The 57,488-nt window shown below is 65.7% G+C and carries 48 protein-coding genes (1 of these 48 running past the window's edge); 12 read left to right on the top strand and 36 right to left on the bottom strand.

Going from position 1 to position 57,488, the window contains the following annotated elements:
• The 4 genes in view from AC6LKD_RS07225 to AC6LKD_RS07210 are tightly spaced (at most 21 nt apart) and all read right to left on the bottom strand, a layout consistent with a single transcriptional unit that may run on beyond the window.
• Positions 1-967, bottom strand: partial view of an alpha/beta fold hydrolase gene (locus tag AC6LKD_RS07225; RefSeq protein WP_498115664.1) — the 5' portion only. Its footprint begins 23 nt before the window's first position; only the first 967 of its 990 coding nucleotides appear in the window; the start codon lies at positions 965-967; the stop codon falls past the left edge of the window.
• 9 nt (positions 968-976) lie between these two features.
• On the bottom strand, positions 977-1,822 hold the full coding sequence (locus tag AC6LKD_RS07220) for a TauD/TfdA dioxygenase family protein (RefSeq protein WP_492274828.1): 846 nt from the start codon (positions 1,820-1,822) through the stop codon (positions 977-979).
• Between the two features lie 17 nt (positions 1,823-1,839).
• Complete coding sequence (locus AC6LKD_RS07215; RefSeq protein WP_013392171.1) at positions 1,840-2,988, bottom strand: M24 family metallopeptidase; 1,149 nt, start codon at positions 2,986-2,988, stop codon at positions 1,840-1,842.
• A gap of 21 nt (positions 2,989-3,009) precedes the next feature.
• A complete protein-coding gene (locus AC6LKD_RS07210) occupies positions 3,010-3,990 on the bottom strand; it encodes a tripartite tricarboxylate transporter substrate binding protein (RefSeq protein WP_498115662.1) in 981 nt (326 codons plus the stop codon).
• A 149-nt stretch (positions 3,991-4,139) separates the two neighbouring features.
• Here AC6LKD_RS07210 and AC6LKD_RS07205 point away from each other — a divergent pair, with 149 nt between their 5' ends.
• Positions 4,140-4,934: an IclR family transcriptional regulator domain-containing protein gene (locus AC6LKD_RS07205; RefSeq protein WP_492274830.1), complete on the top strand. Its 795-nt coding sequence runs from the start codon at positions 4,140-4,142 to the stop codon at positions 4,932-4,934.
• Positions 4,935-4,958: 24 nt separating this feature from the next.
• On the opposite strand, the gene ligA is transcribed toward AC6LKD_RS07205, so the two are convergent.
• From ligA to smc, 3 genes are read right to left on the bottom strand one after another with little or no spacing between them, the layout of a single operon-like run.
• A complete protein-coding gene (ligA, locus tag AC6LKD_RS07200; RefSeq protein ID WP_498115660.1) occupies positions 4,959-7,067 on the bottom strand; it encodes an NAD-dependent DNA ligase LigA in 2,109 nt (702 codons plus the stop codon).
• Complete coding sequence (locus AC6LKD_RS07195; RefSeq protein ID WP_013392167.1) at positions 7,068-8,147, bottom strand: cell division protein ZipA C-terminal FtsZ-binding domain-containing protein; 1,080 nt, start codon at positions 8,145-8,147, stop codon at positions 7,068-7,070.
• A gap of 46 nt (positions 8,148-8,193) precedes the next feature.
• Positions 8,194-11,727, bottom strand: coding sequence for a chromosome segregation protein SMC (smc, locus tag AC6LKD_RS07190; protein ID WP_498115658.1), 3,534 nt, complete (start codon positions 11,725-11,727; stop codon positions 8,194-8,196).
• A gap of 298 nt (positions 11,728-12,025) precedes the next feature.
• On the opposite strand from smc, the gene lplT reads away from it, so the two are divergent.
• On the top strand, positions 12,026-13,339 hold the full coding sequence (gene lplT, locus AC6LKD_RS07185) for a lysophospholipid transporter LplT (protein WP_013392165.1): 1,314 nt from the start codon (positions 12,026-12,028) through the stop codon (positions 13,337-13,339).
• Between the two features lie 79 nt (positions 13,340-13,418).
• On the opposite strand, the gene AC6LKD_RS07180 is transcribed toward lplT, so the two are convergent.
• Both AC6LKD_RS07180 and tsaB read right to left on the bottom strand, forming a co-directional pair.
• Complete coding sequence (locus AC6LKD_RS07180; RefSeq protein WP_498115657.1) at positions 13,419-14,420, bottom strand: uracil-DNA glycosylase; 1,002 nt, start codon at positions 14,418-14,420, stop codon at positions 13,419-13,421.
• Positions 14,417-15,670, bottom strand: coding sequence for a tRNA (adenosine(37)-N6)-threonylcarbamoyltransferase complex dimerization subunit type 1 TsaB (gene tsaB / locus AC6LKD_RS07175; protein WP_498115656.1), 1,254 nt, complete (start codon positions 15,668-15,670; stop codon positions 14,417-14,419). The genes AC6LKD_RS07180 and tsaB overlap by 4 nt, the downstream gene beginning before the upstream one ends.
• Positions 15,671-15,812: 142 nt before the next feature.
• On the opposite strand from tsaB, the gene risA reads away from it, so the two are divergent.
• The 4 genes from risA (at position 15,813) to AC6LKD_RS07155 (ending at position 19,174) form a co-directional block, all read left to right on the top strand.
• Positions 15,813-16,547, top strand: coding sequence for a response regulator transcription factor RisA (risA, locus tag AC6LKD_RS07170; RefSeq protein ID WP_013392162.1), 735 nt, complete (start codon positions 15,813-15,815; stop codon positions 16,545-16,547).
• Positions 16,548-16,581: 34 nt separating this feature from the next.
• Entirely contained in the window at positions 16,582-17,976 is a 1,395-nt protein-coding gene (risS, locus tag AC6LKD_RS07165) for a sensor histidine kinase RisS (RefSeq protein ID WP_013392161.1), read from the top strand.
• Positions 17,977-18,032: 56 nt separating this feature from the next.
• Positions 18,033-18,581, top strand: coding sequence for a peroxiredoxin (locus AC6LKD_RS07160; RefSeq protein WP_006389231.1), 549 nt, complete (start codon positions 18,033-18,035; stop codon positions 18,579-18,581).
• Between the two features lie 74 nt (positions 18,582-18,655).
• Positions 18,656-19,174, top strand: a complete 519-nt coding sequence (locus AC6LKD_RS07155) for a carboxymuconolactone decarboxylase family protein (protein ID WP_013392160.1) — start codon at positions 18,656-18,658, stop codon at positions 19,172-19,174.
• Positions 19,175-19,249: 75 nt separating this feature from the next.
• On the opposite strand, the gene AC6LKD_RS07150 is transcribed toward AC6LKD_RS07155, so the two are convergent.
• The 3 genes from AC6LKD_RS07150 to ispD all read right to left on the bottom strand — a co-directional run bounded on the left by AC6LKD_RS07150 (position 19,250) and on the right by ispD (position 22,656).
• On the bottom strand, positions 19,250-21,340 hold the full coding sequence (locus AC6LKD_RS07150; protein ID WP_013392159.1) for a DUF4344 domain-containing metallopeptidase: 2,091 nt from the start codon (positions 21,338-21,340) through the stop codon (positions 19,250-19,252).
• Between the two features lie 144 nt (positions 21,341-21,484).
• Positions 21,485-21,976 (bottom strand): 2-C-methyl-D-erythritol 2,4-cyclodiphosphate synthase, encoded by a 492-nt coding sequence (ispF, locus tag AC6LKD_RS07145; RefSeq protein ID WP_013392158.1) that lies wholly within the window; start codon positions 21,974-21,976, stop codon positions 21,485-21,487.
• Positions 21,973-22,656, bottom strand: a complete 684-nt coding sequence (gene ispD, locus AC6LKD_RS07140) for a 2-C-methyl-D-erythritol 4-phosphate cytidylyltransferase (RefSeq protein ID WP_013392157.1) — start codon at positions 22,654-22,656, stop codon at positions 21,973-21,975. Before ispD ends, ispF begins: the two co-directional genes overlap by 4 nt.
• 29 nt (positions 22,657-22,685) lie before the next feature.
• Between ispD and mfd the strand changes: the two genes are divergently transcribed.
• Both mfd and serB read left to right on the top strand, forming a co-directional pair.
• The gene (gene mfd, locus AC6LKD_RS07135) at positions 22,686-26,168 is read left to right on the top strand and encodes a transcription-repair coupling factor (RefSeq protein WP_498115655.1); all 3,483 of its coding nucleotides are present in this window, start codon (positions 22,686-22,688) and stop codon (positions 26,166-26,168) included.
• 22 nt (positions 26,169-26,190) lie between these two features.
• On the top strand, positions 26,191-27,048 hold the full coding sequence (gene serB, locus AC6LKD_RS07130; RefSeq protein WP_498115654.1) for a phosphoserine phosphatase SerB: 858 nt from the start codon (positions 26,191-26,193) through the stop codon (positions 27,046-27,048).
• Positions 27,049-27,130: 82 nt separating this feature from the next.
• Here the strand turns inward: serB and AC6LKD_RS07125 are convergent, their stop codons facing one another.
• The 17 genes from AC6LKD_RS07125 to AC6LKD_RS07045 all read right to left on the bottom strand — a co-directional run bounded on the left by AC6LKD_RS07125 (position 27,131) and on the right by AC6LKD_RS07045 (position 46,174).
• On the bottom strand, positions 27,131-29,407 hold the full coding sequence (locus tag AC6LKD_RS07125) for a TonB-dependent receptor (RefSeq protein ID WP_013392154.1): 2,277 nt from the start codon (positions 29,405-29,407) through the stop codon (positions 27,131-27,133).
• A gap of 332 nt (positions 29,408-29,739) precedes the next feature.
• Positions 29,740-30,069: a DUF2818 family protein gene (locus AC6LKD_RS07120; protein WP_013392153.1), complete on the bottom strand. Its 330-nt coding sequence runs from the start codon at positions 30,067-30,069 to the stop codon at positions 29,740-29,742.
• A gap of 15 nt (positions 30,070-30,084) precedes the next feature.
• The gene (gene nuoN / locus AC6LKD_RS07115) at positions 30,085-31,569 is read right to left on the bottom strand and encodes an NADH-quinone oxidoreductase subunit NuoN (protein WP_498115653.1); all 1,485 of its coding nucleotides are present in this window, start codon (positions 31,567-31,569) and stop codon (positions 30,085-30,087) included.
• A gap of 9 nt (positions 31,570-31,578) precedes the next feature.
• On the bottom strand, positions 31,579-33,081 hold the full coding sequence (locus AC6LKD_RS07110; RefSeq protein ID WP_013392151.1) for an NADH-quinone oxidoreductase subunit M: 1,503 nt from the start codon (positions 33,079-33,081) through the stop codon (positions 31,579-31,581).
• Positions 33,078-35,111, bottom strand: coding sequence for an NADH-quinone oxidoreductase subunit L (gene nuoL / locus AC6LKD_RS07105; protein ID WP_013392150.1), 2,034 nt, complete (start codon positions 35,109-35,111; stop codon positions 33,078-33,080). Before nuoL ends, AC6LKD_RS07110 begins: the two co-directional genes overlap by 4 nt.
• A gap of 18 nt (positions 35,112-35,129) precedes the next feature.
• On the bottom strand, positions 35,130-35,438 hold the full coding sequence (gene nuoK / locus AC6LKD_RS07100; RefSeq protein WP_006217969.1) for an NADH-quinone oxidoreductase subunit NuoK: 309 nt from the start codon (positions 35,436-35,438) through the stop codon (positions 35,130-35,132).
• Entirely contained in the window at positions 35,435-36,085 is a 651-nt protein-coding gene (locus AC6LKD_RS07095; RefSeq protein WP_013392149.1) for an NADH-quinone oxidoreductase subunit J, read from the bottom strand. Before AC6LKD_RS07095 ends, nuoK begins: the two co-directional genes overlap by 4 nt.
• Before the next feature lie 17 nt (positions 36,086-36,102).
• Positions 36,103-36,591, bottom strand: a complete 489-nt coding sequence (nuoI, locus tag AC6LKD_RS07090) for an NADH-quinone oxidoreductase subunit NuoI (protein ID WP_008161196.1) — start codon at positions 36,589-36,591, stop codon at positions 36,103-36,105.
• Positions 36,592-36,612: 21 nt separating this feature from the next.
• Complete coding sequence (gene nuoH / locus AC6LKD_RS07085; RefSeq protein WP_424243566.1) at positions 36,613-37,686, bottom strand: NADH-quinone oxidoreductase subunit NuoH; 1,074 nt, start codon at positions 37,684-37,686, stop codon at positions 36,613-36,615.
• A complete protein-coding gene (gene nuoG, locus AC6LKD_RS07080) occupies positions 37,686-40,013 on the bottom strand; it encodes an NADH-quinone oxidoreductase subunit NuoG (protein ID WP_498115652.1) in 2,328 nt (775 codons plus the stop codon). Before nuoG ends, nuoH begins: the two co-directional genes overlap by 1 nt.
• Before the next feature lie 15 nt (positions 40,014-40,028).
• Positions 40,029-41,396 carry an NADH-quinone oxidoreductase subunit NuoF gene (nuoF, locus tag AC6LKD_RS07075; protein WP_013392146.1) on the bottom strand — a complete coding sequence of 456 codons (1,368 nt, stop codon included), beginning with the start codon at positions 41,394-41,396 and terminating at the stop codon, positions 40,029-40,031.
• Positions 41,393-41,887 carry an NADH-quinone oxidoreductase subunit NuoE gene (nuoE, locus tag AC6LKD_RS07070; RefSeq protein WP_013392145.1) on the bottom strand — a complete coding sequence of 165 codons (495 nt, stop codon included), beginning with the start codon at positions 41,885-41,887 and terminating at the stop codon, positions 41,393-41,395. Before nuoE ends, nuoF begins: the two co-directional genes overlap by 4 nt.
• Before the next feature lie 47 nt (positions 41,888-41,934).
• Positions 41,935-43,191, bottom strand: a complete 1,257-nt coding sequence (locus AC6LKD_RS07065) for an NADH-quinone oxidoreductase subunit D (protein ID WP_013392144.1) — start codon at positions 43,189-43,191, stop codon at positions 41,935-41,937.
• A 3-nt stretch (positions 43,192-43,194) separates the two neighbouring features.
• Positions 43,195-43,821 (bottom strand): NADH-quinone oxidoreductase subunit C, encoded by a 627-nt coding sequence (locus AC6LKD_RS07060; protein WP_013392143.1) that lies wholly within the window; start codon positions 43,819-43,821, stop codon positions 43,195-43,197.
• 76 nt (positions 43,822-43,897) lie between these two features.
• The gene (locus tag AC6LKD_RS07055) at positions 43,898-44,374 is read right to left on the bottom strand and encodes a NuoB/complex I 20 kDa subunit family protein (protein ID WP_006217960.1); all 477 of its coding nucleotides are present in this window, start codon (positions 44,372-44,374) and stop codon (positions 43,898-43,900) included.
• A 39-nt stretch (positions 44,375-44,413) separates the two neighbouring features.
• The gene (locus AC6LKD_RS07050) at positions 44,414-44,773 is read right to left on the bottom strand and encodes an NADH-quinone oxidoreductase subunit A (protein WP_006217959.1); all 360 of its coding nucleotides are present in this window, start codon (positions 44,771-44,773) and stop codon (positions 44,414-44,416) included.
• A gap of 291 nt (positions 44,774-45,064) precedes the next feature.
• The gene (locus AC6LKD_RS07045) at positions 45,065-46,174 is read right to left on the bottom strand and encodes a porin (RefSeq protein WP_498115651.1); all 1,110 of its coding nucleotides are present in this window, start codon (positions 46,172-46,174) and stop codon (positions 45,065-45,067) included.
• Between the two features lie 479 nt (positions 46,175-46,653).
• Between AC6LKD_RS07045 and AC6LKD_RS07040 the strand changes: the two genes are divergently transcribed.
• Genes AC6LKD_RS07040 through AC6LKD_RS07030 form a run of 3 tightly spaced genes read left to right on the top strand, consistent with a single transcriptional unit; the run spans position 46,654 to position 48,142 of the window.
• Entirely contained in the window at positions 46,654-47,268 is a 615-nt protein-coding gene (locus AC6LKD_RS07040; protein ID WP_498115650.1) for a TetR/AcrR family transcriptional regulator, read from the top strand.
• Positions 47,265-47,708 (top strand): PaaI family thioesterase, encoded by a 444-nt coding sequence (locus AC6LKD_RS07035; RefSeq protein ID WP_013392139.1) that lies wholly within the window; start codon positions 47,265-47,267, stop codon positions 47,706-47,708. Before AC6LKD_RS07040 ends, AC6LKD_RS07035 begins: the two co-directional genes overlap by 4 nt.
• The gene (locus AC6LKD_RS07030; RefSeq protein ID WP_013392138.1) at positions 47,705-48,142 is read left to right on the top strand and encodes an NAD(P)-binding domain-containing protein; all 438 of its coding nucleotides are present in this window, start codon (positions 47,705-47,707) and stop codon (positions 48,140-48,142) included. Before AC6LKD_RS07035 ends, AC6LKD_RS07030 begins: the two co-directional genes overlap by 4 nt.
• Here the strand turns inward: AC6LKD_RS07030 and AC6LKD_RS07025 are convergent.
• From AC6LKD_RS07025 to axyZ, 7 genes are all read right to left on the bottom strand, one after another.
• Positions 48,113-48,880, bottom strand: coding sequence for a phosphatase PAP2 family protein (locus AC6LKD_RS07025; RefSeq protein ID WP_013392137.1), 768 nt, complete (start codon positions 48,878-48,880; stop codon positions 48,113-48,115). The genes AC6LKD_RS07030 and AC6LKD_RS07025 overlap by 30 nt on opposite strands.
• Before the next feature lie 37 nt (positions 48,881-48,917).
• Positions 48,918-49,703 (bottom strand): metallophosphoesterase family protein, encoded by a 786-nt coding sequence (locus AC6LKD_RS07020; RefSeq protein WP_498115649.1) that lies wholly within the window; start codon positions 49,701-49,703, stop codon positions 48,918-48,920.
• Positions 49,700-50,674, bottom strand: a complete 975-nt coding sequence (locus AC6LKD_RS07015) for a diacylglycerol/lipid kinase family protein (protein WP_498115648.1) — start codon at positions 50,672-50,674, stop codon at positions 49,700-49,702. The genes AC6LKD_RS07020 and AC6LKD_RS07015 overlap by 4 nt, the downstream gene beginning before the upstream one ends.
• 80 nt (positions 50,675-50,754) lie before the next feature.
• Positions 50,755-52,554 (bottom strand): gamma-glutamyltransferase family protein, encoded by a 1,800-nt coding sequence (locus AC6LKD_RS07010; protein ID WP_498115647.1) that lies wholly within the window; start codon positions 52,552-52,554, stop codon positions 50,755-50,757.
• Positions 52,555-52,739: 185 nt separating this feature from the next.
• Entirely contained in the window at positions 52,740-54,242 is a 1,503-nt protein-coding gene (locus AC6LKD_RS07005) for an ABC transporter substrate-binding protein (protein WP_013392133.1), read from the bottom strand.
• A gap of 212 nt (positions 54,243-54,454) precedes the next feature.
• Entirely contained in the window at positions 54,455-55,351 is an 897-nt protein-coding gene (locus AC6LKD_RS07000) for a LysR family transcriptional regulator (RefSeq protein ID WP_013392132.1), read from the bottom strand.
• A gap of 86 nt (positions 55,352-55,437) precedes the next feature.
• Positions 55,438-56,076, bottom strand: coding sequence for a multidrug efflux transcriptional repressor AxyZ (gene axyZ, locus AC6LKD_RS06995; RefSeq protein WP_013392131.1), 639 nt, complete (start codon positions 56,074-56,076; stop codon positions 55,438-55,440).
• A 225-nt stretch (positions 56,077-56,301) separates the two neighbouring features.
• Between axyZ and AC6LKD_RS06990 the strand changes: the two genes are divergently transcribed.
• On the top strand, positions 56,302-57,488 hold a 1,187-nt coding region (locus AC6LKD_RS06990; RefSeq protein ID WP_498115646.1), incomplete at its 3' end, for a MexX/AxyX family multidrug efflux RND transporter periplasmic adaptor subunit.

Raw genomic sequence — 57,488 nt, 5'->3', positions numbered from 1 at the left:
GGGCATTCCAGAGAGGCCCCTCCAGCAGCGGTGACAGGTGACCGTAGCGCCCCGCCACACTCACCTGAACGACATTGCCGGGATACGGGAGCTGCGCCTGGGCGGCCGGATCATCCGGCGCGAACAGCTCGTCCGACGCGCAACGCAGCCAGCGCATGGGTGTGGCCGACTCCAGCAGCGCGCCGCGTGCGTCGTAGCGGCAGGCCGACGTCCTGAGCGCCGCCATGGACCAAGGCGAGAAGCTCGCCGCCCAGGCCCCAGCCTCGGCCCGCAAGCGCGGCTCCACGTCGGACTCGCCAGCGTCGGCCAGCCACCGGGCATAGCCGTAGCGGCGCAAGGTCGCACAGCGCAGTTCGACCCATTCGTTCCACGCATCCGCATCGTCCGAGTCAATCGCAGCAGCGAGTCGCCGCAGGCGCTGCGCGTCCGCCATGCTGCCGCCGCCGCGCGGCGCCGAGGCCAGCGCCACGACCCGTCCGACGGATAGCGGCGCGGCCACCGCCCACTGGAAAGCTTGGTAACCGCCAAAGGAATAGCCCACCACGGCATCCAGCCGTTCGACGCCGATCGCGCGCAGCCATTCCCCCTGCAGGCGCACGCCATCGGAGATCGATACGGCTGGAAACGCGCTGGCCGCGGCGCCGGTCGGCGCGCTGCTGCCAAAGCACGATCCCAGTGCATTGGGCGCCAGCACGCAGGTGTCGCGCGTGTCCAGCGCCGCCCCCGGCCCCAACCAGGGGCTGGCCCAGCCGGCATCGGGATAGACCTCCCCCTCGTCCGTCCTCAAGGCCTGCTGGCTGCCCGATATGCCATGCAGCAGCAACACCACGGCACGCGCGCGCTCTGGCGGCGGGCCGTAGCGGGCCCAGGCCAGCCGGGCTGGCGCCAAGGCCTCGCCACTGTCCAGCGGCAGGGAGTCGACCTGCGCCACGCCAGCGGCATGATCGATGAGCTGGTTTGCGGCCACCGGCGGCTCCTAGACGGGACGCTCGCCCATGACCGTCGTGCGGTAGATCGTGCGCCGCATGCTGGCTGGCAGTTCGCGGGTGGTGGCCTTGTGCATCACGCAGCGGTTGTCCCACATGACCACGTCGCCCGGCTCCCATTGCAGCGCGTACTGGTACTTCTCCTGCGTGCAATGCGCGAACAGGCGTTCCAGCAGTTCCTGGCTGTCCGCCTCGCCCCAGCCGGATACTTCGGCGGTCATGCCAGGGTGCACATACAGCGCCTTGCGACCCGTCTCCGGATGCGTGCGCACGATGGGGTGTTCCACGTCAGGCGTGCCTGCCAGTTGGCTGGCGTCCATCTTCACCTGGGTGCCCTCCTCGGCCCTGGTGTTCTTGGGCCGGTAGCGGTGCACTGCCTGCAGGCCCGCCAGCTGGGATTGGACGGCGCCGTCCAGTTCCTCGTAGGCCCGGTACATATTGATGAACAAGGTGTTGCCGCCTTCCGGCGGTATCAGTTGGGCATTGAGGATGGTGGCCTTGGCCGGACATTCGCGGAAGGCGAAATCCGAATGCCAGTACGAACCGCCGTCGGCGATGCCTGCCGGCACGCCGTTCTTGACCTCGTTGGACAGCACGAATATCTCGGGATACTCAGCGTGGTTGTACTGGGCCAGCACGTGGATATCCAGCTCGCCCAGGCGGCGGCTGAAGCGCAGCTGGCCTTCGGGCGACAGGCGCTGGTTCTTGAAAACCAGCAACTGATGGCGCAGGAACAGCGCGTTCACATCCTCGAACGCCGCGTCGTCCAGCGTTTCCAGATCCACGTCATGCACGGCCGCGCCGATCAGCGGGCTCAGGGGTATCGCTTTCATCATGGGGCTCCTGCCTAGGTTCAGGGAAGACGGTGCACGCGGGCCTCGGTGCGCACCAGCGGCTCCGCGCCGTGCTCGCCGATCAGCACCGGGTACTCCAGCCGCATGCCGCCCAGGCCCGGGCGGTACAGATGCGTGCCCAGCGCCACCACCATGCCGGGCGTGACGAGGTCGCGGCTGCGCAGATTGATGAAGGGCCGGGTACGCGCGCAGGTGCCCAGGCCATGGCCGAACAGGGGCAGGCCGAACTCGCTCAAGCCATGCTTTTCGAACACGGCGATGCCACGGCTGGCACACTCCGCTATCGGCCTACCGGGCGTCAGGGACGCCAACATGGTCTGTACGGTTTCTTCCCAACAATCGATCAGCTTGCTCTGCGCCGGGTCCGGCTTGCCCAGGAACACGGGCAAGGCGGTATCCGCCATATAGAGATCCAGCAGCGGATGCAGGTCCAGGATCACGAATTCATTCGGCCGGATCGCGCGGTCCGTCGCCTGCTGGGTGACGCCCCGTAGAAAGCCCGTGCGCTCGCCCGCGCCGACTTCGGTGCCGCCCGTCACGGCCCAGGACCAGGTGCTGCCCCGCCGCCGGATTGCACGCTCGATCTCGCCGGCTATCTCGTTCTCGGTCGCCCCGGCCCGCACCGCATTCATGCCCTGCTCGAAACCGTAGTCGGACACCTCCGCCGCATGGCGCAGGCGCTCGATCTCGGCCGCGTCCTTGATCAGCATGACGTCGTCGATCACGTCCACGCCGTTCTCGAACTTGATGTCGGGCAAATGGCTGGTCAGGTCGAAGTATTCGGCGGCCGTCAGCATGCCCGGCGCCACCTGCGCCGCCCCCGGGTGCGACAGGTCCAGCGCGACCTTGCCCCGCGTCAACCCGTGGTGCTCCAGACGCTGGCGTATCAGTTGCGGAAAGTCCGAGAACTCGAACTCGTACATCTCCATCTGATGGCCTTCGGCTCGCACGCGCGAGGCGTCCATGGCCCAGTAAATGAACTCGCAATGCCCGTCGGCGGTGACCAGCACGGCGCCGCGCCAGGGCATGAACGCGCCGCTCAGGTAATGCAGCGCGCCCTGGCGGGTGCCCAGGTAGGCGTCAAAGCCGAGTTCGCGCGCGTGCTGGGCGACGCGCTTGCGGCGGGCCTGAAAATCGATGGACTGCATGTGTCACTCCTCTTTGGGGATTCAGGAAACCGATGCGCCGGAAGCCTTGACCACGGGCGCCCACTTCTCGGTTTCGTCGGCGGTGAAGCGGGCGAAGTCGTCGGGCTTGCTGGCTACAGGGTCGGCGGCCTGCGAGACCAATTGCTCGCGCACGCGGGGATCAGCCAGCGCCCGGGCGATTTCCTGCTGCAGGCGTTCGACGATGGGACGCGGCGTGCCGGCGGGCGCGAACACGCCTATCCAGGACGTCATGGCGTAGCCAGGCAGGGTTTCGGCCACGGTCGGCACGTCGGGCGCGGCCGGGGAACGCTGCGGACCGGTCACGGCGATGGCGCGCAGCTTGCCGGCCTTGATCAGGGGCTGGGCGATGACCAGGCTGTCGAAGGCCAGGTCGGCCTGCCCGCCGATCACGTCGGTGAGCGCCGGCAGGCTGCCCTTGTAAGGGATGTGCTGCATCTGCACGCCCGCCATCTCGTTGAACAGCTCGCCGGACATGTGCATGGAAGTGCCGCTGCCGCCCGAGGCGCGGTTGAGCTTGCCGGGGTTGGCTTTGGCGTAGGCGATCAGGTCCGCCACCGAGTAGATGGGCAGCTTGGGATTGACCACCACGACCAGCGGATACGACACGACCTGCGTTACCGCCGCGAAGTCCTTCAGCGGCTGGAACGGCATGGACTTGTACAGGGTCTGGTTGATGGCGTTGGTGCCTATCGTGCCCATCAGGATGGTGTAGCCGTCCGGGGCCGACTTGGCCACGGCGTCCGCGCCGATGTTGCCGCCCGCTCCGGGCTTGGCCTCGACGATGACCGACACGCCCATGCTCTGGGTCATGCATTCAGCCAGCAGCCGGGTGACGATTTCAGTGGGACCGCCAGCCGCGGCGGGCACCACGAAGCGGATGGGCTTGCTGGGATAGGCCTCGGCCGCGCTGGCGGCGGAAGTGGCCGCCATCCCCGCCGCCAGGGCGCATGCGCCCAAGGCGCTCAATAGTCTCCTGCACATGGCATGTCTCCGTTGTTGCGGGACGTACCGGGCGGGTGCCCTGGCCGACCCATCTAATTAACGAACAATTGTTCGCTAATTCGCATTTTATGGAGATTGCGGCGGATGTCAAACTACAATCGAACTTCCAACGACAAGACCGCCGATACATGGACACGACATTGCCGGAACCGAAAGAAAGGAAAGAGGAATTTCTGGACAGCCTGGCCAATGGCCTGCAATTGCTGCAGATCTACGCCACGGGCGTGGCCAGCGTGACCGTGCAGGAAGCTGCCGAACAACTGGACGTGACGCGCGCGGCATCGCGGCGCATCCTGCTGACGCTGGAAAAGCTGGGCTATGTGCGCCAGGACGGCAGGGATTTCTCGCCCACGCCCAAGGTCATGGACCTGGGATACGCCTATTTCGCTTCGCTCAGCCTGCCCAAGCTGACCCGCGCGACCATGCGCGAAGTCGCGCAGACCGTGGGCGAAACCTGCTCGCTGGGCGTGCTGGACCGGCAGCACGTCGTGTTCCTGGCGCGCGAGGAAGGCCCCAAGCTGCTCAAGCTGGACTTGTCGGTAGGCAGCCGCCTGCCCGCCTACGCCCATTCGCTGGGCCGCACGCTGCTATCCACGCTGGATGACGAAGCGCTCGACGAGTATCTGGAAAACGCGGACCTCAAGCGCCTGACGCCCTACACGACGGTGTCGCGCAGCGCCCTGCGCAAGCTGATCCGGCAGGTGCGCCAGGACGGCTACTGCATTTCGGTCAGCGAATTGGTGGACGGTTTCGCGGGCGTGGCCGTGCCGCTGTACAACCACGAGGGCAAGGCCGTGGCGGGCTTGAGCGTCAGCATGGTGCTTGGATCGCGCTCGCCAGACGAGTTGAAGCGCCAGCATCTGCCCGCCCTGCAACACGCAGCCGCCACCATCCGCGACATGATGCCGCGCAGCACGATCTAATCTGGATCTGGCGGCCGGACGGCCTCAGCCGCCCTGCTCGCCCAGCAAGGCTTTCAGTGCGTCTTCGTCCAGCACCGCCACGCCCAATTCCTGCGCCTTGGCGAGCTTGCTGCCGGAATCTTCGCCGGCCACCAGATAGGCCGTCTTCTTGGACACCGAACCGCTGACCTTGCCGCCGGCGGCCTGGATGCGCATCGAGGCTTCTTCGCGCGTCCAGTTGGGCAGGGTGCCGGTCAGCACGAAGGTCTTGCCGGCCAGGGTGGTCGCTTGCGGCGCCGCCTCGGCCACGGGATTCACGCCCTGCGCCTTGAGCTGTTCGATCACGTCGCGGTTGTGCTGCTCGGCGAAGAAGCGGCGAATCGAGGCCGCCACCACCGGGCCCACATCGGGCACGGAGGACAAGGCGTCCTCATCGGCGTCCATGATGGCGTCGATGCTGCCGAAATGGCGTGCCACGTCGCGGGCCGTGGTCTCGCCCACGTGGCGGATGCCCAGCGCGTACAGCAGTCGGTTCAAGGCCGGCGCGCGCGCCTTGTCGATGGCGGCCACCAGATTGTCGGCGGACTTCTGGCCCATGCGGTCCAACCCCACCAACTCCAGCGGGCGCAGGCTGTACAGGTCAGCCAGGGTCTTGACCCGGCCGCTGTCGACCAGCTGGTCCACCAGCTTCTCGCCCAGGCCTTCGATATCCAGCGCCTTGCGGCTGGCGGCGTGCCAGAGCGTCTGCTTGCGCTGCGCGCCGCAGAACAGGCCGCCGGTGCAGCGCGCGATGGTCTCGTCTTCCAGGCGTTCGATGGCGGAGCCGCAAATCGGACAGGCCGTGGGCATGACGAATTCGCGCGCGTCGTCCGGCCGCTTTTCCAGCACCGGGCCCAGCACTTCGGGAATCACGTCGCCCGCGCGGCGCACGATGACCGTATCGCCGATGCGCACGTCCTTGCGGCGGATCTCGTCTTCGTTGTGCAGCGTGGCGTTGGTGACGGTGACCCCGCCCACGAACACCGGCTTCAGGCGCGCGACCGGCGTGATGGCGCCGGTGCGGCCCACCTGCACCTCGATATCGAGCAAGGTGGTGGTGGCCTCTTCGGCGGCGAACTTGTGCGCCAGCGCAAAGCGCGGCGCACGCGCCACGAAGCCCAGCACCTTTTGCGCCGGCAGCGAGTCCACCTTGTAGACCACGCCGTCGATGTCGTAGGGCAGCTCGGGCCGCAGCTTGCCGACCTTGGCGTAGAAGGCCATCAGGCCCTCGGCGCCGCTGGCGCGGTGGTTGTGCTTGACATTGACCGGCAGGCCCAGCGAGGCCAGCCAGTCCAGCATGGCGCCATGGGATTTCTCGGGCAATTGCGAGGCCTCGGCCGCACCCGCCGACGCTTCGGCGAACAGGCCGCCCTGCGCGCCCGCCAAGCCCTGGACCTCGCCCCAGCCATAGGCGAAGAAGCGCAGCGGCCGCTTGGCGGTGATGCGCGGATCCAGCTGGCGCAGGCTGCCCGCGGCGGCATTGCGCGGATTGACGAAGACTTTTTCGTCGCGCTTGGCCTGGGCCTGGTTCAGTTTTTCGAAATCGGCGCGGTTCATCAGGACTTCGCCGCGGACTTCCAGCACCTTGGGGAACGTCCCCTTGAGCTGCAGCGGAATCGCCTTGATGGTGCGGATATTCGAGGTAACGTCCTCGCCGGTCTGGCCGTCGCCGCGGGTGGCGGCCTGCACCAGGCGGCCGTCCTCGTAGCGCAGGCTGATCGCCAGCCCGTCCAGCTTGAGTTCGCAGAAGTAATCGGCTTGCTGCGCCGGACCCAGCAGGCCCGCGCCGCGCAGCGTATCGGTGACGCGGCGGTCGAAAGCCGCCACGTCCTCTTCGTCGAAGGCGTTGCCCAGCGACAGCATCGGTACCACGTGGCGCACGCTGCCAAAGGCGGAGACGGGCGCCGCGCCCACGCGCTGCGTGGGCGACTCCGGCGTCACCAGTTCCGGATGCTCGGCCTCCAGGGCCTGCAATTCGCGCATCAGTCCGTCGTACTCGGCATCCGAGATCGACGGTTCGTCGTAGACGTAATAGCGAACGTTGTGCTGTTCGATTTCGGCGCGCAAGCGCGCCGCGGCCTGCGCCGCGCTTTCACCGCCAGACGTGCTGTTCATTTACGCAAACACCCTTAGGGCGCGCTCGCTGCCGGCGGGCAGGCCCGCTTGTTCAAGCTGGCCGAACAGCACCTGGAGGCGCTCGTCGATGACCGTTTCCGAACCATCGGCCAGCGGCTTGCCCTGATCGTCGACCAGGTCCGCGCGCAGGCGGGCAGCCAGGTCGCGGCCCACATCGACCATGCGGCCGAAAGCGCGCTCGTCCGCCGGGCTGCAGGGCACGTCCAGCAGCAGGTACAGGCGTTCGATTCCGCCCATGCCGGCATCGAACGCCGCGCCGTCGCCGCGCGCCAGCGTGAAGCGGGCCACGCCATTTTCCGCCGGCCAGGCCAGGCGGCTGCCGTCCGAGACGAAACCGAGGTCGCGCGCCACCGACAGCACTTCGGCCGCGGGTTGGGCGGTGCCTAGCAACAAGGTCAGGCCGACCTGGGTATCCAGGGCGGCGCAGGTGTCGTCCAGGCGGGCGCCCTGCTCCAGCACGGCCTGCTGGTCCGGACCTTCAATGGTGGCGTCGAAGCGCTCGGCCATGTCCTGGGCGCGGGCCCAGGCTTGGGACCATTCGATGGCGGTCAGCGGACCGCTGCGGTTGGCCAGCAGCACGGCCAGTTGCATGGACGCATAGGATTCGCCGGCATGGACACGCGCACGGTGGCGGCGCTGGTCGGTTTCCGCGAACACGCGCATGGGCTTGCGGCCGACGTGGCGCAGGCTTTGCATGTAGGGCAGCAAGTCGGCGCCGCGCACGGTGTCGGCGAAGTTGATCTCGATGACCACTTCGCAGGCGGGATCGGGTTCTTCGGTATCGTCGGCATCGCTGCCGGGATCGACCGGCGCCGGCTGGCCGGGCTGGGCACGAGGGGTCTCGCCGCCCATGCCGGGTTCGCGGCGCGCCGCCGCGGCGCCCGCAGCCGACGCAGCGCCGGTTGCCGCGCCCGCCCCCAACAGCGGATCCTGTTCGGTGGAGGGGAAATGGGTCTGCATCTTGCGCCGGACACGCCGGTCCTGCCACCAGTTGAATCCCAGCACCAGCAGTATCAGCAATACGCCCAGGGCTATCAGCCCGATCTGCAAATCACTCATGTATAAATCCCGCGCCGAAACCCCGACGCCCTTCTGAATATTGGGTTTATGCCGCTTCGGAGGCCATCATCTGGACGGCCGAGTCTATGTCTACCGCAACGATACGCGAAACCCCTTGCTCTTGCATGGTTACACCGATCAGTTGCTTGGCCATCTGCATCGCGATCTTGTTGTGCGAGATGAACAGGAACTGGGTCTGCTCGCTCATGTTGGCGACCAGATTCGCGTAGCGTTCCGTGTTGGCGTCGTCCAGCGGCGCGTCCACCTCGTCCAGCAGGCAGAACGGCGCGGGGTTGAGCTTGAACAGCGCGAACACCAGGGCGGTCGCGGTCAGGGCCTTTTCGCCGCCGGACAGCAGGTGGATGGTGCTGTTGCGCTTGCCCGGAGGCTGGGCCATGACCTGCACGCCGGCGTCGAGGATTTCCTCGCCCGTCATGCTCAGCTTGGCCTCGCCGCCGCCGAACAGCTTGGGGAACAGCTCGCCGAAGTGGCCGTTGACGACGTTGAAGGTCTCTTGCAACAGCTCGCGCGTCTCGCGGTCGATCTTGCGGATGGCGTCCTCGAGGGTCTCGATGGCGCTCATCAGGTCCTGGTTTTGCGAATCCAGGAAGCCCTTGCGCTCGCGCGAGGTGTTCAATTCGTCCAGCGCGGCCAGGTTGACCGAGCCCAGGGATTCGATCTGGCGCGAAATGCGGCCGACTTCAGACTGCAGCCAGCTGGCGCGGCGCCATTCGTCGGACTGGTTGGCCAGATCCTGGGCCAGCGCCTCGCGATCGACCTCGCGCGCGTTCAGCTGTTCGGTGAACTGCTCCTCGGCCAGGCGGGCGGCCTGTTCCTGCAACTGCAATTCCATGATGCGGGCGCGCCGCGGTTCCAGCGTCTGCTCCTGCTGCAGGCGGTCTTCGTCCGCGCCGCGCAGCAGGGCCGCCAGGTTTTCGAGTTCCTGGCGCGCGCGCGACAGCGCTTCCTCGCGCTCGGCGCGCGCTTCCAGGGCGTCCTGCAGGCCGGCTTGGGAGGCCGAGGCGTCCAGTTCGGCCAGGTCCACCAGCAACTGTTCCAGCTCGACGCTGCCGCGTTGGCTCTGGTCGGCGGCCAATTGCTGGTTGCGCTGCAGGTCGGTGATGCGGACCTGGACGCCGCGTTCGGCGAATTCGGCTTCCTGGGCGGCGCGTTCGAGTTCGCGCAGGCCGGCGCGGGCCGCTTCGGCCTGGGCCGCCAGGGTTTCGCCGTCGATCTCGGCATCGGCGAAACGGGATTGGTGTTCGGCCAGCTCTTCGTCCAGGGCCTCGAAGCGGGCCTCGGCCTCTTCGCGGGCGGCGCGCAGATCTTCTTCCTGGACCTTGATTTCTTCCAGGTCCTGGCGCAGCCGCGAGGCGCGCTCGCCGGATTGCTCGGCCTGCTGCTGCAGGCGCGAGTGCTCAAGCTGGATGTCATGCACCCGGCGGGTGACTTCCGCCACGCGCTGGCGCGCCGGCGCAATGGCCTGGGACACCTGCTGCCAGGCGACTTCGGCGCGGGCGACCGCGGCGCGCGCCTGGTCGGCAATCAGCTGCTGCGCCTTGATCTCGCGCTGCAGGTTCTCGATTTCCTGCTGGCGCGCCAACAGGCCGGCCTGCTCGGAATCCGGCGCGTAGAAGCGCACGCTATGGGCGTCGACCAGGTGGCCGGCCTTGACCACGCAGGCGCCGCCCGCGGGCAGGCTGGCGCGCATGGCCAGGGCCTGGGTCACGTCGGTAGCGGTATAGATGTCGCCCAGCCACTCGTTCAGCAGGGTGCGCAGGTCGGGATCGGTGATGCGCAGCAGACTGGCCAACGGCGTCAGGCCGGCAGGCGCGGCGGGCGCCGGCGCCGCGACCGGCAACTGGTAGAAGGCCAGACGGGCCGGCGGCGCATCCTCGGCGAAGGCGCGGGCCCAATCCAGGTTGCGCACTTCCATGGAGGCCATGCGCTCGCGCAGGGCGGCTTCCAGGGCGGTTTCCCAACCGGGTTCGATGTGCAGCTTCTGCCACAGGCGCGACAGCCCGGCCAGCTCATGCTTGGCCAGCCAGGGTTCCAGCGCCCCCTGCTTCTGCACGTCTTCCTGCAGCTTCACCAGGGCCGACAGGCGGGCCTCCAGGCGCGCCAGGTTCTGCACGTCGGTCTGGGCGGCGGCCTGGGCGCGGCTGCGCTCGGCATCCGCTTCCGGCACGCGGCCTTCCAGGGTGGCCAGCGCTTCCTGGGCTTCCTCGAGCTGGTCCTCGCCGGCGACACGGTCGCCGGCCAGTTGCTCCAGGCGCACCGGATCAGGGCTGTGCAGTTCACGCAATTCCTGCTGCAGGCGCTCGCGGCGCTGGTCCAGCGCCTGCATCTGGCGGTCGGCGTCGCGCTGCGACTGCGCCACCAGGGCCAGATTCTGTTCGACGCGGGCCAGCGCGGCGCGCATCTCGTCGCGCCCCGAGGCGGCTTCGCGCACGCGCTGCTCCACGGCCGGCAGCGCGGCCTGGGCGTCCTCGGCCTTGGCGCGCGCCTCTTCGGTGCGGGCGGCGCCCGCGGCCAGGTCTTCCTCGGCCTGGGCGATCTGTTCGGTGCAATGTTCGCGCTGGGCGGTCCACTCGCCGATCTGCTGCTGCAGCTGGTCGCGGCGCGCCTGCAGGCGGTTGCGGGAATCGACCACGTGGCGGATTTCGGCTTCCAGGCGGCTGACCTGGGCGTTGGCTTCGTACAGTCCGCCCTGGGCGGTGTGCACCGCGTCGCTGGCGGCGTAATGGGCCTGGCGGCGGGACTCCAGCGCAGCTTCGCCCGCCCGCAGGCCGGCGATGGCGGCTTCCAGCTCGTTCTGGGCCTGCGCCATCTCCTGGGCCTTCTTGGCGCGTTCTTCGCGCGCCCCGGTTTCCTTCAGGAACCACAGCGCGTGCTGCTTCTTTTCGCCGTCGGCCTGGAGCTCGCGGTAGCGCGTGGCCACTTCGGCCTGCGCCTCCAGCTTTTCCAGCTGGCTGTTGAGTTCGCGCAGGATGTCTTCGACGCGGGTCAGGTTCTCGCGCGTGTCGGACAGGCGGTTTTCGGTCTCGCGGCGCCGTTCCTTGTAGCGCGACACCCCGGCCGCCTCTTCCAGGAACACCCGCAGTTCTTCGGGGCGCGCCTCGATCAGGCGGTTGATCATGCCCTGGCCGATGATGGCGTAGCCGCGGGCGCCCAGGCCGGTGCCCAGGAAGATGTCGTGGATGTCGCGGCGGCGGACCTGCTGGTTGTTGACGAAGTAGCTGCTGGTGCCATCGCGGGTCAGCACGCGGCGCACGGCGATTTCCGCGTAGGTGCTCCACTGGCCGGCGGCGCGCCCTTCGCTGTTGTCGAACACCATTTCCACCGAGGCCCGCGCCGCCGGCTTGCGGTTGCCGGAGCCGTTGAAAATGACGTCCTGCATGGACTCGCCGCGCAGTTCCGAGGCCTTGGCCTCGCCCAGCACCCAGCGCACGGCATCAATGATGTTCGATTTTCCGCAGCCATTGGGACCCACCACGCCCACCAGTTGGCTGGGCACGGGAATCACGGTGGGATCGACGAAGGACTTGAAGCCGGCGAGTTTTAGCTGAGTAAGACGCACAATACGATGACGACGGGGTGGGTTGAACGAAAGGCGTTAACGGACCTGCCGCACAGATTGCAAACCGGCCCCTGGAGGGCCGGCTTACACATGGGTCGTATGATACCGCAGGCAGTCTGTCCCCAAACGTCAGCAAGGGTCAAGACGAGTTGTCCCTGAGGCTTGCCGGCGGTCAACCCGCGGGCAAACGCTCAATGGCCGCCACCTGAGGTCCGGCTATACTCCCTGACACTTTTTTGCGCGACACATAAATTTTCACGCGGACTGGCCGGGGCCAGGCCTGAGAACGGGGACATTCTTGAAACGTGGTTTCTATCTGGTCATGGCCGCGCAGGCCTTCTCGTCATTGGCGGACAACGCGCTGTTCATTGCAGCCATCGCCTTGATACAGGAGCTGCATGGGCCGGACTGGATGGCGCCCATGATGAAGTGGTCGTTCGCGCTGGCCTATGTGGTCCTGGCCGCCTTCGTCGGGGCGCTGGCGGATTCCTTCCCCAAGGGCCGCGTGATGTTCTCCACCAACGCGCTGAAGGTGGTCGGCTGCATGCTGATGTTCTCGTATGCCAGCATCGGCGTCGCCCCCCAGTACCAGACCTACCTGATCTGCGCGGCCTACGCCATTGTCGGCATCGGCGCCGCGGCCTATTCCCCCGCCAAGTACGGAATCGTCACCGAAATGCTGCCCCCGACCATGCTGGTCAAGGGCAATAGCTGGATCGAGGGCCTGACGGTCTTCTCCATCATCCTGGGCACGGTGCTGGGCGGCGTGCTGATTTCGTCCTCTGTCTCCAGCGCCCTGCTCAGCCATTCCTTCATCGGCAAGCTGGTCCACACCCCGGCCGAGGCCGCGATCCTGGTCATCGCCTTCGTCTACCTGCTGGCGGCGCTGTGCAACCTGCTGATTCCGCATACCCACGTGCGCTACCCGCCGCAGCAGAAGAACCCGGTGCGGCTCATCCGCACGTTCTGGGGTTATGTCTGTGTGCTCTGGAAAGACAAGCTGGGGCAGATCTCGCTGGCCGTCACCACCCTGTTCTGGGGCGCCGGCGCCACGCTGCAGCTGATCGTCATCGAATGGGGCCGCAGCCACCTGGGATACCAACTGGACAAGGCCTCGATGCTGATGGGCGTGGCTGCGCTGGGCACGGTGGTCGGCTCCATCCTGGCGGGCCGCATTCCGCTGCGGCGCGCGCTGGCCGTGCTGCCGGTCGGCGCCGCGATGGGCCTGGTGGTGCTGCTGATGCCGCTGGTCTACTCGCCCTGGAGCGTCTACCTGCTGCTGCTGATCACGGGCGGCCTGGCCGGCTTCTTCGTGGTGCCGATGAATGCGCTGCTGCAGCATCGCGGCCACGTGCTGCTGTCGGCCGGCCATTCCATCGCCGTGCAGAACTTCAACGAACAGCTCAACATCCTGCTGATGGTCGCCATGTACACGCTGCTGCTGTGGCTGCAGTTGCCCATCAACATCATCATCGTGATCTTCGGCACCGTGGTCGCCGTGCTGATGGTAGTCTTCATGCGCTGGAGCAAGCGCAACCTGCAGGCCAACCCCGAACTGCACGACCAGATCGGCCAGGAAGGCCACGGCCGCGCGCTGGATTCCTCGCACTAGGTCGGCGCAGCGGTTCCGCAGCAACGAAAAACCGGGCCGAGGCCCGGTTTTTCGTTGTCCGCCTTTCAGTGCGCCGGGCTCAGCCCAGCCGCGCCACCGCCAGACGCAGGTCCTGCCAGGCGCGCGCCTTCTCGCTGGGACTGCGCAGCAGGTAGGCCGGGTGGTAGCTGACGACCACCGGAATTTCCACCCCCTCGTCCGTCTTCAACTGATGGATGCGGCCGCGCAGGCTGCCTATCGTGGCGTCCGTGCCCAGCAGCGTCTGGGCAGCGAAACGGCCCAGCACCAGGATCCGCTCAGGCTTGAGCAGCGCGATCTGGCGCATCAGGTAGGGGCTGCAAGCCGCGATTTCCTCCGGCTTGGGATTGCGGTTGCCGGGCGGGCGGCACTTGATGACGTTGGTAATGAACACGTCGCGCTCGCGGCTCATGGACACCGACGACAGCATGGCGTCCAGCAACTGGCCCGAGCGGCCCACGAAGGGCTGCCCTTGCCGGTCCTCTTGCTCGCCCGGCGCCTCGCCCACCACCAGCCAGCGCGTGGGCTGGCCGCCATGGCCGAAGACCGCGTTGCGGCGGCCCTTGCACAGGCCACAGGCAGCGCAGGCGACGACCTGGTCGTGCATTTCTTCCAGCGTGGCATCGCGGATCGCTTCGGCCACGGGTACCGGTGGCGGCGGCGCAGCCTCCTCCGCCGCCTTGGGCACAGGACGCGGCGGCGGGCCGCTGCGGTTCAGGATCGAAGCCGGTATGCCGGGACGGCCGGAAGCAGGCGCGGCGGGAGCCGATGCTGCGGGAGCCGGCGCTTCAGAAACTGGCGCCGCGGCGGCCGGTGCAGCTGCTGCCGGCATTGGCGCCTCGGCGGATGGCGGCGCAAACGGCGGCGACCCGACCGCGGGCGCCTGCGCACCTTCCGTCAAAACTTCCTTGGAAACAGGGACTTGCGGTTCAACTGCGGGCCGACTAGGCGCGGGCGCCGGGCGCAGCCACAGCCGCTCCATGCCGATCTCGCGCAGCCAGATGCGCTGCAGCGGGTTGACGCGAGGCGCGGCCGATGGCGACGCTGCTGTGGGCTGGCTCATGCCGCCGCTCCGTCCGTCGCGAAACGCTTCTGCATGACCAGGGCGTCTTCCCTGCCGCCTTTTTCGGCCGGGTAATAGCCCCGCCGCACGCCGATCTGCAAATACCCGTGCCGCTTGTAGAAATTGATGGCCGACTCGTTGGACGGGCGCACTTCCAACAGTACGCCCTCCATGCCGCGTTCACGCGCCTGCTGCTCGCACCAGCCAAGCAGCACGCCGCCCAGGCCCTGGCGGTGCAGCGGCTTGGCCACGGCGATCACCAGCAGGTGCGCCACGTCGGGCGCGAACATGAGGACGCAGAACCCCGCCAGCTTGCCTTCGCGCCGCAGCACCCAGGCGCCATAGCCGGCCGCCAGGGCATCAGCGAAATTGCCGCGGGTCCAGGGAAAGGCCTGCACGTGCGCCTCCAGCGCCACGACCTCGTCCAGATCGGCATCAGTCATCGGCTGGGGCACCCAGGGCGCCAACGACGGCTGGGCCTTGGGATTGCCGCCCTCCCCGCGCATGCGCTCGGCGGTGGTGAACGCCACCTTGTCGCGCACATAGAGCGGCGCGGCCAGCTCGGGCGCCACGGCCTCGCCCCGCATCCAGCCCTGCCGCGCCAGACGGGCGACGCTGGCCGCTTCCGGCCGCCGCGCGCCGTCCGCGCGGCGCCACGGAGCGGGATGCTCCATGTCGGACGCGTAGGCATCCCATGCGTCGCCAGCCAGCAGCAGTTCCAGCGGCTGGCCCGCAGCGGCCGACCAGGCCGGCAGATGATGGGCAGTCCAGGGCACGACTTCGGCCGCGGCGATAAGCAGGGGCGCCTGCAGGACTTCCCACGAGATTTCACCGTCCGCAACGCCCGCCTGGCGGTAGACGGCCAGATAGACTTCGTTCATGCGGGCATCCAGCGCCACCACGATCGCATCCGCCGGCGTCGCCTCCACCTGTGCGGCGACCGCCTGATGAGAGACAATGGGAAGTACCGGGATGCCCAGGCCCAGGCCCATGCCTTGAGCCACTCCGCAGGCCACCCGCAGGCCGGTGAATCCGCCCGGACCCTGGCCAAAAGCCACCGCATGCAAGGCGGCAGGCGCCAGTCCGGACTCCGCCAGCAGCTCGTTGGCCATGGGCAAGAGCCGTTCCGCGTGCTCCTGGGAACCTTCATGCTCCCTGACGCTGACCTCCAGGCGGCCATCGACCGCCCGCAACAGGGCCACGCCGCAACGGGACGAAGAGGTTTCCAAAGCCAGCAGGTTTAGTTCCATAGATGCAGATTGTACGAAATACCGTGAGTCCGCCCCCGGTTATCAGGCTGATGCCGGGGGGATTTCAACCATGGTTCGCAATGTGTAATATCTTGTGAACGCCCACTAGCCGCTGGTTCTCGCCACTGTTACATTTCCGGCCATGAATACGCAAAACACCACTCCCACCCGAAAAATCCTCGTCGTCGACGATGATCCGCGCTTGCGCGATTTGCTGCGTCGGTATTTATCCGAGCAGGGATTCAACGTTTTCGTTGCCGAAGACGCCAAAGAGATGGGCAAACTCTGGCAACGCGAGCATTTCGACCTGCTCGTGCTGGATCTGATGCTGCCCGGGGAAGATGGCCTGTCCATCTGTCGCCGGCTGCGCGGTGGTCACGACAATACCCCCATCATCATGCTGACGGCCAAGGCGGAAGAAATCGACCGCATCGTCGGCCTGGAAATGGGCGCGGACGATTACCTGTCCAAGCCGTTCAATCCCCGGGAACTGCTGGCGCGGATCAACGCGATCCTGCGCCGCCGCGGCACCGAGGAACATCCCGGCGCCCCCAGCCAGGAAAACGAATCCATCGCCTTCGGCCCCTACACGCTGAACCTGTCCACCCGCACGCTCACGCGCAACGGCGAACAGGTGCCGATCACCACCGGCGAATTCTCGGTGCTGAAGGTGTTCGCCCGCCATCCCAAGATCCCGCTGTCGCGCGACAAGCTCATGGAACTGGCGCGCGGCCGCGAATACGAAGCCTTCGATCGCAGCCTGGACGTGCAAATCTCGCGCCTGCGCAAGCTGATCGAGCCGAACCCGTCCAAGCCCGTATTCATCCAGACCGTCTGGGGTCTCGGATACGTGTTTGTGCCGGACGGTGGTAGCTGACCGACTCGCCCGCCCCGGGCAGGAGCGCAGCCTCGTGCCCCGCTTGCGCAGAACCTTCAGGAACCTGACATCACGTTTGCGGCTCGGCTTGTTCGGCCGCACGTTCCTGTTGCTCGCCGCGCTGATGCTCGTCTCCCTGGGCGCGTGGCTACAAGTATTTTTCAGCATGGAGCTGGGACCGCGCGCCAATCAAATGGCGCAGCGGGTGATCACGGCCGTCAATATCACGCGCACCGCGCTGATCTATTCGCATAACGACGAACGCAGCAAGCTCCTGCTGGACCTGGCCACCAACGAAGGCATCCAGGTCTATCCGCGCGAGGTCACCGACTTCGCCGAAGCCCTCCCCGACGACGATTACTGGCAACGCGTTGCCCAGCACATCCGCACGCGCTTCGGCCCGGAAACGCAGATCGCCTGGGGCGTCAACCAGGTGCCCGGCTTCTGGGTCAGTTTCCAGATAGAAAAAGACCTCTACTGGCTGGTGTTCGAGCGCGAGCAGATCGGCCTGACGGGCGGGATCGAATGGCTGGGCTGGGGCGCCACGGCGCTGCTGCTGTCCCTGGTGGGAGCCGCGGTCAGCGTGGGCTTCGTCAACCGGCCGCTGTCGCGGCTGGCCCGGGCCGCCCAGGTGCTGTCGCGGGGCGAAAACCCCGCGCCCCTGCCGGAACAGGGGCCGCTGGAGATCCGCGACCTGAACGCCTCGTTCAACCGCATGGCCAAGGACCTGAGGCAGGCCGAGGCCGACCGCGAACTGATGCTGGCGGGGATCTCGCACGATCTGCGCACGCCGCTGGCGCGCATGCGGCTGGAAATCGAGCTGAGCGGGGTGTCCGAGGACGCCCGCCAGGCCATCGACGAAGATCTGGGCCAGATCGACCACAGCATCGGCCAATTGATGGAGTACGCGCGCCCCGCCGGCACGCTGCCGCAACTGGCCACGGACATCTCCGCGGTGCTGGCGGAACTCTACGAACGTGAACGCAGCCATACCGCATCGCTGGGCGGAGAGCTGGACGCCACGCTTGAACCTGGCCTGCGCGCCCGCATCACGGCGCTGGACCTCAAGCGCGTGGTCAGCAATCTGATCGAGAACGCCCGCCGCTACGGCCGTTCCAGCGACGGCATGGCGCATCTCGTCATGACACTGCAAGCTGAAGGCTCCATGATCGCGATCGAGGTATCCGACCGCGGTCCCGGCATCGCCCCCGAGGACGTCGATCGCCTGCTGCGGCCGTTCTCGCGCGGCGAGGCGGCACGCACCGGCGTCAGCGGCGCGGGACTGGGCCTGGCCATCGTCGAACGCCTGCTCAAGCACGTGGGCGGCTCACTGCGGATGCTGCCCCGCGAAGGCGGCGGCCTGACCGCAAGGATAGAGTTGCCCAAAGCGAAGTTTAGGAATTATCAATTAGACAACGATAATCCATAGCGTAGAATTTATGGTTTGAGGCACAGCCTTAATTCCACCAACAACTGGGAGTAAACATGAAAACTGTTGGCGACAAACTCGAGCCCTTCAAGGTCACCGGCGTCAAGCCCGGCTTCAACCAGCACGAAGAAAACGGCGTGTCGGCGTTTGAAGACATCACCGAAAGCTCGTTCCCCGGCAAGTGGAAGGTCATCTACTTCTACCCGAAAGACTTCACGTTTGTTTGCCCGACCGAAATCGTCGGCTTCAACAAGCTGGCCAAGGATTTCGAAGACCGCGACGCCGTCCTGCTGGGCGGTTCGAGCGACAACGAATTCGTCAAGCTGGCTTGGCGCCGTGAGCACCCGGACCTGAACAAGCTGGGTCACTACCAATTCGGCGACACCACCGGCGCCCTGATCGACCAGCTGGGCGTGCGTGAAAAGGGTGCTGGCGTTGCCCTGCGCGCCACCTTCATCGTTGATCCGGACAACACGATCCAGCACGTTTCGGTGAACAACCTGAACGTCGGCCGTAACCCGGAAGAAGTTCTGCGTCTGCTCGACGGTCTGCAAACCGACGAGCTGTGCCCGTGCAACCGTACGGTTGGCGGCGCTACGCTGTAATTTCCAGCCCGGCCCGGGACCCGCTAGCGGGTCCTGCGCTGGGCTTTAACTGCTCTAGATTATAGGTAAAAGCTATGGAATTTCTTACGACCATTAAGGAACAACTGCCGGATTGGGCCAAGGATATCCGCCTGAATCTGGACGCCGTGATCGCCCGTTCGACCCTGGCTCCCGAAGATGCCGTCGGCGCCGCCCTGTCCGCCGCCTACGCCGCGCGCAGCCCGGTGCTGGTCGAAGCCTTCAAGAGCGGCCTGTCGGAAGGCGACGCCAACGCCGCGCTGACGGCCTCGGCCCTCATGGGCATGAACAACACCTGGTATCCCTACGTCGAAATGACCGGCGACGCCCAATTGAAGAGCCTGCCGGCCCAGCTGCGCATGAACGCCTACGCCACCCACGGCGGCGTGGACAAGAAGCGCTTTGAGCTGTTCGCGCTGGTGGCCTCCATCATCGGCAAGTGCCATTTCTGCGTGGCTTCGCACTACGAGAACCTGAAGAACGACGGCCTGTCGACCGAACAGCTGCGTGACGCCGGCCGCATCGCCGCCGTGGTCAACGCCGCCGCCCTGGCGCTGGCGGCCCAAGGCAAGTAAACAGCCTCGCGCAATAAAAAACCCGCCTGCGATACATGCGCAGGCGGGTTTTTGTTATGCAGGACCGTCGATCGCTTATTTCTTCGGCATGCTCGACGTGGTGGGCAGGCCGTTCGCGGCCCAGGCCTCGACGCCGCCGCGGTACCAGTACACGGTCCAGCCCAGCGTGCCGGCGCGCAGCGCCGCGTTGTAGGCGGAACGATCGTTCATGCCCGCGCCCAGGATCACGACGGGCGCCTTGCGATCGCCGCCGTTGTTCTTCAACAGCCAAGCGTCGAAGCCTTGTTGCAGGTGATCCGTGACGCTGCCATCCGAACCCGCATCCGCCAGCGGATAGCCGATGGGCACCGTGTCGCGCAGCCCGCTGGTGTCGACGATCAGGAGGTTCTTGTCCTTCTTGATCATCCCGACCAGATCGGCGGTCGTGATCACCTGGGCGCGGTAGATCTTGTTAGGCGTCGGACCCTTGTACGGCGCGGTGAACAGCATGGTCGTGGCAGGCACGCCAAAGTCTTTCAGTTCGTCGATGGCGCTGGCAGGCAGGCCCTGCCCCGGCGCCGCCGCTGGCTGCTGACGCGGCGCGGCCGAGCCTGGGGCGCCGCCGCCCTGGGCCGCGACCTCGCCGCCCACGGTGCCCATCTCGATGTCGGAAATCATCACCGCGATGTTTTCGATCAGCTCATAGCACATGGTGATCGAGCCTTCGCGCGGGCTGTACCAGGCATTGAGCTGGCCACAGTCCTTGAACACCACGTTGATCGGGCGCGGCAGCACGTAGCGTTCGCCCAGCAGCTTGATGTTGTTCGAGATCGCTTCGGACAGATTATTCGCAAACAAGTTGCCGATCTTGCGCTTGGACGGCTGGAACACCACCTTCACCGGCGCACCGGGCGCATTCGCCGGCTGCTGGCCTTCGGGCGTCCAGGTGCCCACGCGTGTGTGAGGCGCCAGGATCTTGTTCCAGGCGCGATTCTGCTTGTTGAATTCATCCGCGCAACGCGCCCGGGTCCGGTCCTCCAGCCCGACGTGTTTGGCAATGGACTCGAACACGGCAGGGTTGCCGCCGTACATGATGCAGAGCATGTTGCGAAAGCGCTTCAGGTCGCCAGTGTGCTCGTCTTGCCAGGCCGAGGAGGCGTCGGCCCCCCTGCGTTCGGCCACTTTGCCGCTGTAGTACCACTGCAAGGCCGCGTACTTCGCCGCGTCCTGCGCCATCGTGTTCACTTCCTTGTTGTCCGACGGATACATGGTCGGCTCGACGATCTGCAGCGCCGAGTAGATGTCGACCGCGTCCTCTTCCGCCCCCGTCGAGGGCAGCTCCAGCTCGCCGATCAGCGCGTGCCCGAACTCGTGCATGAAGATGCTGCGCATGATGCCGATGTACACCGACACGATGCGCATGGTGTCGCCGCCAAAACGCGGATAGGGGCCTTCCCCCGGCAAGGCCGGGTTGTAGTCGCCGCCGCCCTGTCCAGCGGCCGGAGCCGGCGCCTGGGGTTTTTGCGCCGTGCCCCCGCCTGCGTTGCCGCCGCGCGCGGGCAAGGTGCCGGCCGCCGGCGCCGCGCCGGATTGGCCGCCGGTCATCGTGACCTTGAAGTCGGCAACGCCGAAGGTGCCTACGTCGTAGGCCATGATGCCCAACTCGGCGCCCGTGGCGGGCTCATTGCTGACATCGCCGATCTGCTGGCCGTTCACGATGAAACGGGCCGCGCCGGGCAGTTCGACCACTCTGATGCGGTCGGTACCGTCCAGCTTCGCTATGTTGGGCAGCGACGCGATGTCGCGGCGATTCTGGCCCTGCAGACAGAACAGCAGCGTGTTCTTGTCGGCCGTGAGTTCGAGCAGGCACAGGCTCTTGTTGGCGCGGTTGCTCAGCGCCACACCGATGGACGCTTTCGGATTCGGAGACTTGACGACCACATTGACGTCGGTCACCCGGCCCGATTCCGGCGCCGGCCCGACATTCATGTACAGGGTCTGTTCGCTGTCGGCCTTGTTCGCATTGTGCAGGGTGAACCAGCCATCCTGCACGCCAGCGGTCCAGCCCTCCAGCATCTGCTGCTTGACCGCGCCGGCCAGCGGGCCCAGCTGCTGCTCGTACTGCGCATGCGCGGGCAGGCTTACCGCGCTGAAGATGGAAGCCAGGGCGATGCCACGTAAATGCATCCGAATGTCTCAGTAGTCGAATTGAAGTAGCGCAGAATATGCCAGATCAATTCGACCCGCTTATTCATTTGTTAAAGATGTATCCAAACTAAATGAGCAGCGGAAAAGCGCCTTCGGTCGTGTTGCGCGGAGCCCTCGCGCAAACTAGGAAGCCGCGCGCGCCAGCAAGGCCACTACCGTCGCCGCAATGCCTTCCTTGCGGCCCAGGTAGCCCAGGCCCTCATTGGTCTTGGCCTTGATGTTGACCTCGGTTTCGGCCAGGCCGGTGTCGGCGGCGATGTTCTTCACCATGGCCGGCGCGTGCGGACCGATCTTGGGCGCCTGCGCGTGCAGCGTGGCGTCGATGTTCACCGGTTCCCAGCCCGCGGCGCGCACGCGCGCCATGGCCTCGCGCAGCAGCACGCGGCTGTCTGCGCCCTTGAAGGCCGGATCGGTATCCGGAAAGTGGCGGCCGATGTCGCCCAGGCCGGCGGCGCCCAGCAACGCATCGGTAATGGCGTGCAGCAGCACGTCCGCATCCGAATGCCCAAGCAGGCCATGCGAGTGGGGAATCGTGACGCCGCCGATGATCAGCGGACGGCCCTCGACCAGCGCATGCACGTCGAAACCCTGGCCGACGCGGAAAGGAATACTCATAGCCATTTTTCCATCAGTTCGAAATCGTCCGGCCATGTCACCTTGAAATTGCGCATGGCGCCGGGCACCAGCAGTGGTGCGTAGCCGGCGGCCTCGATGGCCGAGGCCTCGTCGGTGACCGCCGCGCCGCTCACGGAAGCTGCCGTCAGCGCATCGCGCAGCACGCCGGCTCGGAACATCTGCGGGGTCTGCGCCAGCCACAGGCCATTGCGGTCCAACGTGCGCTCTACGCGCTCATGGCCGCCCTTGACGGTGTCCGCCACGGGCAGCGCCAACAGGCCGCCCACGGGATCAGCCAGGCAGGCGTCGATCAGCCGGCCCAGGGCAGCCATCGGCAAGCCGGGGCGCGCGGCGTCGTGCACCAGCACCCAGGCGTCGTCGGCCACGCCGCTGTCGGCCAGCGCGCCGGCCACGGTATCCGCGCGGGTCGCCCCACCGCAGGCTCGCCACACGGTGCGCGGCAGGCCGGCCAGGGCCGCATCCACCCAGCCGTCGCCGGGCGTCACGGCCACGCGCACCTGCGAGATGCGCTCGTCGGCCAGCAGCGCACATACCGCGTGGCGCAGCATGGGCTGTCCGGCCAGCGGACGGTATTGCTTGGGCACGGTTTCATGCCCGGGCCGGCTGGCGCGGGCCCCTACGCCCGCAGCGGGCACGATTGCAATGAGAGAGGCAGACATGGTGCGGTGATTTTATAATCTTCCGCTTGATGCCTGCTTCCAGCCTGATGCCCGCCCCCTCTACCTCCGCCCCAGCCGCGCCTCCCGTCCCCGCGACGGCCCCTACCCTGTCCGCGCTGAAGGCCGGCGCGCGCTATGCCCAGCCGCGCCCGCCCGGCTCCGGCGACGCTTGGCTGCTGGCGGACCTGGCGCGGCAAGCGTCGGCGCCGCTGGTGATCCTGACGGCCGAGCCCGTCGAGGCCCAGCGTCTGGCCGAGGAAATCCAGCTGTTCGCCCCGGACCTGCGGGTGCGCCAGTTGCCCGACTGGGAAACGCTGCCCTACGACGCTTTCTCGCCGCACCAGGACCTGATTTCGGAGCGCCTGCACACACTGCACTCACTGATGACGAAGTCGGTGGACGTGCTGACGGTGCCGGTTACCACAGCGCTGTACCGGCTGGCGCCGCCCTCGTTCCTGGCGGCCTACACCTTTTCCTTCAAGCAGAAGGACAAGCTCAACGAAGCCGCGCTGCGCGCCCAGTTGACGCTGGCCAACTACAACCATGTCACTCAGGTGACCGCGCCGGGCGAGTTCTGCCTGCGCGGCGGACTGATCGACCTGTTCCCCATGGGTTCGGTAGTGCCCTACCGCCTGGACCTGTTCGACGACGAAATCGAGACCATCCGCAGCTTCGATGTGGACACGCAGCGCAGCCTGTATCCGGTGCGCGAAGTGCAGCTCCTGCCCGGCCGCGAGTTCCCCATGGACGAGGACGCGCGCAACCGTTTCCGGGCGCGCTTCCGCGAGGTCTTCGAGGGCGATCCGTCGCGCGCCCTGCCCTACAAGGACATCGGCAACGGCATCCCGTTCGCCGGCGTCGAGTACTACCTGCCGCTCTTCTTCGAAGAAACGGCGACCCTGTTCGACTACCTGACACAAGGCACGGTCACCGTCACCGTGGGCGACATCGACGACGCCATCCAGCGCTTCAACCAGGACACTTCGAGCCGCTACGGCTTCCTGAAAAGCGACCGCGAACGGCCGGTGCTGCCGCCGTCCGAGCTGTTCCTGGACAACGAGACGCTCTACGCCCGGCTGAAGGACTTCCGCCGGCTGTCGCTCACTGCCGGTCAGCCGCACCCCGACTTCCGCGCGGCGCCCGACGTGAGCGTGGCGCGCCGCTCCGAAGATCCCATCGCCAAACTGCGCGCGCTGGTGCAGGGCGGCCAGACGCGCGTGCTGCTGTGCGCCGACTCCGCCGGCCGGCGCGAGACCCTGGTGCAGATGCTGAACGAGTTCGGCGTCACCCCGGACGCTCAGCCCGACACCATCGAAGCCTTCCTGGCCTCGGACGCCCATTTCGGCATCGTCGCCGCGCCGCTGTCCACCGGCTTCGGACTGCCCCAGGCCAATCTGGCCTTCCTCACCGAAAACGACCTGTACCCCGGCCTGGCCACCACCGGCCGCCGCGGCAAGCGCGACCAGGAACGCGCCAGCAACGTCGAAGCCATGGTGCGCGACCTGTCCGAACTGCGCGCGGGCGACCCCGTGGTCCATGCGCAGCACGGCATCGGCCGCTACCACGGCCTGGTCAACATGGACATGGGCGAAGGCGGGATGGAATTCCTCCATCTCGAATACGCCAACGGCAGCACCCTGTACGTGCCGGTGTCGCAGTTGCACGTGATCGCCCGCTACAGCGGCGCCGATCCGGAGGCCGCGCCCCTGCACCAGCTGGGCTCCGGCCAATGGGACAAGGCGCGCCGCAAGGCCGCCCGCCAGGTCCGCGACACTGCCGCCGAACTGCTGGCCCTGTATGCCCAGCGCGCCGCGCGCGAGGGCTACGCCTTCAATCTGCCGCTCAACGACTACCAGGCTTTCGCCGAAGGCTTCGGCTTCGAGGAAACGGTCGACCAGGCCGCCGCCATCGAAGCTGTCATCGCCGACATGACCTCCGGCCGCCCCATGGACCGCCTGGTCTGCGGCGACGTGGGCTTCGGCAAGACCGAGGTCGCCCTGCGCGCCGCCTTCCTGGCCGTGGCCAACGGCAAGCAGGTCGCCCTGCTCTGCCCCACCACGCTGCTGGCCGAGCAGCACGCCCAGACCTTCTCCGACCGCTTCGCCGACTGGCCCGTGAAGGTGGTGGAGCTGTCGCGCTTCCGCTCGGCCAAGGAAGTGTCCGCCGCCGTCGAAGGCATCAACGACGGCCGCGTGGACATCGTCATCGGCACCCACAAGATCCTGTCCAAGGACGTGAAGTTCAAGCGCCTGGGCCTGGTCATCATCGACGAGGAACACCGCTTCGGCGTGCGCCAGAAGGAAGCGCTGAAGGCGCTGCGGGCCGAGGTCGACGTGCTGACACTGACCGCCACGCCCATCCCGCGCACGCTGGGCATGTCGCTGGAAGGCATACGCGACTTCTCCGTCATCGCCACCGCGCCGCAGAAGCGCCTGGCCATCAAGACTTTCGTGCGGCGCGAAGACGGCAGCACCCTGCGCGAAGCGCTCTTGCGCGAACTCAAGCGCGGCGGCCAGTGCTACTTCCTGCACAACGAAGTCGAGACCATCCACAACCGCCGCGCCCGACTGGAAGAACTGGTGCCCGAGGCCCGCATCGCGGTGGCGCACGGCCAGATGCCCGAGCGCGAGCTGGAACAGGTGATGAAGGGCTTCTATCAGCAGCGCTACAACGTGCTGTTGTGCACCACCATCATCGAAACCGGCATCGACGTGCCCAGCGCCAACACCATCGTGATCCACCGGGCGGACCGCTTCGGGCTGGCCCAGCTGCACCAGTTGCGCGGCCGGGTCGGGCGCTCCCATCACCAGGCCTATGCCTACTTGCTGACGCCGGGCGAAGACGCCATCACCAACAACGCCAAGAAGCGCCTGGAAGCCATCCAGGCCATGGAAGAGCTGGGCTCAGGCTTCTATCTGGCCATGCACGACCTGGAGATCCGGGGCACGGGCGAGGTGCTGGGCGATTCGCAGTCGGGGAACATCCAGGAAGTGGGCTTCTCGATGTACAACGAGATGCTCAACGAAGCGGTCCGCGCACTGCGCGCCGGCGAAGAACCCGACCTGGACGCCCCCTTCAACCTGGCCTGCGAAGTCAACCTGCACGCCCCGGCGCTGCTGCCGTCCGACTATTGCGCCGATGTCCATGCCCGCCTGGGCATCTACAAGCGCCTGGCGCACGCCGCGGACGAAGACGACCTGATCCATATCCAGGAAGAACTGATCGACCGCTTCGGCAAGCTGCCCGAGGCCGCGCAGACGCTGCTGGCCACGCACCGCCTGCGCCTGGCCGCCCAGCCCCTGGGCATCGTCAAGATCGACGCCAGCGAAACCCAGGCGCTGCTGCAATTCGGCCCCAAGACCTCGGTCGATCCGGCCAAGATCATCGAATTGGTGCAGCGCCAGCGCCACATCAAACTGGCGGGACAGGATAAATTGCGGGTTGAGATCAAGGCCGCGCAGATCCCGGCCCGCGCCGACGCCGTCCGCGCCGTGCTGCGCGCCTTGAAGTAACCGTCCAACCATACTGATTTTTATGACTACCCATCACCTTGTCGTCCAATCCCCCGGCCTGACCGTGGAACACGCGGAACAGCTGGCGGCCCTGGCCCAGGCGCAGGGCGTGGCCCGCATCAGCGCCACCGCCGCCCGCCTGCTCGACGTGCAGCACGACGAGACCACCCGCGCCGAAGTCGTCGCTTGGGCCGAGCGCCATGGCGTCGACTCCGCCTTCCTGCCCGCGGGCCTGAAGCTGTCGGCATGCAAGGTGCTGGCCATGGACATGGACTCCACGCTGATCAACATCGAATGCATCGACGAGATCGCCGGCGTAGCGGGCCTGAAGGACAAGGTCTCCGAAATCACCGAGGCTGCCATGCGCGGCGAAATCAAGGACTTCTCGGAAAGCCTGCGCCGCCGCGTCGCCCTGCTCGAAGGCGTGCCAGCCGACGCCCTGGAACAGGTCTACACGGATAAGCTGCGCCTGAATCCCGGCGCCGAGCGCCTGATCACCACGGCCCAGGCCGCCGGCATCAAGGTGCTGCTGGTCTCCGGCGGCTTCACCTTCTTCACCGAACGCCTGCGCCAACGCCTGAACCTGGACAGCGCGCACGCCAACACCCTGGAAATCGCCAACGGCGTGCTGACCGGCAAGGTCCTGGGGGACATCCTGGATGCCGACGCCAAGGAAGCCCACCTGCGCGAGTTCGCGCGCCAGCATGACGCCTCCCAGGAACAGATCATCGCCATGGGCGACGGCGCCAACGACCTGAAGATGCTGGGCATCGCCGGCTTCCCGGTCGCCTACCACGCCAAGCCGCTGGTCCGTCAGCAGACGCGCTACGCGCTCAATGTGTCGGGACTGGATGGCGTGCTGAACTGGTTCGAAAGCTGATCAAACCACACCGGGCGCCAGCCCCCGGACCCAGACATGAAAAAAGCCACCTCCCGGTGGCTTTCTTCATTGCCGCAAGGTATCAGTACCGCACCCGCAGCGAGAGCAGCGCAGCCCGGCCCGTGCCCAGCGCCGCGTAGTGCGCGGCATAGGCCTTGGTGTAGTACGTTTCGTCGAAAATGTTCAGCACGTTCAACTGCGCCGACATGTGGTCGTTGAATTCGTACGCCGCCATGGCGTCGAAGCGCCAGTAAGAAGGCACCCAGCGCGCCTTGGGCGTGCCGTCCGCGTTCTTGGTCGCGTCCGAGTTGCCGTACACCTTGTCCACGTAGTACGCGCCGCCACCGACCGTCAGCTTGGGCAGCACCTTGTAGGTGGTCCACAGGCTGAAGGCATTGCGCGGGGTGTTCGGCAGGTCCTGGCCCACGGCGCCGCTGTTGTAGGCGCCCTTGGTCATCTCGCTGTTCATGAAGGTGTAGCCGCCGAACACGTTCCACTTGGGTGTGATGCTGCCCGAGAAGCCCAGTTCGATGCCGCGCACCTTGGCTTCGCCGACCTGCGCGGTCTCGGTGGCCGAAACGGCGACGCTGGTGTTCTTGCGGATGTCCTGGAAGGCCGCCGCCGACAGCGTCAGGCGGTCATCGAACACCTGCCACTTCGTGCCCAGTTCCACCGTGCGGCTCTTTTCCGGCTCGAGCGACTGGCTCGTGACCGACACGGCGTCGCTGATCGCGCTGGAGGCGATGGCCGACGGCGTGGAAGAGGTGCCGTAGGTGGCGTAGATCGTGCCATTGGGCGCCGGCTTGTAGGCCAGGCCGACCTGGTAGTTGAAGAGATTGTCCTCGCGGCTGGTGCTGTAGAACGCCGGCGTGCTGGCCGGGTCGTTGCGGCCCTTGGCGATGTTGCTACCGCTGGTGCGGTAGTTGTCCCAGCGCAGGCCCAGGCTGGCCTGCCATTGCTCGTTGAACTTGATCGTGTCGAAGCCGTAGAGCGCGACCGTATCCGTGTTGTAGCGAGCCGGATTGTTGTTGCGTTGCAGATGGCCAGGGTAGTAGGTACCCGGATCCGGATCCCACAACGAGGCGCAGAGCGCCGGGTTGGCGTAGGTATTCTTGCCGTTCGCCGTGCCGGTCACGCAACCGCTGGTTCCGGCAGGAACGCCCGACTCGGTGTAGCTGTCCTTGTCCTGCTTGATGTTGCTGTACTCGAAGCCCAGGTCGAACGAGTGCTTCAGGCTACCGGTATCGAATTCGCCGGTCAGGTTGGTCTGGTTGGCAAAGCTCTTGGTGACGTAGTAGCCCGACTTGAGCGCCCGGTACACCAAGCCGTTCGGGATGTTGCCCTTGCTGTCGTCAGGGTTGGTAGCGGCAAAGTCGGTCGTGCCGCGGCCATAACGGGTGACGTTGCGCAGCTGCAGCTTGTCCGAGAAGTCGTGCTGGAAATCCACGGTCGCCACGTCGTCGCGCGTCTTCATGAAGTCGCGGCCGGTCAGCCCGTAGAAGCTCTTGCGGCTTACACCCATGGTCTCCGTCACCGGCTGGCCCGTCTTCGGGTCATACGGGATGGAGTAATCCGGCATGCTGTCGTCTTGGTAGTGGTAGTAGCTCAGCGTGATGCGGGTCGGCGTACCCACGCCCAGCGTCAGCGACGGCGCCACGCCCCAACGCTCGAAGTCCACCGCGTCGTCACGGCCGGGCGCGTCGCCCTTGTTGCCCATGACATTCAGGCGGAAAGCGGCCTTGTCGGCCAGGCGCCAGTTGCTGTCGATCGTCGCGCGGTAGTTGTTGTCCGTGCCGATCTGCGCCGTGGCTTCAGTGAAGTCGGTGGCCTTGGGCGTCTTGCTGACCATGTTGATGCTGCCGCCCGCGCCGCCGCGGCCGGAATAGACCGAGTCCGGCCCCTTGATGACTTCGACCTGTTCCAGGTTGAAGGTATCGCGCACCTGCGTGCTGGAGTCGCGGATGCCGTCCAGGAAAATGCTGCCGGCGGAGTTCTGGCCGCGGATGATGGGCAGGTCGCCGCCCGGCCGGCCGCCTTCGCCCGCGCCGAACGTGATGCCCGGCGAGTTGCGCAGGACATCCTGCAGCGTGGAAGCCGCCTGGTCCTGGATCACTTGCTTGGGCACGACCTGGACGGTGCGCGGGGTGTCCAACAAAGGCGCCGTGAACTTGGGCGACTGTGCCGTAGAGGTCTGGTACGACGACCCCTCACCCTCCACCCGCACGGGCGCAAGTTGCGTCACGCCCGAATCCGCGGATTGGGCGGCGGCGTAAGGGCTGATAAACAGCGCGGGGACCGCAATAGCGGCGGCCAGGGAGGTCGTGAGCGTATTCAGCGAATACGTATCTTGGGGCTTCAAACCAGCTTCTCCGAATGTAAATAGCAACGATTCTTGTTTTTTTACCGGTTGCGATTGTGAACTCGGGCGCTGAACGGAACCTGAAAAATGACTTCTCACTCACATGAAATGAAAAAAAACAACACTAAATACAGATAGGTTTCGACCAGCACGTCAACAGCGCGACGAACTCCAGCCCCGCCTACCACGAGCGATACCGCTAAGCCTGGGAATGCCACTGGCGATGGCGGGGAGACCGTCAGAGGAGCTGGACGGTGTGGGCTAGGACATTCCCCTATATCGCAAAAAAAAAACGCCCTATGGGGCGTTTTTCGGAATGAGCCAGGCAGCCTTCAGGCGCGCAGCCGGGGATGCCGCTTGAACAGATAACGGTACACGAACCCCGGATAAGCCAGCACCAGATACAGGCTCAAGGTGATCGCGTAGAACTCCCAAGTCTGGGAAAAGCGGTTGCCCAGGGTCGATTCGAACGCGAAACCCAAGGCGCCGACGATGGCGTAGAACACCAGCACTTCGATCAGGCGCATCCAGAAAGGCTTGACCGCCGCCACTCCGCCCTGCTTCCAGGGCATGACGGCAAAGACCCGCTCCGTCAGGAACGGGAGATTCGCGCTGACCAGGGCCAGCGCGATCAACAGCCATACCGCCAGAGTCTGGTTCATGGCCCCGTTTTCCGTTTACAGGCTGAGCGAGCTGCGGATGGCCTGCACGCACAGGGCCATCAGGCCGCCCGGCAGGATGCCCAGGATCAGGATCAGCGCGCCGTTGACCGACAGCACGCCGCGCTGGCCGCAGGTGGCGACCATCGGGGCGGCGTCGGCGGCCGGCTCGTCGAAGTACACGACCTTGACCACGCGCAGGTAGTAGAACGCGCCGATCAGCGAGAACAGCACCGCGATCACGGCCAGCGTCACGTGGCCGGCGCTGATCAGCGCCTGCAACACGGCCAGCTTGGCGTAGAAGCCCACCAGCGGCGGAATGCCGGCCAGCGAGAACATCAGCAGCAGGACGATTGCGGCGTGCCACGGGCTGCGGCGGTTCAGGCCCTTCAGGTCGTCGATGTGCTCGCACTCGAAGCCCTGGCGCGACAGCAGCAGCACGATGCCGAAGCTGGCCAGCGTGGTCAGCACGTAGGTCAGCATGTAGAACAGCGAGGCGCCGTAGGCGGCGGACGACAGTTCCGGCTTGCCCGCGACCGAACCCGACATCAGGCCCAGCAGCACGAAGCCCATGTGCGAGATGGTCGAATAGGCCAGCATGCGCTTGAAGTTGGTCTGCGCGATGGCGGTCAGGTTACCGATGGCCAGCGACAGCACCGCCAGGATCATCAGCATCGGCTGCCAGTCGGCGGCCAAGCCGTGCAGGCCGTCGACCAGCAGGCGCAGCGTGATGGCGAAGGCGGCCAGCTTGGGCGCGCCGCCCAGGATCAGCGTCACGGCGGTGGGCGAACCCTGGTAGACGTCGGGAACCCACATGTGGAACGGCACGGCGCCGAGCTTGAACGCCAGACCCGACACCAGGAACACGATGCCGAACACCAGGGCCAGCTTCTCGGCCTTGCCCGCAGCGATGACCTTGGACACTTCGGCCAGATCCAGGTGGCCCGTGGCGCCGTAGATCATCGACATGCCGTACAGCAGGAAGCCCGAAGCCAGCGCGCCCAGCACGAAGTACTTCATGGCGGCTTCGGTGGCGACGACATCGTCGCGGCGCAACGCGATCAGCGCGTAGAGCGCCAGCGACATCAGTTCCAGACCCAGGTAGATGGAGATCAGGTTCCCGGAGGAGATCATGGCCATCTGGCCCAGCAGCGCGAACAGCGTCAGGACGTAGAGTTCGCCGCCCCGCATCATGTCACGTACTTGCGCGTAGACACGGCCGTACACAAGCGTCGCGGCGACAGCGATATAGGACGCGATCTTGAGCAGATGCGACAGTTCGTCGGTGACGTACAGGCCGTTGAAGGTCGAACCAACAACGCCGTTCTTCCATTGCAGGGCCGACACGACGGTCAGCACGCCCAATGCAAGCATGGTCAGCAGAAACGTCGGCTTGCGCTCGGGGTGATTGCTGACCGCGTCGACGAGCAGGATAGCCAGGCCGAAAACCAGCAGGAGGATTTCCGGTGTCGCCAGGGCGAAATCGATTTGGGATTGCATCATTGTCTTGTCTTACAGTTTCGAGACGGCAACGTGTTGCAGCAGGGCCTCCACCGAAACGTGCATCACGTCGGTAAAGGGCTTGGGATAGATCCCCATGTACAACACGGCGATCGCCATCACGCCAAGAATCACAAACTCGCGGCGGTTGATATCGGTCAGCTCGCGCACGTGGTCGTTGGCGACGTCGCCCAGGACCACGCGCTTGACCATCCACAGCGAATACGAAGCGCCCAGGATCAGGGCGGTAGCCGCCAGCAGGCCGATCCAGAAGTTGTGCTCGACCGCGCCCATGATCACCATGAACTCGCCGACGAAACCGCTGGTGGCCGGCAGGCCGCTGTTGGCCATCGAGAACAGGATGAAGAAGGTGGCGAAACGCGGCATGACGTTGACCACGCCGCCGTAATCGGCGATGCGGCGCGAATGCATGCGGTCATAGAGCACGCCAATACACATGAACATGGCGCCCGACACGAAGCCGTGCGAAATCATCTGCACGATGGCGCCTTCGACGCCGGCCGTGTTGAAGATAAAGAAGCCCAGCGTCACGAAGCCCATGTGGGCCACCGACGAATAGGCCACCAGCTTCTTCATGTCGTCCTGGACGATAGCGACCAGGCCGATGTAGATCACGGCAATCAGCGACAGCGTGATCATCATGCCGGCCAGGCTGTGCGAGGCGTCAGGAGCGATCGGCAGCGAGAAGCGCAGGAAGCCGTACGCGCCCAGCTTCAGCATGATCGCGGCCAGCACGATGGAGCCGCCCGTGGGGGCTTCGACGTGGGCGTCGGGCAACCACGTGTGGACCGGCCACATCGGCACCTTCACGGCGAAGGCCGCCAGCAAGGCCACGAAGATCAGGATCTGCGGGGTGTAGCCCAGCTTGGTCTGCTGCCAGGTCAGGATGTCGAACGAACCGCCCGACACGTTCCACAGGTACACGAAGGCGACCAGCGTCAGCAGCGAGCCCATCAGCGTGTACAGGAAGAACTTGAACGCTGCGTAAACGCGGTTCGGGCCGCCCCAGACGCCGATGATGATGTACATCGGGATCAGCGTGGCTTCGAAGAACACGTAGAACAGCATGCCGTCCAGCGCGCAGAACACGCCCACCATCAGACCCGACAGGATCAGGAAGGCGGCCATGTACTGGGCGACGCGGCTGGTTATGACTTCCCAGCCCGCCAGCACCACGATGATGGTGATGAAGGCCGTCAGCAGCACGAACCACATCGAGATGCCGTCGATACCCAGGTGGTAGTTGACGTTGAAAGCCTCGATCCAGGAGGTCTTCTCCACGAACTGCATCTTGGCCGTGGTGGAGTCGAAACCGGTGTAGAGCGGGATAGTGACGAGGAAACCGGCGATTGCGCCGACGAGCGACAGGCCGCGCGTCAGGCCGGGACGGTCGTCACGGCCCACCGCCAGCACCAGCAGGCCGAATACGATCGGGACAAAGATCGCAAGCGTGAGCCAGGGGAAAGTGTTGGATGCCATCTCGCTTGCCATCATTGGGGAATCAGCACAAAGAAAGTCACCAGCGCCATGATGCCGATGATCATCGCGAACGCGTAGTGATAGATGAAGCCGGACTGCAGGTGACGGCTGACCGCTGCCACCCAGCCCACCACACGGGCGCTGCCGTTGATCAACAGGCCATCGATGATGCCGCGGTCGCCGGTCTGCCACAGGCCACGGCCCAGGCAGCGCAGGCCGCGGGCGATGATCTGCTCGTTGACCCAATCCACGTAGTACTTGTTCTCAAGCACCTTGTTGATGCCGGACAGGCTGGACTTGATCTTGGCCGGAACCTTGGGATTGATCAGGTAGCAGTACCAGGCGGTGACGGCGCCCGCCACGACCAGCCAGAACGGAACCGTCTGGAAGGCGTGCAGGCCGAAGGCCACCCAACCGTGCCACTCTTCGTGCAGCTCGTGCATCGCCGGATGCTGCGGCAGGACCTTGATGACGCCGTCGAAGAACTTGCCGAACAGCATCGGGTCGACCACCAGGGCGCCGATGATGACGGACGGGATCGCCAGCAGCACCAGCGGCAGCGTGACCACCCAGGGCGACTCGTGAGGCGTGCCATGATGGCCATGGCCGTCCGGCTCGTGGTCGACGTCGGCTGCGTGATGATCATCGTGGCCGTGGCCATGACCGGTGGTATCGAAGCGTTCCTTGCCGTGGAAGACCAGGAAGTACACGCGGAACGAGTACAGCGAGGTCACGAACACGCCGATCAGCGTCGAGTAGTACGCGAAGTTCGCGCCCCAGACGTTCGCGGCGCCGGCGGCCTCGATGATGTGTTCCTTCGAGTAGAAGCCCGAGAAGAACGGCGTGCCGACCAGGGCCAGCGTGCCCAGCAGGAAGGTAATCCAGGTGATGGGCATGTACTTGCGCAGGCCGCCCATGTTGCGGATGTCCTGGTCATGGTGCATGCCGATGATGACGGAGCCCGCGCCCAGGAACAGCAGCGCCTTGAAGAACGCGTGCGTCATCAGGTGGAAGATCGCGACCGAATAGGCCGACGCGCCCAGCGCGACCGTCATGTAGCCCAGCTGCGACAGCGTGGAGTACGCGACCACGCGCTTGATGTCGTTCTGGATGATGCCCAGGATGCCCAGGAACAGCGCGCCGATGGCGCCGATCACGATGATGAAGGACAGCGCCACGTCGGACAGTTCGAACAGCGGCGAGAAGCGGGCAACCATGAAGATGCCGGCCGTCACCATGGTGGCGGCGTGGATCAGCGCGGAGATCGGGGTCGGGCCTTCCATCGAGTCGGGCAACCAGGCGTGCAGCGGAACCTGGGCCGATTTGCCCATGGCGCCGATGAACAGGCAGATGCAGGCGACCGTCAGCAGCATCCAGTCGGAACCGGGCAGCGTCAGGGTGGCCAGCTTGTCGGCCTGGGCGAAGACTTCGCCGTAGTGCATGGTGCCAGCGTAGGCGAACAGCAGGCCGATGCCCAGCACGAAGCCGAAGTCGCCGACGCGGTTGATCAGGAACGCCTTCATGTTGGCGAAGATCGCCGTGGGACGGGTGTACCAGAAGCCGATCAGCAGGTACGACACCAGGCCCACCGCTTCCCAGCCGAAGAACAGCTGCACCATGTTGTTCGACATCACCAGCATCAGCATGGAGAACGTGAACAGCGAGATGTAGGAGAAGAAGCGCTGGTAGCCGGGATCATCCGCCATGTAGCCGATGGTGTAGATGTGCACCATCAGCGACACCGAAGTCACCACGACCATCATCATGGCCGACAGCGGATCGATCAGGAAGCCGATTTCCAGCTTGGTCTGGCCGATCAGGCTCCAGGTGTAGACCGCGCCGTCAAAGCGCAGGCCGTTGAGCACGTCGTTCAGCACCACCACCGAACCGATGGTGGAGATGAGCACGCCCAGGATGGTGATCATGTGCGACGCACGGCGGCCGATGGGACGGCCCAGGAACCCGGTGCCGAAGAGGCCCGCGAGAATTGCCCCGGCCAGCGGAGCCAGCGCGATGAGCAAGTAGAGATTGGGTGAGCTAGACATTTTCTTCCAATACCCCGTTCAGCCCTTCAGGCGATCGAGTTCGTCAACGTTGATCGTGTTCAGGTTGCGGAACAGCAGCACCAGGATGGCCAGGCCGATCGCCGCTTCAGCGGCGGCCACGGTCAGGATGAAGAACACGAACACCTGGCCGGCGGTGTCGCCGAACCAGCTGGAGAACGCCACGAAGTTCATGTTGACGGCCAGGAGCACCAGCTCGATGGACATCAGGAGAATGATCAGGTTGCGGCGGTTCAGGAAGATGCCGAAGATCCCGATGGCGAACAGGATCGCCCCGAGGATCAGGTAGTGGGCCAGCGTCAGCGTCATTTTTGTTCTCCTTGGGGCGCGGCGGCGGTCGGGGTGCCGTTGTGCGCCTGGGCGCGCTCGCTCTGGGCGGGCATGCTCACCAGACGGAAACGGTCCTTCGCACGCACGCGGACGGCGGCCACCGGGTCGTTGTACTTCACGTCGCGGCGGCGGCGCAGGGTCAGCGCGATGGCGGCGACCATGCCCACCAGCAGCAGCGCGGCGCCCACTTCAATGGCGTAGACGTACTGCGTGTACATGGCTTCGCCCAGCGCGCGGGCGTTGTTGTAGTCGCCGGCAACCGGGGCTTGCGGGCCCGCGCCGTACCAGGTCGAACCCAGCACGAAGGCCATTTCCAGCACCATCACCAGGCCGATGATCAGGCCCAGCGGCAGGTAGGTCTTCATGCCTTGGCGCAGGGCATCCATGCGGATGTCCAGCATCATCACGACGAAGAGGAAGAGCACCATCACGGCGCCCACGTACACCAGCACCAGCAGCAGCGCGAGGAACTCGGCGCCCAGCAGCATCCACAGCATGGCCGCGTTGGAGAACGCCAGGATCAGGTGCAGGACGGCGGTGACCGGGCTGCGCGCGGTGATCACGCGGAACGCCGCGATCACCAGCACGGCGGCCAGTATGTAGAACAGGACAGTAGTAAAAGTCATGGATCAGGTCCTGGGCTTCAACGGTAGGGAGCGTCTTCGGCCCGGCGGCGGGCGATATCGGCTTCATAGCGGTCGCCCACGGCGAGCAGCATGTCTTTGGTGAAATACAGGTCGCCGCGCTTTTCGCCGTGGTATTCGTGGATATGCGTTTCCACGATGGAGTCCACGGGGCAGCTTTCCTCACAGAAGCCGCAGAAAATGCACTTGGTCAGGTCGATGTCGTAGCGCGTGGTGCGGCGGGTGCCGTCATCGCGCTGGTCCGACTCGATCGTGATCGCCAGCGCGGGGCACACGGCTTCACACAGCTTGCACGCGATGCAGCGCTCTTCCCCGTTGGGGTAGCGGCGCAGCGCGTGCAGGCCGCGGAAACGCGGCGACGCAGGCGTCTTTTCCTGGGGGTAGCGCAAGGTGACCTTGCGCTTGAAGAAATACTTGCCCGTCAGGCGCATGCCCTTGAGCAACTCGGTCAGCATCAGGCTGCCGAAGAAATCCTTGATCGCTTCCATATCCTGCCTCTGCCTGGCGGCTTAGCGCCAAATGTTCCAGGGCGTCTGCATCCAGATCGCCACCACGACCAGCCAAACGCCGGTCAGCGGGATGAAGATTTTCCAACCCAAGCGCATGATCTGGTCATAGCGGTAGCGCGGGAACGACGCACGGAACCACACGAACAACGAGACCACGAAAAACGTCTTGAGACCCAGCCAGAGCCAACCCGGAATCCAGGTCAGCGGCGCGATGTCGATCGGCGAAGCCCAGCCGCCCAGGAACATGATCGAGGCCATGCAGGACAGCAGGATCATGTTGGCGTATTCGCCCAGGAAGAACAGCGCGAACGCCATGCCCGAGTATTCGACCATGTGGCCGGCCACGATTTCGGATTCGCCTTCGACCACGTCGAACGGGTGGCGGTTGGTTTCCGCCACGGCCGAGATCACGTAGATCACGAACAGCGGCAACAGCGGCAGCCAGTTCCACGACATGAACGTCAGGCCCTTGTCGGCAAACCAGCCGCGGTTCTGCACATGCACGATCTCGGACATGTTCAGGCTGCCCGACACCAGCAGCACCGTCACCAGCACGAAGCCGATGGCCAGTTCATACGACAACATCTGCGCCGAAGCGCGCAGCGCGCCCAGGAAGGCGTACTTGGAGTTGGACGCCCAACCCGCCACGATCACGCCGTACACGCCGATGGACGTGATGGCCATGATGTACAGCAGACCGGCGTTGACGTTGGCCAGGACCACGTCGGGGCCGAACGGCACCACCGCCCAGGCGGCCAGGGCGGGCATCAGCGTGACCACGGGGGCCACGATGAACAGCACCTTGTTGGCCTGCGACGGAACCACCACTTCCTTGGTCAGCAGCTTGAACACGTCGGCGAACGGCTGCAGCAGCCCCTTGAAGCCGACGCGGTTCGGACCCATGCGCACGTGCATGGCGCCGATCATCTTGCGTTCCCAGTAGGTCAGGTAAGCCACGCACAGAATGATGGGCACGGCGATGACCACAATCTTGATGAGGGTCCAGAGGACCAGCCAGACCGTCGGGCCCAGCAATGCCGTACCCTGGCTCTCAAGAACATTAAGCCATTCCATCAGGCACGCTCCACGCTGATTTGACCGAATGCGCCACCCAGGGCTGCGGTGTTTTCAAAGGCTGCGGAGATGCGCACGGCACGGTCGGCCACGGCATCGTCCTGCACGGTTTCGAGTTCGACGGCGCCCTGCGCGCCCGAAACGCGCACCTTGACCCCGGCCGTCAGGCCCAGGCTGGTGAGCGTGCGGCCGTTCATGGCGGCAGCCGGCTTCTTCGAGGCCGGGGCCGCTTGCAGCGGCTCCGAACGGCGGACCATGGCGTCGGTGCGGTAGATCGGCACGTCGGCGACGCGTTCCAGGCCGGTGGCGGCCTGGCCCAGGCCCAGCGGGGCCTTGATCTCGTTGGACAGGCGGCCTTCGATGCCGCCCGCCAGCGCGGCGTCGCGCACGGACTCGGAAGTTTCGTCGTCGAAGCCGGCCAGGTGCAGGACGTTGCCCAGCACGCGCAGGACCTTCCAGCCCGGACGGGTCTGGCCGAACGGCGTGACCGTACCCTTGAAGCTCTGGGCCAGGCCTTGCGCGTTGACGTAGGTGCCCGAGGTTTCAGTGAACGGCGACACCGGCAGCATGACGTCGGCCCATTCAGCGGCTGCCGAACGGTAAGGCGTCAAGGCCACCGCGAACTGCGCGCCGCGCAGCGCGGCGATGGCTTGCTGGCCGTTGTCGGCGTCCAGCAGCGGTTCGGCGTGCAGGACCACGTAGGCCTTCAGTGGCTCGGCCAGCATGGCGGCGGCATTCTTGCCGCCCTTGCCCGGAATGGCGCCAGCCAGGTAACCGCCGACGGTATTGCCGCCGGAGGTCAGGAAGCCGAACTTGCCGCCGGCCAGTTGTGCCACGGCGCGGCCGTTGGCGGCCAGAGTCGAAGCCTGGGCGCTGGCCACGGCCAGGTTGCCCATCAGCACGGCGGTGTTGGCGCCGGAAGCCAGGCTGGCGGCGATGAGCTTGGCGTTTTCGCCAGGCGTAACCGAGGCGAACTCGGCCGGCACGGCCTGTTCCTTGGCCTGGGCCAAGGCGACAGCCACTTCGGCCAGCGCGCGCGCCAGCTCGGACGGCGCCACGGTAATGCGGGCAGCGATGGGCATCAGGGGATCGTCAGCGGCGCTGTCGACCATCAGGATCTGGGTGCCGCGCTTGGCGGCCTGACGCAGACGCTGCGCCATCAGCGGATGATCCTTGCGCAGGAACGAACCGACCACCAGGACGCGGTCCAGGTTGTCGAGTTCGGCGATCGGCATGCCCAGCCACGGCGCGCCGGTCAGGGCGGCGTCAAAGGCCGCATCCGTCTGGCGCAGGCGGAAGTCGATGTTCTCGGAACCCAGCGAACGGACCAGGCGGCCCAGCAGCGCGTATTCCTCGGTGGTGGCGTATTCGGACGCCAGGGCGCCGATCTGGCCGGCGCCGAAGCTGTCGCGCACGCGGGACAGACCCTGGGCCACGGCGGCAAGCGCGTCGCTCCAGGAAGCTTCCTGCCACTTGCCGTCGGTGCCCTTGATCATCGGGGCCGACAGGCGGTCTTCGCTGTTCAGACCTTCGTACGAGAAACGGTCGCGGTCGCTGATCCAGCATTCGTTGACGGCTTCGTCTTCGAAGGGAACCACGCGCATGACGCGGTCGCCCTTGACCTGGACCACCAGGTTGGCGCCCAGGCTGTCGTGCGGGCTGACCGAACGGCGGCGAGCCAGTTCCCAGGTGCGCGCGCTGTAACGGAAGGGCTTGGAGGTCAGCGCGCCCACCGGACAGATGTCGATCATGTTGCCCGACAGTTCGGACTCGATCGAGCGGCCGACGAAGGTCGTGATCTCGGAGTGTTCGCCACGGCCCAGCATGCCCAGTTCCATGACGCCGGCGATTTCCTGGCCGAAGCGCACACAGCGGGTGCAGTGGATGCAGCGGCTCATTTCCTCGGCGGAAACCAGCGGACCCAGGTCCTTGTGGAAGACCACGCGCTTTTCTTCCTGGTAACGCGAGGAAGAGCCGCCGTAGCCCACGGCCAGGTCCTGCAGCTGGCATTCGCCGCCCTGATCGCAGATCGGGCAGTCGAGCGGGTGATTGATGAGCAAGAATTCCATCACCGACTTCTGAGCGGCGCGAGCCTTCTCGGAGCAGGTGTGGACGACCATGCCGTTGGTCACGGGCGTGGCGCAGGCGGGCAGCGCCTTGGGCGCTTTTTCCACTTCAACCAGGCACATGCGGCAGTTGGCCGCGATGGACAGTTTCTTGTGGTAGCAGAAATGCGGCACGTAAAGCCCGACTTTCTGGGCGGCATGCATGACCATGCTGCCTTCGGGCACTTCGACCTTGTTGCCGTCGACGGTTAGTTCAACCATTGCTGTTCCTGAGACCTACAGATATTGCGGGACCACACAAGACTTATGCTCGATGTGGTGCGCGAATTCGTCGCGAAAATGCTTGAGAAAGCCACGGACGGGCATGGCGGCGGCGTCACCCAGGGCGCAGATGGTGCGGCCCATGATGTTGCCCGCCACGTTGTCCAGCAAGTCCAGATCTTCCGGACGGCCGTGACCGTTTTCGATGCGATGCACCATGCGGTAGAGCCAGCCGGTGCCTTCGCGGCACGGCGTGCACTGGCCGCAGCTTTCCTCGAAATAGAAGTACGACAGGCGCAACAGCGACTTCACCATGCAGCGCGTTTCGTCCATGACGATCACGGCGCCCGAGCCCAGCATCGAGCCGGCCTTGGCGATGGAGTCATAGTCCATCGTGCATTCCATGATGACGTCGGCCGGCAGCACCGGGGCGCTAGATCCGCCAGGGATCACGGCCTTCAGTTTCTTGCCGCCGCGCATGCCGCCCGCCAGCTCCAGCAGGGTCGAGAACGGGGTGCCCAGCGGGATCTCGTAATTGCCGGGACGCTCGACGTCGCCGGTGATCGAGAATAGCTTGGTGCCGCCGTTGTTCGGCTTGCCGACTTCGAGGTAGGCCTGGCCGCTGTTGCGGATGATCCAGGGCACCGCCGCGAAGGTTTCGGTGTTGTTGATGGTGGTGGGCTTGCCGTACAGGCCGAAGCTGGCCGGGAACGGCGGCTTGAAGCGCGGTTGGCCCTTCTTGCCTTCCAGCGATTCCAGCAGCGCGGTTTCCTCGCCGCAGATGTAGGCGCCATAGCCATGGAACGCGTGCAGCTGGAAGCTGTAATCCGAACCCAGGATCTTGTCGCCCAGGAAGCCGGCGGCGCGCGCCTCTTCCAGCGCTTCCTCGAAGCGCTCGTAGACTTCGAAGATTTCGCCGTGGATATAGTTGTAGCCAACGCTGATGCCCATGGCGTAGGCCGCGATCGCCATGCCTTCAATCACGATGTGCGGATTGAAGCGCAGGATGTCGCGGTCCTTGAACGTGCCGGGCTCGCCTTCGTCGGAGTTGCAGACCAGGTACTTCTGGCCGGGGAAGGCGCGCGGCATGAAGCTCCACTTCAGGCCGGTCGGGAAGCCCGCGCCGCCGCGGCCGCGCAGACCCGAGGCCTTGACCTCGGCGATCACGTCTTCCGGCTTCATGCCGGTGGTCAGGATCTTCTTCAGGGCTTCATAGCCGCCGCGCTTGACGTAGTCGGCCAGGCGCCAGTTGGCGCCGTCGACGTCCGCCATGATCTGCGGCTGGATGTGCCGGCCGTGCAGGCACATCGAATTGGAAACGTCGTTCAGCGGATTGGGGTCCAGCCCCTGCGCGAACTGCTTGTACAGGTCGGGCGCGTTCATGCCGACTCTCCTTGCACCTTGAGGGCCGCGACCAGCGCGTCCAGCTTCTCTTCGGTCATGCGCACGCACATATGCTTGTTGTTCACGATCAGCACGGGCGAGTCGCCGCAGGCGCCCATGCACTCGCCTTCCACCAGCGTGAACTGGCCGTCGGGAGTGGTGCCGCGGTAATCGACGCCCAGCTTGCGCTTGAGGTAGTCGCCGGCGCGTTCGCCGTCGCGCAAGGCACAGGGCAAGTTGGTGCAGACAGCGATCTTGTTCTTGCCGACGGGCTTGACGTCGAACATGTTGTAGAAGGTGGCGACTTCCTGGACCGCGATGGGCGGAACGCCAATGTAGTTGGCCACATCTTCAATGATTTCGGTAGCCAACCAGCCCTTCTCTTCTTGCGCGATGGCAAGCGAGGCCATGATGGCGGACTGCCGCTGGTCGGCCGGGAACTTCGCGAGTTCTCGGTCGATTTTCTGGTAGGCCTGTTCGGAAAGCAGCATAGTTTGAATCCGGGTTATGCGGGCGTGCTCGTGACTGTCTGGGCGGATCAGCGATCGATTTCGCCGAAAACGATGTCCTGCGTGCCAATGATGGTGACGGCGTCGGCGATCATGTGACCGCGCGACATTTCATCCAGCGCTTGCAGGTGGACAAAGCCGGGGGCCCGAATCTTCAGGCGGTAAGGCTTGTTGGCGCCGTCCGACACCGCGTAGATGCCGAATTCGCCCTTGGGGTGTTCCACCGAGGCGTACGCTTCACCGGGAGGCACGTGGAAACCTTCAGTGAAGAGCTTGAAGTGATGGATCAGCTCTTCCATGTTGGTCTTCATGGCGGTGCGCTTGGGCGGGGCGATCTTGTGGTTCTCGATCATGACCGGGCCCGGGTTGTTGCGCAGCCACTCCACGCACTGGCGGATGATGCGGTTGCTTTCACGCATTTCGGCGATACGGACCAGATAGCGGTCATAGCAGTCGCCGTTGACACCCACGGGGATGTCGAAATCGAGCAGATCGTAGACTTCGTAGGGCTGCATCTTGCGCAGGTCCCAGGCCACGCCCGAACCGCGCAGCATCGGGCCGGTGAAGCCCAGCGCCTTGGCGCGTTCCGGGTCGACCACGCCGATGCCGACCAGACGCTGCTTCCAGATGCGGTTGTCGGTCAGCAGCGTTTCGTACTCGTCGACGCAACCCGGGAAGCGGTTGGTGAAGTCTTCGATGAAATCCAGCAGCGAACCCGAACGCGCGTCGTTCATGACGCGCATTTCCTTGTCGCCGCGGTACTTGCTGGTGTCGCCGTATTGCGGCATCGAATCCGGCAGGTCGCGGTAGACGCCGCCCGGACGGTAGTAGGCCGCGTGCATGCGCGCGCCCGAGACTGCTTCGTAGCAGTCCATCAGGTCTTCGCGTTCACGGAAGGCATACAGGAACACCGCCATGGCGCCCACGTCCAGCGCGTGCGAACCCAGCGACATCAGGTGGTTCAGCAGACGGGTGATCTCGTCGAACATCACGCGGATGTACTGCGCGCGCAGCGGGGCTTCCACGCCCAGCAGCTTTTCGATGGCCATGACGTAGGCGTGCTCGTTGCACATCATGGACACGTAGTCCAGGCGGTCCATGTAGGGCAGCGCCTGGATGTAGGTCTTGTGTTCGGCCAGTTTTTCGGTGGCGCGGTGCAGCAGGCCGATGTGCGGGTCGGCGCGCTGGATCACTTCGCCGTCGAGCTCGAGCACCAGGCGCAGCACACCGTGCGCGGCCGGGTGCTGGGGGCCGAAGTTGAGCGTGTAGTTCTTGATTTCTGCCATGATTTAACGCCCCAAGCCGTAGGAGTCTTCGCGGACCACGCGCGGCGTGATCTCGCGCGGATCGATCGTGACCGGCTGGTAAATGACGCGCCGTTGTTCCGGGTCGTAACGCATTTCGACGGTGCCGGACAGCGGGAAGTCCTTGCGGAAGGGATGGCCGATGAAGCCGTAATCAGTGAGGATGCGGCGCAGGTCCGGATGGCCTTCGAAGACGATGCCATACAGGTCGAAGGCTTCGCGCTCGAACCAGCCCACGGTCGGCCAGCATTCCATCAACGACGCGACCATCGGGAACTCGTCATCCTCGGCCCAGGTGCGCACGCGCAGGCGCCAGTTGTGCTCGATCGAGACCAGGTGCACCACCACGGCGAAGCGCGCGCGGTGGATCTTGGCGGCGGTTTCCTCGGGCATCTGGCGCGTGCCGTTGCCCCAGGTCAGGTAGTCGACGCCGCACAGGTCGATACAGGTTTCGAAGCGCAGGCCGGCTTCGGTGCGCAGCTTGTTGCAGACGGAGAACCACTGCTGCGCGGGCACTTCGAGCGTCAGCTCGCCCAACGCCTCGGTCAGGGCGATATCCGCGCCGAGGGTGGTCTGCAAATTGTTTTTCAGGGTTTCGAGCCTGGTCATCATCTTGTACGCTTAGGTGAACCGATACGCTGGTTTCGAGGGGCCGGCTGCAGCGGACTGCTGCCTGGCGCGGCGAAGCTCAGCGCGCAATCGTGTTGGTCAGACGGATCTTGTTCTGCATTTGCAGCAAGCCGTAGACCAGCGCCTCGGCCGTGGGCGGGCAGCCTGGCACGTAGACGTCTACCGGTACGATGCGATCGCAGCCGCGGACCACCGAATACGAGTAGTGGTAGTAACCGCCGCCGTTGGCACAGGAGCCCATGGAAACCACCCAACGCGGCTCGGGCATCTGGTCATAGACCTTGCGCAGCGCCGGCGCCATCTTGTTGCACAGCGTGCCGGCCACGATCATCAGATCGGACTGGCGCGGGCTGGGCCGGAAGATGATGCCGAATTGGTCCAGGTCGTAGCGGGCCGCGCCCGCGTGCATCATTTCAACCGCGCAACAGGCCAGACCGAAGGTCATGGGCCACATGGAGCCGGTCTTCGCCCAATTAAGGAACTTGTCCGCGCTGGTTGTGATGAACCCTTGCTTGAGAATGCCGTCTATAGCCATATTCGTCTCTGATAGCGTGCTGTGGAAAAACCCGGCGGGTTATTCCCAGTCCAGCGCGCCCTTTTTCCATTCGTAGATGAAGCCGACCGTCAGCACGGCCAGGAATACCATGACCGTCCAGAAACCGACGAGGCCGACCGTGCCCTGGGCAATGGCCCACGGGAACAGGAACGCGATTTCCAGGTCGAAAAGAATGAACAGGATCGCCACGAGGTAGTAGCGCACGTCAAACTTCATGCGGGCGTCTTCGAAGGCCTCAAAACCGCATTCGTACGGCGAGAGCTTCTCGGCGTAGGGACGCCGCGGACCAAGGAGGGAGCCGGCCGTTAGAAGCGCGAACCCGATAAGGGTGGCCACTACGATAAACAGCAGGACGGGAAAATACTGTTGCAGGTTCATTCAGGCGTCCGTCAAATGCGCAAACCTTAGGATTGTAGCATTCGCGCGGTTACTTCTGGCTGAACTCTGTAGCTCGAACAGCAGGTGAAAGACAGCATTCCTCAAATGGAACAATGGCTGTTTTCAGCACCGGTGCGCAAGCATACAGCAGCCTGCCGATGCACGCACAAACACACGCAAAAACACAGGCGCATAAACGAAAAAAACCACCCCGAAGGGTGGTTTCATACGAACGGGCCGAAGCCCGTTCGCGCACTTTAAATCCAGGCAGGACTTGCGCCCTGCTTTGGATTAGAAGCGGTGACGGATACCGACGCCGACGGCGGTCGACTTGACGTCTTCCATGAAGGCGTAGTTCTTGGCGTACGAACCGTAAGCGTACAGGTTGGTGCGCTTGGACAGGTCGTAGGTGTAGCCCAGCGAGAAGACGTTCATCGTCTCAGCACCGTTGATACGGTCGTTGCTGGGGTCAACCATTTGCCACGAACCGAACAGCTTGCTTGCGCCGCCGATCGGGGCGGACAGGCCGACCATGTACGAGTTGGCCTTGAAGCCGTCAGCAAAGATGTTGGTGCCGATGCTCAGGGAGCCCGAACCGGTGTTCACGCCTTGGCCAGCGAACCAGCCGTCGGTCGTGCGAGCGTAGGCCAAGGCCAGCTTCACGACTTCGAAGTCGTACGAACCGCCGATGGCGTACATACGCGGGGTCGCGTCTTGGTCAGCAAACACCGACTTGTTCGAAGCGTTCAGCTGGTCGTACGTCAGGGCCACGTTCAGGGGGCCGTTCACGTAACGCAGACCGGTCGTGATGGCGCGGGTGTTGTCAGCCGTGCGCCAGCCGGTTTGATCCGCGTTGTTGTCGTCGGCGTTGAACGAGTAGCCGATGCCGAACTGGAAGCCGCTGAACGACGGGGTCTGATACATGACCATGTTGTCGTAGCGTTGCGTGTTGGCAGCGCTCATCGAAACGCCGATGTTGGCTTGACCGAAGCCAGCGCCGAACGGATCGATCGAGCCGAAGTACTTCGACGCGATGTTGGTTTGACGACCGAAGTCCAGTTGGCCCCAGCTGTCGCTGGCCAGACCGATGGTGGCTTGACGACCGAACAGGCGGCCACCTTGGGCCGACTTGCCGTTACCCGAATCAAAGCCCGATTCCAGTTGGAAAACAGCGCGCAGGCCGTCACCCAGGTCTTCCGAACCACGCAGACCCCAGCGCGAACCGTTCTGGACGCCGTTGATCATGCCGAAACGGCTGCCGTTCATGGCATCGGGACCACCGCTGATCTTGTTGTAGCCGATACCCGTGTCGATGATACCGTACAGGGTGACAGACGTTTCTGCCTGGGCGACACCGGCAAAACCGGCGAGCAGGGCGGCAGCGAGCAGAGTCTTTTTCATTTAAGAAATCTCCGTTGATTTGAGTGACAAGAGCAGCAATCCAGCAAACCAGCCTGCCGCCCCCCTAACTCCGCGAAGGGAAGTTGACGCTATTGCATCAAAAATCAGGGGGGCTGGCTATGGTCGGCGCCAGAAAAGTGCAGGTTTACGACAGCCTTGTTGGGATATTGCAACAACTCAGCGCAGCCTGGCCGGTCGCACTAGGGCTTACCCTCGGTTTTAAAGCCGAGCACCTATTCATGCGACTTTCAGCCCTGCCCCTAATTATTGGGGCACCCCGGATACCATCTCCGTCACCCAATACATGCCTCTTTCCGGCGCCGTTTGGGCCGGGCACCGGCCTTGGACACGGCGCCGGAACTCCGCATTCCCCATAACGATCCATGCAGCAGAAACGCGCTCCATCGTCCACTATCAATAACATTGTTATTTAGAAAAATCGTCGATATGATCAGATCGTCGATTCCTTCGCCGACCCTATGCCTACGCCCTCCTCCCGCGCCGACCGTTCCGAGCGACTGAATGCGCTGCGCCGCCAATTGGTTCTCGACGCCGCGCAGCGTGTGTTCGAACGCGACGGCCTGGAGAAGACCACGATCCGTGCGATCGCCAAGGAGGCTGGCTGCACCACCGGGGCTATCTATCCCTGGTTCGCCGGCAAGGAAACCATTTATGGCGCGCTGCTGGAGGAATCGCTGGAACGCCTGCACGCGCACTTGGCCGAGGCGGCCTCCTCCGGCCCCGGCCCCGCCGCCGCGCGCGATGCCATCCACGCCTTCTTCGGCTACTACGCCGAACGGCGGACCGATTTTTCCCTGGGCATGTACCTGTTCCAGGGATTGGGGCCGCGCGGGCTGGGCCGGGAAATGGACGAACGGCTGAACACCCGCCTACGCCAATGCATAGATCTGCTGGGCGTCGCGCTGGCCCGGACCAAATCCTGGGAGCCTGCCGTGGTCGCGGTCGAACAGATGAATCTCTTCACTTATCTGATGGGACTGTTGCTGCTGCTGCACACCCGCCGCCTGAAATCCCTGGGCCAGCGCGCGCAAGCGCTGCTGGACAACTACTGCCTCGCCCTGGAGCAACGATGACCGCAACCGACCTGGACACCCCGGCCGACGCCCCGCTGATCAGCCTGGCCGACTTCCACATCCTGCTGGCCGACCAGCACCCCTTTTCGCTGCTGCTGGGCATAGACGTGCTGCGCATCGGCCGCGGCACGGCGCGCGCGGTGCTGCCGGCGCGCGACGCCCACCAGCGGCTGGGCGGCATCGTTGCCGGGCCGATGCTGATGGGCCTGGCCGACCTGACCATGTACGCCGCGGTGGTGGGCGCCACCGGTCAGGCGCACGCGGTGACGGCCAGCCTGACGATCAATTTCCTGCGCAAGAGCCCGGCGGGCGCCATCTATGCGGACGCCCGGCTGCTGAAAGTCGGCCGGCTGTCGGCCGGCGAAGTCATCCTGACCGGCGAAGGCTCGGACGAGCCTCTCGCCCATATCGTGAGCACGTGGTCCGTGCCCAAGCCATGAGCATGCGCGTCAGCATCGTCGGCATGGGCAAGACCGGCACGCTGGCCGCGCAGCGCCTCCTGGCGGCCGACCCGGACATCGCGCTGACCCTCTACGACATCGAGCCCGGGCGTTGCGAGGACTTCCGCGGCAGCGCCACGCTGGCGACCTCGGCGCGCGAGGCCCTGGAGGAATCCGACACCATCGTGCTGGCCCTGCCGCGCGAGCGCGAGATCGACCGCACGCTGGAGCGCTTCAGCGACGGCAACGTAACGGCGCCAGTAGCGGGCAAGCTGATCGTGGACCTGGAACCGCCGTGCGCCGAGCGTGCGCACAGCCTGGATCAGGCCATCGTCGCGGCGGGCGGCCGCTACACCTGCGCGCCCCTGCGCGCGACGGCGGACGCCCCAGGCGCGGAGGCGCGCCTACTGAATGCCCTGGCCCTGGGCGGATGACGGCCGCAGGCGCTGCGCCGCCGCCACGCACAGCGCCAGCCAGGCCAGGCTGACCGCGAAGCCCGCCAGCACGTCGCTGGCGAAATGGACCTGCAGCAGGATGCGGCTGAGTCCGATCGCCATGATCAACGCCGCCAGCAGCGCGATGCCGGGCAGGCGCCAGGCAGGCGGCGCCAGACGCCACAACAGATAGCAGGCCATGCCGTAGACGGCCATCGCGGCCGAGGAATGGCCGCTGGGAAAGCTCCACCCCGCCACGCTGGCGTAGCCATGATCGTGCTCCGGCCGCACCCGTTGGAAGGCATGCTTGAGCAGCCAGTTGAGCGCGCCACCCACACCGGTGGCAACGGCGCAGACCAGCGCCAGCCGCCAATCCCCGCGCCACAGCAGGAACAGCGTCATCAGCACGCTGATCCCGGTCAGGAATTTCCGGTCGCCCAGATAGGTGAACCAGGACAGCAGCCACAGCAGCGGCGTGGACATGGACATGCTCAGGGAACTGGCCAGGGCCCTGTCAAAGGCCACCACCGCCCCCTCGCTTTCTATCGCGAAAGCCAGGACCAGGAAGACCGCCAGCGCGGCGCAGGCGCCCGTCGTAAAGAAAACGGCGCGACGGCGGCCACGCAAGCTCAGACCGCAGCGCGCAAACAGGAGCGCCGCGCCGCCGGCCAGCAATGGCAATACGATGAATAGCTGCAAGGCATGGGCCGCGGCCCACGCCGCATACGCATCCGTCATGAATAGGCGCCCGTCACGATGAAATTTCCGCTTCCCTTCAATACAACGCGACCAGGGTCTTGTCTACCGGTGCGAACGCATGCGCCCCGGCGGCGTAGTCCCAACGTTCGATCTGGCAATCGCCCCGCCCGTCGCTAGTGATGACATTGACCGAATTGGGCACATTGCCGCGCACACGGCGCGAACAGGTGGTTCCGGCCTGCACGACCCAGCCGCCGGAAGCTGACGCGGGATCCAGCGGCAGCACATAAGGCAGGTGGATATGCCCGCCCAGGACCAGGTCGACGCCCGCCTGCGCCCAGGCTTCAAGCGCGCGCTCGCGCCCGATCAGGAGGTTGGAGAGATCCGACTCCACCTTGGCGCGCACGGGGTGGTGCGCGACCACGATGCGCAGCTGCCCCGGCTTGGCCTGGCGCAGCCGCTCGGCGACCCGGGCGATCTGCGAGCCGGATATCTCGCCGTCCTTGCGGCGGCGCGGGCGCGTCGTGTTGACGCCGATGGCAAGCAGGCCGGCGTTCTCGAACACGGGTTCCAGCACGGGGCCCAAGGCCCGCTTGTAGTTGCCGTAGGGATTCAGCGCGCGCGCAAACACGTTGAACAGCGGAATGTCGTGATTGCCCGGCACGGTCAGCACCGGCAGCGACAGGCGTTCGATGAACTTGCGGGCGGCAGCGAACTGGCCGCGCCGCGCGCGTTGCGTGATGTCGCCGCTGAGCACCACCAGGTCGGGCGCGAGGGTGCACGCCAGGTCCAGCGCGGCTTCGACCACGGGTTTGCGTTCCGTGCCGAAATGGGTGTCGGAAAAATGCAGGATACGGGTCATGAACGGTCCAGGTATTGCGAGTCCGCCGGCACCACCAGCGGCAGCCGTTCGTCGGCCACTTTGAATTCCAGCGGCGTATCCATCCAGGAAATTTCGCCGTCCATCGCCACCTTGACGCGCCGGCGTCCGCGCACGACCACCGTCAGGCGGTCGAAGGCGAAGCTGACCACATGCTCGGCTTCCCCCAGCCGGCTGAACAGGCCGCGCAGCAGCAGGCCGTAGAGCGCCAGGGTGCCGACGGGCCGCGCCGCCATGGCGATCAGGCGGTTCTGGTCCAGTTCCGCGGACTCGATGCCGATGTGCTCCAGCTGGAGCTTGTTGTTGCCCACCACCAGCGTGGGCGAGCGCAGGTTACGGGCCTGTCCGCCATGATCCAGCAGCAGGCTCAGCTGGCGCGGCGCGCGCAGCAGCGTGACCAGGCCCGACCACAGCGCCACCCAGCGGCTGCGGCCGTACTTCTGTTTGTAGGCTTCGCGGTCCTCGAGCAGTTGCGGATACAGGCCCAGGCTGGCGTTGACCAGGAACAGCCGGCCGTTGAGCATGCCGACCTGCACCGGCCTGGGCTGGCCTTGCAGGAAACCGCGCAAGGCCACTTCCGTGTCCTGCGAGATGCCGTAGCTGCGTCCAAAGTAGTTGAATGTGCCCTGGGGCAGGATGCCGAACGGCACCCCTTTGCCCAGCACGACGCCTGCGACCGCGTTGAGCGTGCCGTCGCCGCCCGCCGCGATGACCACGCCTTGCTGCTCCTGTGCACGCCTGACCGCGGCCTCGGCCGTATTGGTCAGGTGCGACGGATCCTGCACGGGCATCAGTTCGTAGCGGCGCCCGGTCTCGTCGAGTATGCGGCGGATCGTGTCCTGCAGGATCTGCGCGTCGCCGCGTCCCGATCCGGTGTTGAGGACGATGAAAAGGGGTTCTTGTCCCGTCAGGGAATGAGCGGCGGCTGCCGGGTTCTGCTGGGGAGGCGTCATGCGACAAACATACCCCATGCCGGCAAAACGCCGCAACAAGGCTGGCGGCGGGCGGCGCCAGGCGCGCGCGCCGCTGCCGTTCAACGGCCGATGGCGTAGGCCTGCATCAGCCGCGGCGTGGCCGCTGCATGCAGCAGGCCGTCGGCATCGCGCGAAGCCGCGGTCAACCTGCCCACCGACCACTCGGGCACTTCCTCAATCTGGTGCCCGCGCTGGCGCAGCGCCGCGATGACCTCGGCGCCGAAGCTCGCCTCCACCGCCAGATGTCCCGGCTTGCGGTCCCGCGGATAGAAGGACGTAGGGAAGTGCATGGTGTGGGACATGGGCAGGTCGATCGCTTCCTGCAGGTTCAGGCCGTGATGCACGTGGCGCAGGAAGAACAGCAATTGCCATTGCTCCTGCTGGTCTCCGCCGGGGGTGCCGAAGGCCAGATAGGGCTTGCCGTCGCGCAGCGCCAGCGAAGGCGTCAGCGTGGTGCGCGGACGCTTGCCGGGCGCCAGCGTGCCGGGCAGTCCTTCCTCCAGCCAGAACATCTGCGCGCGCGTGTTGAGCCCGAAGCCCAGTTCCGGGATCACTGGCGAGGACTGGAACCAGCCGCCCGAAGGCGTGGCCGAGATCATGTTGCCCCAACGGTCGATAACGTCCACGTGGGTGGTATCGCCGCGCTTGGCGGAGGCGCGCATGTCGGCCAGCGTGGGCTCGTTGGTGGCGCTGCCGGGCGCGGAGACCTTGGACAGGCGTTCCAGCGTGTCCATGACGCGCTTCACCTGCGCCTCGAAACCGGGCACCTGGCCGGGCAGCAGCTCCTGCGAGGCCGACTCGCCGATCAGCGCGCGGCGCTCGGCGTTGTAGCCGTCGGACAGCAGGTGTTCCAGTGGCACGTCGACGAAAGCCGGATCGCCGTAATAGGCCTCGCGGTCGGCAAAGGCCAGCTTCATGGCCTCGGTCACGCGGTGCACGAATTCGGCGCTGGTCGGGCTGACGCCGGCCAGGTCCATGTCCTTGAGCAGGGCAAGGGTCTGCAGGAAGACAGGACCCTGGCTCCAGGAACCGGCCTTGGCCACTGTGTAGCCGTGGTAGTCGTAGGTGACCGGCTTGTCATAACTAGCCGACCAGCCCGCCAGGTCGTCGGCGGTGATAACACCCCGGTGGGTGGAACCGCTCTCGTCCATGACATCGGTGTTGCGCGCAAACTTGTCGATTTCCTCCGCAATGAAGCCACGGTAGAAGGCGTCGCGCGCCGCCTCGATCTGGCGCTCGCGATCCGCGCCGGCGCTTTCGGCCTGCTGCACCACGCGGGTCCAGGTGCGAGCCAGCGCCGGATTGCGGAACAGCTTGCGGGCCTCGGGTACCTTGCCGCCTGGCACATAGAGTTCGGCGGTGGTCGGCCAATGCGTCTGGAAGAAATCCTTGAGGCCGGCGATGGTGTTGGAGATGCGCGGCATCAACGCGTGGCCGTGCTCCGCGTAATAGATGGCGTGCTCCAGCACGTCGCGCACGCGCATGCTGCCGTGGTCGCGCAGCAGCAGCATCCAGGCGTCGAAGGCGCCCGGGATGACGGTAGCCAGCAAGCCGTTGCCGGGGATGAGCTTGAGGCCTTCGGCGCGGTAGCGTTCGAGCGTGGCGGCCGCGGGCGTGGTGCCCTGGCCGCACAGCACCTCGACGCGGCCGGTGCGCGCGGAGTAGAACACCGCGGGCACTTCGCCGGCGGGGCCGACCAGATGGGGTTCGACCACTTGCAGCACGAAGGCCGAGGCGACGCAGGCGTCGAAAGCGTTGCCGCCGCGCTCCAACAGCGACATGCCGGCCGCGCTGGCCAGCCAATGGGTGGAGGTCACGACACCGAAGGTGCCAAGGATTTCCGGGCGAGTCGTAAACATGATGATTCCTATAGGGCTGCCGCTGAAACGCGGAACAATTCCTGTACGGCGGGCGCCTGGCGATCAAAAGAATAGGCACGCTGGAGAGGCCCGCGGACGCCGCCAGCCGGGGCGCCGCGGATCCGGCTCCGCCGGTCCGCCAGCGCCGCCCCCTGGGGGACCCGCGCCAGCGGGTAGGGGGGAGCTTACTTCTTGGCCAAAGTGACGCCCTTCAGACGGATCAGGCCGTCGGGGTAAGGCACGAAGCCTTCCAACTTCTTCTGCACGCCAAAGGTCCACGGCAGGTAGAACAGGTAGACGATGGGACGCTGGTCCTGCATGGTCGCCAGCACCTGGTCATACATGGCGCGGCGCTTGGCGGTGTCGGATTCGGCGCGAGCGTCGTTGAGCAGCTTGTCGACGCCGGCGTCGCAGAACTTGCCGTCGTTCAGGTTGCCCTTGCAGCTCAGGTACTGATGGATGTTGCCGCTGGGATCGACCCGGCCCGACCAGCCGCTCTGCCCTACTTCGAAGTCGCCGCGCGCAAGCGAGGATTGCAGGGAGGCGAACTCCACCGGACGCAGGGTGATGTCGAAGCCCGCTTCGGCGCCCATGGCCTGCACCAGCTCGAACACCTGCTGCATGGTGGTGTTGTTGCCGAAGGTGATCTCGAATTTGACGCGGTCATAGCCCGCCTCCTTCAGCAGGGCCTGCGCTTTCTTGGGATCGCGGCCCTTGTGCTCGAAGGCGGTGTTGTAGGCGAAGCTGGCCGGCGGGAACGGCTGATAGGCGGGCTGGAACATGCCTTCGCCGATCACCTGGTTGAGCACGTCGCGGTCGATCGCAAGATCCAAGGCCTGGCGCACGCGCTTGTCCTTGGCCAGCGGGTTGTTGGCGCGCGCGCCATTGGCCAGGTTCACCGAAATGGCCTGGAAGCCCAGGCCGGTCACCGGCGCCAGGGTCAGGTTCTTGTCGTCCTTCACGGCCTTGGCATCGCTGGGCGCCACGCGCTCGATGATGTCCAGGTCGCCCGCGCGCAGGTTGTTCAGGCGCACGGTGTTGTCGGGGATCGGGGTGTAGACCAGGCGGTCGAAGTGATAGTTGGCCGCATCCCAGTACTTGGGAAATTTCTCGAGCACGATGCGGTCGTTCTGCACGCGCTCCTTGAACTGGTAAGGCCCAGAGCATACCGGCTTGCCGCCGGGGTCCTTGTCGAAGCTGGCGGGCGACATCATCATCCCGGCACGATCGGACAGTTGCGACAGCAGCGAGGCGTCGGGTTCGGACAGGTTCAGCACCACGGTGCTGGCGTCCGGGGCCTCGACGCTGGCGACCGTGGCCAGTTCGCTCTTGCGGTTGCTGTCGGGCAAGGTGCGGGCGCGGTCCAGATTGGCCTTGACGGCCGCGGCGTCCACCGGCGTACCGTCATGGAACACGGCATCCGTGCGCAGTTTGAAGGTCAGCACCTTGTGGTCCGGGCTGATGGTCCAGGATTGCGCCAGCTGCGGCACGATCTTCAGGTCCGGGGTGATCTCGACCAGCTTGTCGCACAGGGAAGCGAAGACGATGCGGCCCACGAAGGTACGCGCGCGCACCGGGTCCAGCACATCGGGGTCGTCCTGCAGGCCGATACGCAGGGTGGACTGGGCTTGCGCCAATCCGCTGGCCAGCATTCCCGCCATGGCCATGGCGAGGCAAAGTTTACGCATGAAAGATCTCCGTCGGTTCAGGTCGGCCTGGTTCCCCGCGCGGACGCGCCGCCTGGCATGAGGGAACAGACCCGAGCCGTGCTGCATCGCCGGGTCCATCCCCCGCTGCGCACGTTCTTGTTGGATTCTGCGCCAGGCGCGCGGCGATTGTATAGAGCGGCGGCTGTCGTAAGCCTAAATGCCCGCCGGGCGGCCGCCTTGCGGACGCGCTTTCAGGGAATGCGGCAAGGCGCCGCGAAATCCACGGCGGCCTGGACCTCGGCGCGCAGCTTGGCGACCAGCGGCCGGGTATCGTCGCGGCGATGCTGGAAGGCGTAGGGCAAGGCCGCCAGGGGCCTATCCCCTTCCAGCACGCGCAGACTGCCTTCGGCCTGCAGCGCGCTGGCCCAATGGCTGGGCAAGAGGCCCACGCCGGTGCCTTCTATGAGCAGGCCGACCACCGCCCCCCAGTTGTTGCAGCAGAGACGTTCTCCGCCGGCCTCGCGGCCCGCCAGCCAGTCGTCGATGATGCGCGTGGTGCCGGCCCCCGCCGGCAACGTGACCAGCGGCAGGCGTTCCAGCAGCGCGGGCGTCATGCGCGTGGCGCCCTCCAGCACGGCAGGCGCGGCGGCCCAGGAGAAGTCCGCCTGGCCTATGGAACTGGAAGCGATATTGGGCCGCGAGGAACGGCCGGCGATCACGGCGAAGTCCAATTCACCGTCGGCCACGCGCTGCTCCAGCACCTGGCCGATATCCACATAGGGTTCCAGCACCAGGTCCGGATAGGCGGCGCGCACGCCCCTGATCAGCCGCGGCAACCAGGTCAGCGCGGTCAACTCGCCCACGCCGAAGCGGCAACGGCCGCTGAGGCCCGCGCTTTGCGCCAGCGACGCCCGGATCTGTTCGGCCGAGGCCAGCAGGTCGCGCGCCTGCGGCAGCAGGCGCTGGCCGGCGTCGGTCAGCACCGCCTTGTGGCCACTGCGGTCGAAGAGGGATAGGCCCAGGCCTTCCTCGAGCTCGGTGATGCGCTTGGACAGCGACGACACCGACAGGTGCAGGCGCTCGGCCGCCACGGCGAAACTTGCGCAGGTGGCGGCCCAGTAGAAGGCTTCGAGTTGCTTGAGGGTCATGCCGGGATTGTAGGCGCGCCCGGCTCAGCCGCGCGCGGCTCAGGGGCGCGCGGTCCTGAGGCGCCCGGCATGTGGTCCCGGCTGAATCAGGCGGCTTTCGGCGTCAGCAGGTGCGCGGAAAACCGGAGGGTATCGATAGCGGCGCGGAGCATGCGCTCGACGCGCGGCCAGATATCGCCCTTGAGGCGATCGGACCAGCAGATGCTGTCAAACACCCCGTCGACCAGGGCGTGCAGATAGAGGTTGGACAGGCGCACGTCCAGCGCGCGCGGCAGGTCTTCGCGCTTGACGGCGGCGCGCAGCAGTTTCTCCGAGGTGCGCAAGGCATGGCGCTCCCACAGGTCGCGGCGGCGCAGCAAGGGTGCGTTCTCGTCGCTGCGTTCGCATTTCAGGTACAGGATCTCCAGCACCCGCTGCACCGAACCTTCCTGCGCGTAGATCTGGATGTACTGCCGCATGGAGGAGTAGAGCGATTCCAGCGCCTCGCCCTCGGTCGACACCTGGGTCAGCGGCGCGGCCTCGCCCAGCGCGCGGTCGCACATGGCGATGCAGACGTCGATCTTGTTCTTGTAATGGCCGTAGACGGCGCCCCGGGACACGCCCGCATAGTCCGCAATATCGCTCATGGTGGTGGCGGCCACCCCTTTGGACAGGAACACGTGCTCCGCGGCGTCCAGGATGCGGTCGCGGGTGCGTTGGGACTCTTCTTTCGTCTTGCGGGCCATGCGGGGACCTCCTACTTAAAAAAACGATGGCAAAAAAACGGCGGCTTCCACACCGGAAGCCGCCCTCTCCACACACTGTGAATAAGTGTGTAGCGGGGAGCATACTTCCGAACAAAATAATTAATCAAGCGTGACGGATTAAATGATAGACTCGCTTCCCCACGCGGGAAAGTCGGCGCCTTTCCCCACCCCAGCCCTCTGCGGCCCCATCAGACAACTTTAAAAATGAAGCAAAGAGTCTCTCTACGCACGCTCGCCTTTTTTTCCGTAGTAATTCTTATTACCGGTTGCTCGAAGCCGGAAGCCCAAACAGCCGCCGAGGCGCCCGCCGAAGTCGGCGTCATCGTCGCGGCGGCCACGCCCACCAGCGTCGCCACCGAATTGCCGGGCCGGCTGGAGCCCTACCGCGAGGCCGAGGTGCGCGCGCGCGTGGCCGGCATCGTTACCGCGCGCCTGTACGAGGAAGGCCAGGACGTGGCGCGCGGCGCCGCGCTGTTCCAGATCGATCCCGCGCCCTTGCAGGCCGCCTACGATTCCGAAGCCGCGAACCTGGCGCGCGCGCGGGCGAACCTGTCCGCCGCCGCCGACAAGCTGCGCCGTTACGCCGACCTGGTGTCGGACCGCGCCATCAGCGAACGCGACCACGCCGAAAGCGTGGCGCAAGAACGCCAGGCCCGGGCCGAGGTCGCCCTGGCCCGCGCCAACCTGCAAAGCGCCAAGCTGAAGCTGGACTACGCGCGGGTCACCTCGCCCATCGACGGCCGGGCGCGGCGCGCCCTGGTCACCGAAGGCGCACTGGTGGGCGAAGGCCAGGCCACGCCGCTGACCGTGGTACAGCAGATCGATCCGATCTATGTGAACTTCGCCCAGCCCGCCGCCGAGGTGATGCAGTTGCAGAAGCAGATCCGCGCCGGAGCCCTGGAAGGCGTGGCGCCGGACCAGGTGCAGGTGCGGCTGCTGCTGCCCGACGGTTCCGAGTACGGGCGCGGCGGCACGCTGTCGTTCGCCGACCTGGCGGTGGATCCGGGCACGGACAACGTCACCATGCGGGCGCTGTTCGAGAATCCGGGCCGCGACCTGCTGCCGGGCATGTATGTGCGCGTGCGGCTGGAGCAGGCGATCAACCGCGACACCTACCTGGTGCCGCGCAACGCCCTGCTGCGCAACGCCGAAGGCGCGCACGTGCTGGCTGCGGGCCCGGACGGCGAGCTGAAGAAGATCGCCGTCACCGCGCAGCGGCTGCAAGGCCCGTACTGGATCGTCACGCAGGGACTTGCGGGCGGCGAGCGCATCGTCGTCGAGAACGCCGCCCAATTGGCGGCGGGCCAGAAAATCAAACCGGTGGAGCGGGCCGCGCCGAGCGCGCAGGCCCCCACCGCCGGCAACCCGGAGGCGGGCGTCCAGGCAAGGAC

The organism is Achromobacter sp. D7-1, assembly GCF_059760445.1.
Note: the sequence above shows the minus strand (reverse complement) of the source record. Positions and strands in the feature narration are given on the sequence as shown.

Bases quoted from the DNA above. Each gene is read 5' to 3' on its own strand.
- AC6LKD_RS07220 (WP_492274828.1), bottom strand. From the start codon at position 1,822: ATGATGAAAGCGATACCCCTGAGCCCGCTGATCGGCGCGGCCGTGCAT.
- AC6LKD_RS07215 (WP_013392171.1), bottom strand. From the start codon at position 2,988: ATGCAGTCCATCGATTTTCAGGCCCGCCGCAAGCGCGTCGCCCAGCAC.
- AC6LKD_RS07210 (WP_498115662.1), bottom strand. From the start codon at position 3,990: ATGTGCAGGAGACTATTGAGCGCCTTGGGCGCATGCGCCCTGGCGGCG.
- AC6LKD_RS07205 (WP_492274830.1), top strand. From the start codon at position 4,140: ATGGACACGACATTGCCGGAACCGAAAGAAAGGAAAGAGGAATTTCTG.
- ligA (WP_498115660.1), bottom strand. From the start codon at position 7,067: ATGAACAGCACGTCTGGCGGTGAAAGCGCGGCGCAGGCCGCGGCGCGC.
- AC6LKD_RS07195 (WP_013392167.1), bottom strand. From the start codon at position 8,147: ATGAGTGATTTGCAGATCGGGCTGATAGCCCTGGGCGTATTGCTGATA.
- AC6LKD_RS07180 (WP_498115657.1), bottom strand. From the start codon at position 14,420: ATGAGCCAGCCCACAGCAGCGTCGCCATCGGCCGCGCCTCGCGTCAAC.
- tsaB (WP_498115656.1), bottom strand. From the start codon at position 15,670: ATGGAACTAAACCTGCTGGCTTTGGAAACCTCTTCGTCCCGTTGCGGC.
- risA (WP_013392162.1), top strand. From the start codon at position 15,813: ATGAATACGCAAAACACCACTCCCACCCGAAAAATCCTCGTCGTCGAC.
- AC6LKD_RS07160 (WP_006389231.1), top strand. From the start codon at position 18,033: ATGAAAACTGTTGGCGACAAACTCGAGCCCTTCAAGGTCACCGGCGTC.
- AC6LKD_RS07155 (WP_013392160.1), top strand. From the start codon at position 18,656: ATGGAATTTCTTACGACCATTAAGGAACAACTGCCGGATTGGGCCAAG.
- AC6LKD_RS07150 (WP_013392159.1), bottom strand. From the start codon at position 21,340: ATGCATTTACGTGGCATCGCCCTGGCTTCCATCTTCAGCGCGGTAAGC.
- ispF (WP_013392158.1), bottom strand. From the start codon at position 21,976: ATGAGTATTCCTTTCCGCGTCGGCCAGGGTTTCGACGTGCATGCGCTG.
- ispD (WP_013392157.1), bottom strand. From the start codon at position 22,656: ATGTCTGCCTCTCTCATTGCAATCGTGCCCGCTGCGGGCGTAGGGGCC.
- mfd (WP_498115655.1), top strand. From the start codon at position 22,686: ATGCCTGCTTCCAGCCTGATGCCCGCCCCCTCTACCTCCGCCCCAGCC.
- serB (WP_498115654.1), top strand. From the start codon at position 26,191: ATGACTACCCATCACCTTGTCGTCCAATCCCCCGGCCTGACCGTGGAA.
- AC6LKD_RS07120 (WP_013392153.1), bottom strand. From the start codon at position 30,069: ATGAACCAGACTCTGGCGGTATGGCTGTTGATCGCGCTGGCCCTGGTC.
- nuoN (WP_498115653.1), bottom strand. From the start codon at position 31,569: ATGATGCAATCCCAAATCGATTTCGCCCTGGCGACACCGGAAATCCTC.
- AC6LKD_RS07110 (WP_013392151.1), bottom strand. From the start codon at position 33,081: ATGATGGCAAGCGAGATGGCATCCAACACTTTCCCCTGGCTCACGCTT.
- nuoL (WP_013392150.1), bottom strand. From the start codon at position 35,111: ATGTCTAGCTCACCCAATCTCTACTTGCTCATCGCGCTGGCTCCGCTG.
- nuoK (WP_006217969.1), bottom strand. From the start codon at position 35,438: ATGACGCTGACGCTGGCCCACTACCTGATCCTCGGGGCGATCCTGTTC.
- AC6LKD_RS07095 (WP_013392149.1), bottom strand. From the start codon at position 36,085: ATGACTTTTACTACTGTCCTGTTCTACATACTGGCCGCCGTGCTGGTG.
- nuoI (WP_008161196.1), bottom strand. From the start codon at position 36,591: ATGGAAGCGATCAAGGATTTCTTCGGCAGCCTGATGCTGACCGAGTTG.
- nuoH (WP_424243566.1), bottom strand. From the start codon at position 37,686: ATGGAATGGCTTAATGTTCTTGAGAGCCAGGGTACGGCATTGCTGGGC.
- nuoG (WP_498115652.1), bottom strand. From the start codon at position 40,013: ATGGTTGAACTAACCGTCGACGGCAACAAGGTCGAAGTGCCCGAAGGC.
- nuoF (WP_013392146.1), bottom strand. From the start codon at position 41,396: ATGAACGCGCCCGACCTGTACAAGCAGTTCGCGCAGGGGCTGGACCCC.
- nuoE (WP_013392145.1), bottom strand. From the start codon at position 41,887: ATGCTGCTTTCCGAACAGGCCTACCAGAAAATCGACCGAGAACTCGCG.
- AC6LKD_RS07065 (WP_013392144.1), bottom strand. From the start codon at position 43,191: ATGGCAGAAATCAAGAACTACACGCTCAACTTCGGCCCCCAGCACCCG.
- AC6LKD_RS07060 (WP_013392143.1), bottom strand. From the start codon at position 43,821: ATGATGACCAGGCTCGAAACCCTGAAAAACAATTTGCAGACCACCCTC.
- AC6LKD_RS07055 (WP_006217960.1), bottom strand. From the start codon at position 44,374: ATGGCTATAGACGGCATTCTCAAGCAAGGGTTCATCACAACCAGCGCG.
- AC6LKD_RS07050 (WP_006217959.1), bottom strand. From the start codon at position 44,773: ATGAACCTGCAACAGTATTTTCCCGTCCTGCTGTTTATCGTAGTGGCC.
- AC6LKD_RS07045 (WP_498115651.1), bottom strand. From the start codon at position 46,174: ATGAAAAAGACTCTGCTCGCTGCCGCCCTGCTCGCCGGTTTTGCCGGT.
- AC6LKD_RS07040 (WP_498115650.1), top strand. From the start codon at position 46,654: ATGCCTACGCCCTCCTCCCGCGCCGACCGTTCCGAGCGACTGAATGCG.
- AC6LKD_RS07035 (WP_013392139.1), top strand. From the start codon at position 47,265: ATGACCGCAACCGACCTGGACACCCCGGCCGACGCCCCGCTGATCAGC.
- AC6LKD_RS07030 (WP_013392138.1), top strand. From the start codon at position 47,705: ATGAGCATGCGCGTCAGCATCGTCGGCATGGGCAAGACCGGCACGCTG.
- AC6LKD_RS07025 (WP_013392137.1), bottom strand. From the start codon at position 48,880: ATGACGGATGCGTATGCGGCGTGGGCCGCGGCCCATGCCTTGCAGCTA.
- AC6LKD_RS07020 (WP_498115649.1), bottom strand. From the start codon at position 49,703: ATGACCCGTATCCTGCATTTTTCCGACACCCATTTCGGCACGGAACGC.
- AC6LKD_RS07015 (WP_498115648.1), bottom strand. From the start codon at position 50,674: ATGACGCCTCCCCAGCAGAACCCGGCAGCCGCCGCTCATTCCCTGACG.
- AC6LKD_RS07010 (WP_498115647.1), bottom strand. From the start codon at position 52,554: ATGTTTACGACTCGCCCGGAAATCCTTGGCACCTTCGGTGTCGTGACC.
- AC6LKD_RS07005 (WP_013392133.1), bottom strand. From the start codon at position 54,242: ATGCGTAAACTTTGCCTCGCCATGGCCATGGCGGGAATGCTGGCCAGC.
- AC6LKD_RS07000 (WP_013392132.1), bottom strand. From the start codon at position 55,351: ATGACCCTCAAGCAACTCGAAGCCTTCTACTGGGCCGCCACCTGCGCA.
- axyZ (WP_013392131.1), bottom strand. From the start codon at position 56,076: ATGGCCCGCAAGACGAAAGAAGAGTCCCAACGCACCCGCGACCGCATC.